Origin of the sequence: Pontibacter sp. SGAir0037, from assembly GCF_005491705.1 — a bacterium.
Lineage (GTDB): Bacteria > Bacteroidota > Bacteroidia > Cytophagales > Hymenobacteraceae > Pontibacter.
Genome location: NZ_CP028092.1, coordinates 3,631,745 through 3,689,415, shown reverse-complemented (window position 1 = coordinate 3,689,415; position 57,671 = coordinate 3,631,745). Strand labels below are relative to the sequence as shown.

The following is a 57,671-nucleotide window of genomic DNA, read 5'->3' as shown; positions in this document are numbered from 1 at the left end:
ATTTTTGTTTACCAGGATGTGCGCGGCAAATTTATGTCGGAAGGAGACTTTGTGGCAGTGCGGCCTTACATTCCAAATAAGAAAAAGTCGCAGGTAGACGAAAGCTCCGATACTTACGATACCATTGAGTGGTTGCTGAAGAATGTAAAGCCTAATAACGGTAGGGTTGGTAGCTGGGGCATCTCAGCACCAGGATTCTATACAACTGCCACCTTGATAGACGCCCATCCGGCGTTGAAAGCGGCTTCGCCTCAGGCGCCTGTAACAGACTGGTTTATGGGAGACGACCGCCACCACAATGGCGCCTTCTTCCTGATGGGGACCTTTGCCTTTCTTTCCTCTTTTGGCCAGCTACGCCCGGAGCCAACCACAGAATGGCCTCGCGGCTTTACGCAATACGGAACACCGGATGCCTATAAATTTTATCTGGGCATCGGGCCAATCAAAAACATCAACGAAAAAATACTGCACGGTGAAAACCCGCTTTGGAACCAGATGATGGAGCACGGTACATACGATGCTTACTGGAAGGCCAGAACACCTGTGCCTCATCTGAAAAATGTAAAACCTGCTGTGCTTACGGTAGGAGGATGGTTCGACCAGGAAGATTTGTACGGGCCTCTTAAAACCTATGCAGGTATAGAAAAACAAAGTGCCAAAACCAGTAATAAACTGGTGATGGGCCCCTGGATACATGGCAGCTGGTCTCGGGGAGAAGGAGCATATTTAGGAGACATACGTTTCGGAGCCAACACATCTGAGTTCTACAGAGAGCAGATTGAATTCCCTTTCTTTATGCATTACTTAAAAGGAGCTGCCGATCCGCAACTACCAGAAGCCTATATTTTTGAAACTGGCACAAACCAATGGAAGAAGTATGATGCCTGGCCTCCTAAAGAGAGCCAGGAGAAGAACTTGTATTTGCATGCAGGAGGGAAATTATCTTTTGAGCCTCCTAAAGCACAGCAGCAGGCGTTCGATGAGTACGTAAGCGATCCGGCAAAGCCTGTGCCTTTCACTTCAGAAATAAGAACGTTGAGAGGCAGTGATTTTATGTATGAAGATCAGCGCTTTGCCGCTACCAGACCCGATGTGCTGGTGTATGAAACAGATGTGCTTGCCGAAGATGTAACGATTTCAGGAAATGTGCTGGCTGATCTGTTTGTATCGACAACAGGTACAGATGCCGATTTTGTTGTAAAGCTAATTGACGTTTACCCGGATGATGCTCCCAATAATAGCCCGAGGCCAAATACGAAGATGGGTGGCTTTCAGCTGATGGTGCGTGGAGAAGTAATGCGGGCTAAGTTTCGGAACAGCTTTTCAGAGCCGGAAGCCATGGTGCCGAATCAGGTAACAGAAGTAAAGTTCGACATGCAGGATGCGGCACACACCTTCCGGAAGGGGCATAAAATTATGGTGCAGGTTCAGAGTTCTTGGTTTCCCTTAGTAGATCGTAACCCGCAAAAGTTTGTAAACATTTATGAAGCCCAGGAGTCTGATTTTCAGAAAGCTGCTCATAGAGTGTTCTTTTCAGAATCTCATCCGTCTCACGTAAAACTGCGGGTAGTAGAATAGAGATAAAGCTACATCATTTATAACATCTGGTATAAAGAGGTGTTGCTGCTAAAGCATTGTTTATAACCATTATAATTTAAGAATATAAAATAATGGGAATATTTTAAATATTATGTCTTTAGCGAAATTTGTATTGTTTTGAATGAATTTTCCTCTGTATTTTACGCAATAAAAATTAAGGAGGGCCTGAGTATATTATCTGGAGTACTTTTTCTGAGCTAACAGGAAATGCTTAGTGAACTTTGGGCTTAGCTTTATTGTAATCTGCTAAGTCTAATTTATGCTCAGGAGGAGTTTAATTATTCATTTAATACAAATTAAAATTATATATTTCTTTATCTATTAGTGATGGAGTTTGGCGATAGTAGGAGCATTTTAGATAAAGTAATGAGGCATTCCCCAGATATGATCTGTGCTATAGATCGGCAGGGGAGTTTTGTTTATGTCAGCGATGCCTGCAGGAACATACTAGGTTATAATATGCAGGAACTACAGGGGGCATCCTGTTACTCATTTATACACCCGGATGATTATAATGCTACGGTACAGGTTGGCAAGAGCCTTGTTTACACTAACTCCACTACCTACTTCAGGAACCGCTACAGGCATAAAAATGGAGAATGGGTACCTGTAGCATGGTCGGTAAACTGGTCTGCAGAAGAGCAAACATTTTTTTGTATAGCCCGCATTCCATCGGAGAGCGAGGTGCTTTCCCGGCAGGTACAAGAAAAGGAGGAGGTGCATAATGCCCTGGTGGAGCATGGTGTTGATATGCTTGCGCTCTTTAATACAGAAGGAGATTTTGTATACAGTGGGGGCTCCACATTGCGTAAGCTTGGTTATGAGCCAGAGCAACTCATTGGAAGAAATGCCTTTGAATTTATTCATCCGCACGATACGCCTAAGCTAAAAGAGGCTATGCGCACGGCGCTGAGCACAGAAGAGCAGGTAAAGGTGTCGGATTTCCGGTTTAAAAGTGCTACAGGTGAGTGGAAGTGGCTGGAGACAACGCTTCGGAATCAGTTGTATAATGCATCTATAAATGCTGTGGTTAGTAGCTCGCGCGACATCACAGACCGGAAGAACCGTCTTCAGAGGATCCGGCAGAGTGAACAGCGTTTCCGATCTCTTTTCGAATACAACCCGGATATCATTCTTATCGAAGACAGAGACAGTACCATACTTGATATTAATCCGGCAGGTCTCCTTTTCTTCGGCGCAGACAGAGAAAGCATTGTTAACAACAAACTCTCAGCCATACTTCCGAAGGAGATAGCACCCGTATGTATGCATTATCTGCAGGAGGCGTTTACAAATAAATCAGTTGCTTTTCATCTTACTTTACCTGTAAAGGAAGGGGACCACAAAGACATATTTGTAACGAAAGTACCCATTATTGTAGATGATGAAATTATAGGGGTATTTGCTATAGTAAGAGATGTAACTGACGTTACGCAGTCGCAGCAGGAGCTAAAAAAGCTATCATTGGTAGCAAGTGGCACTGATAACGGCGTTGTGATTACAGGTGCCAATGGCCAGATTGAATGGGTGAATGAAAGTTTTACAAGAACTACAGGCTATACTTTACCGGAAGTAGTTGGTAAAAAACCCGGATCATTTATGCAAGGCCCTGAAACTGATCCGGCAGCTGTGCAGCGTATAAGTGAAAAGCTGGAAGAGGGCGTGCATTTTAACACGGTGCTCATCAACTATAAGAAGTCTGGGGAGAAACTGTGGCTTTCTATAGATATCACCCCAATCTATAACGATGAAGGGCAGATCACGCAGTTTATCGCTATTCAGAAAGATATTACTTTCCGCAAAGAAGTAGAAGCAAGCCAGCAGCAGATGGCTCAGGACCTTTACAGGCATAACAGAGACTTGCAGCAGTTCACTTACATTGTGTCTCACAACCTAAGAGCACCGGTTGCAAATGTTTTAGGTCTGGCTACTCTTTTACCTAAACTAGACAGAAATTCAACAGTATATGATAAAGCACTGGCCAGCCTAACGGCTAGCGTATGGCAGATGGATACGGTTCTGAAAGACGTAAATACCATTTTAACTACTCGGGATAGTAAAGGTAATTATGTACAGGAACAGGTGAACATTCTTTATGTGGTGCAGCAGGCTACTTCGGCTCTTCAGGATCTGCTTCATATAAGTGGAGCAGACGTGAAGCTTACTATACCAGAGGATTATACCGTGGAAGGTAATAATGCTTATCTGAACAGTATTTTTTATAATCTATTATCAAATGCGCTGAAGTACAGGTCTCCTGACAGGAACCTGGAAGTTACCATTAAGTGCTTCGGAAGCCCGCAACGAGGTACCATTATCTCTTTTACTGATAATGGGCTTGGCTTTAATATGGAGAAGCATGGCAGTAACCTGTTTAAACTCTACAAGCGGTTCCATACCGGAATTGCAGATGGCAGAGGCTTAGGCCTGTTTATGGTTAAGACACAAATTGAAGCAATGGGAGGGCGGATTGAAGTAAGTAGCCAGGTGAATGTAGGCACCCGGTTTATGATTTACTTAACCTGATCTTTTTCTATGAAAACATTTATTATCGACGATGATCCTATAAGTTCACTGCTGACAGAACAGTCGCTGCTGGTGGAGGGCTTTCCGGAGGACATTGTCACTTTTGAGGCTGCAGAGGAGGCGCTAGGGCTAATCCTCAAAAATGCGCCAGATGGTGTGCCGGACATTATCTTTCTCGATCTTAATATGCCTGAAATGGATGGCTGGGCTTTTCTGGATGTTCTTGAGTCGCATTCTAAACAGGTGAGCATGAAGTGTAGTGTATATATCCTCACCTCTTCTTTAGACGCTTCCGATTCTGCCAAGGCTGAATCTTACGCCCTGGTAAAAGGTTTTTTGCATAAGCCTGTCAGTACAGAGGCAATAGCAGCTATTCTAACAAAGCATAGGCCGGCAGGAGACACAGAGTGGAGTTAAATTTTTTTCATAAACCCCGACTTATGAAAGATATGTACGAAAGTTCCGGGCTGTATGAACAGGAAAGGCTGAAGCGGTTATACAGTTATGAGTTGTTAGATAGCACCCAGGACAATACTTTTCAGGATGTGGTAACCATGGCAGCTCATATGTTTAAGGTGCCCATAGCATTTGTAGCACTGGTAGATAAAGCGCGTGTATGGTTTAAAGCCAGGTGTGGCCTGGATGGGAGAGCTGAAATCAGCCGGGATCTGAGTTTATGTTCTATTGCAATTTTGCAAAACGAAGTAACGGTTATCAAAGGTGCCTGGCTTCAGGAACTTATGCAGGAGAAACCGGAGATGGCCAGTATTTATAACGTAGGTTTTTATGCAGCAGCCCCTCTTACGACACCCGATGGTTATAATATTGGCACTTTATGCATAGTGGATCGGGAGCCGAAACCATTTAGCCAAGACGATGCTGCTATTTTAAGCAGTTTTGCAGCTATTGTGATGGAGGAAATCGAGCGGCAGAAGGTTATAGTAAAGGCAGAGTAAAATACTGGTATTTACGTTGCCTGCCATTTTTTACTTTGCTGTTTAGTTATTTCTTAACGTTTTTGCGTTATAACAAAATAGCAGCTATAGGAAGGCTGCTATTTTGTTATACTTGAGGCGCTGTATGTGCGCGCTAACATTTAATTCCCACTCTACTAAAACGTAAACTATGAGTAGTTCATCTGCCAAAGCATTTTTATTCGACTTAAATGGTACAGTAATAGACGACATGCATTATCATGCCAAAGCTTGGCATCATATCCTGACGAAAGATTTAGGTGCCGACCTGACATGGGATGAGGTGAAGGTGCAGATGTATGGTAAAAACAGTGAAGTGCTGGCGCGAATTTTTGGTGAGAGCCATTTTTCTGATGAAGAAACAGAGCGCCTGTCTGTTGAGAAGGAGAAAAAATATCAAGCGGAATATCGGCCACATCTCTCGTTGATAGACGGCTTGGAAGGTTTCTTAAAAGAAGCGCATGAACAGGGTATTAAGATGGCTATTGCCTCTGCCGCCATTACTTTTAATATTGACTTTGTGGTAGACGGCTTAGGGATCAGGCATTATTTCGATGCCTTTGTTAGTGCCGATCATGTTCATAAAAGTAAACCGGATCCGGAAACTTTTTTAAAGGCAGCCGAAGCTCTGGGAATGGCACCAGAAGATTGCATCGTGTTCGAAGATGCTCCTAAAGGTGTTGAGTCTGCCCAGAATGCCGGCATGCAGAGTGTGGTTATCACTACAACGCATCCGAAAGAAGACTTCAGCCAATACAACAATGTTATAGCCTTTATACAGGATTATACAAATCCATTTATTGTGGAATACTTTAAAGCTGTAAAGCCATCATAAGTTCCGGCACACCTGGCATGTAGCACGGCCTTTCTGCTGAAAGAGCAAATAAGCGCCAAGGTGCTGTAGATATTATAGGAATGGTAACCTGTCTTTTCTAAAGGTCGTGCTACATGCACGTGTGCCGGTTTAACTAAGATTTGTTTATCTGGTAATAAACCTCGCTCCAGCGCAACTCATTTTGCAGTTGACGAAGCCTGGTTTCTTTATCGATGAGCACACATTCTATACCGGCCATGTCGGCAAAATCCTGTAACTGCTCAGAAGTCAGGTTTTGGCTGTAGCAGGTATGGTGTGCACCGCCAGCCAGAATCCAGGCAGCACAACCTGTTTTCATGTCTGGGTATGGCTTCCATAGAACACGTGCAACCGGTAAGTTTGGCAGCTCATGTTCTGGCTCTACAGCTTCCACTTCGTTTACCAATAACCTAAAGCGATTGCCCATGTCAACAATAGAAGCATTCAGGGCAGGACCACCGGCTACATTAAAGACCAGCCGAACAGGATCCGCTTTGCCTCCTATACCAAGCGGATGGATTTCGCAGGACGGTTTGCCGTTTGCAATCGACTCATCGATCTCAAGCATGTGCGAGCCGAGTACAAGAGAGTTGTTCGGGTCGAAGTGGTAGGTGTAGTCTTCCATAAAGGCATTACCGCCTTTTAATCCGCTTCCCATTACTTTCATGGCTCTAACCAGGGCGGCAGTTTTCCAATCGCCTTCACCGGCAAAACCATAGCCCTGCCCCATTAAGCGCTGTGCAGCTATGCCAGGCAGCTGCACCATGCCATGCAGGTCTTCAAACGTGTCGGAAAAGCCTTTAAAATTTCCTTCTTCCAGGAAAGTGCGCAGCCCGATCTCAATTTTTGCAGCATCTCTCAATGAGTTGTACTGGTTCCCGCCTTTGCGTAAAGCCTCTACTACAGCATAGCGTTCTTCGTACTCAGCTGTGAGCTGGTCAATCGCCTGGTCGCTGACCTCATTTATAACTTTTACCAAGTCGCCAATACCATAGGTATTCACAGAGAAACCGAATTTCATTTCAGCTTCTACCTTATCACCTTCTGTAACGGCTACATAGCGCATATTATCGCCGAAGCGGGCAAATTTAGCACCTTGCCAGTCGTACCAGCCACAGGCAGCCCGGCTCCAGCCATTAATCTGATCCAGCACGGCTTCGTCCTGCCAGTGGCCTACCACAACTTTTCTGTTGATGCGCATTCTCGATACCATAAACCCAAACTCACGGTCGCCGTGGGCACTCTGGTTCAGGTTCATGAAATCCATGTCAATGGAATTCCACGGAATATCGCGGTTAAACTGGGTGTGCAGGTGCAGCAGAGGTTTGTTCAGAATTTTTAAACCACCGATCCACATTTTTGCAGGAGAGAAAGTATGCATCCAGGCAATCACACCTACGCAGTTCTCGGCTACGTTTGCATCCTGGCAAATACGATAAATCTCTTCAGTTGTCTTTACTACGGGCTTAAATACTACATTTACAGGTACCTGTGGGGCTTCATGCAAACCTTGTGCAATCTGCTGTGAATGTTCGGCTACCTGGTTAAGTGTTTCTTCGCCATATAAATGCTGGCTACCAGTTACAAACCAAACTTCGAACTGTTTCAGATCTATCATAAAAAATGAAATGTATGTTTAACACTAATTAATTCAATTAAAAAAAGTGCAGCATTTTATAGCTGCACTTTCTGTTATAAAGCATTATTGCCTAATGCCATAAGAAATAATAAATCAGGCCAATGATCAGGATAATGCCTGCTGCGCCTATGTTAAATGGCGTACCTGTGTTGAACAGAACCGGATCTGTTGTAATAGCTTTGGCATCAGCAATTTCGATTTTAGCATTAGTATACAGTATAATGCCAACCATCAGGAAGAAGGCTGCCAGGAAGTATAGGGCTTCGATGCCAATGTAGCTGTATGCCGGTGTATATACGATAGCTCCAATAAGCGAAACGGCGGCAAGCACAAAGAGCACATAAGCGTATGTTACCAGCATTCGCTGTCTTCCGCTTTCTGGCAGAGGAGCTTTTACTTTAGCCCCTTTTTCTACAAAGCTTATAACAGACGCAATTACGCAAAGGATAATAAATACATACCCCATGCGTAGCAGGAACGGCATATCCGGGCTGATCACCTTGAAAAGAATACCAGCCGGAATGGTGGCAATGGCTGTCCAGAGTGCGGCATTGGCTGTGATCTGTCTCCAGAATAAGCCCATACCGAATACAGCAACTACGCCCGGATAGATATAACCGGTATACTCCTGAATATATTGGAATACCTGATCCAGTGCACTTAGCTGTGGCGCTACAATGGCTGCAATACCTAATGCAACAACTGCTACAATACGACCTACACGTACTAATGAACGACCGGATGCATCCGGGTTAAAGTAGGGGCGATAGATATCCATGGTAAAGATAGTAGAAGTACTGTTTACCATAGAAGCCAGCGACGAAACGATAGCTGCTGCCAAGGCCGCAAAAGCAACACCTCTGACACCCACCGGTACGAAGTTCTTTAACAGCCATGGGTAAGCCTGGTCAGATTTATCGATAGTGCCTATTTCTGTTATGGATTTGCCAAGAATAGAAGAAAGCTCTTCAGGAGTGTGCGCATTTAATAATACATAAGCTGTAATGCCTGGAATTACTACAATAAGTGGCATTAGAAGCTTTAAATAACCTGCGAAAAGAAGACCTCTTTTGGCTTCGTTGATACTTTTGGCAGCTAGACCTTTTTGAATAATGTATTGGTTAAAGCCCCAGTAGCCTAAATTGGTAGCCCACATAGCACCGGCAATTACGGCAATACCTGGCAGGTCGATAAAGGCATCTTTAGAACCTCCGGAGCCATCCGGTATGAACAAATGACCTTGCGGAATAATCATGGAGAAGTGGTCGCGGCCTTTCTCATAGATGTTTGCCAAGCCTGCAATAATGCCAGAGCCTTCGCCTACTGCATCTAATGCCAGGAAAGTCGTAACCAAACCACCACCTACCAGGAAAATAACCTGAATAACGTCTGTCCAGGCAACTGCCTCCAGACCTCCGTAAATAGAGTATATGGCCGAGAATAACAGCAAGCCAATGATGCCATACTGCAGCGGTATGCCCATAATGCTTTCCATCGCCAGTGCACCCAGATAGCTTACAGAGGTCAGGTTTACAAAAACGTACACCAGCAGCCAGAATACGGCAAAAGCGGTACTCACACCTCTGTTAAAGCGTTGGTTCAGGAACTGAGGCATGGTATAAATGCCATTGTCGATAAATACTGGCAGGAAATACTTTGCTACTATAATAAGTGCAAAGGCAGCCATCCACTCGTAAGCAGATATGGCAAGACCGATAGCAAAACCAGAGCCCGAGGTTCCGATAAAGTGCTCGGCTGAGATGTTGGCTGCAATAAGAGAGGCACCAACAGCCCACCAGGTAAGCGATTTATCAGCAAGGAAATATTCTTGAGCAGTTTTTTCAGTGCCTTTCTTATTCCTCGATACCCATAATCCCATAAAAAGGATGATAACGGCATAGAGGATAAAGACTACGTAATCCAGTGTAGAAAATCCTGAGGTCATGTGCGTGTTTTAGAGTTTATAAGTTTAGGGTTAGAAAAAGTAATTACTTGCTTATAGAAGGCATCCATAACCTTTATTGTCCATAGTAGGAGTGGGGGCCATGCTTTCTTTCATAGTGCTTCTTTATCAGCGAATCCTTTAAACGGGGAACATCGCTTCTAATTTGCTCTGTAATATAAGCCATTCTTGCAACTTCTTCTAAAACTGCACTATTATAAACTGCTTTTTCTGCTGTTTTTCCCCAAGTAAAGGGTGCGTGGTTCCCCACTAACACCATTTCCACTTCTTTATAACTCATATTCTTCTCTTTCAGGTAGTCCATTATCTGGAAACCCGTCTGATATTCGTAGTCGCCCTGTATCATGGCATCCGCCATAGGGGGGGCACAAGGAATGTCTACTGTATTATGATCTGCATGTGTAGTGCCATAGATAGGAATGTCGCGCTGGGACTGGGCCCAGGCGGTAGCATAAGTGGAGTGGGTATGTACAATGCCGCCTATGTTTTCCCAGTGCTTGTAAAGTACAGCGTGCGTTTGCGTATCAGATGAAGGGCGTAAGTTGCCCTCTACTGTTTTGCCTTCAAAATCTACGATCACCATTTTATCCGGAGAAAGATCGTCGTAAGGCACGCCACTTGGCTTGATAGCAAAAACTCCTGCCTCACGGTCTGCCGCACTTACATTTCCGAAAGTAAAAAGTACCAGCCCCAGCTTTGGCAGCTGCATGTTAGCTTGATAGGCTGTTTCTTTAATGTGTTGGTATTGACTCATGTTATCTGACTACTGCTTCTTGAACGTCTGTTACTTGTGATGCCGGAGCGTCTATCTGTGCCTCTATAAGGTCGCCTAGCGCTTCGTATTTCCGAAACCGTTTCTCATACAGAGCGGCACGTTCCGGGTCTGGTGAATATTCAGCATCAAAGCCTTGCCCCATAGCATCCATGGCATCTTCTACTTTCGCATAGATTCCGGCAGCCGTAGCGGCAAACATGGCGGCTCCAATGGCACAGGTCTGATCTGATTTATGAATCCGGAGAGGCATGTTAATTACATCAGACATCATCTGCATGATGAAAGGCGATTTTTTAGCCACACCTCCCATGCCTATCAGGCCTTTAACCGGAATGCCTTGTTCTATAAACCTGTTCACAATTTTTTTAGCTCCGAAACAGGTAGCTTCGGCAAGTGCTCTGAATAACTTAGGCGCATCTGTTCCCAAACCAAGTCCGGCTACGGCTCCTTTTAGTAATTGGTTGGCATCAGGTGTTCTGCGGCCGTTGAGCCAGTCGAGGGCATACTCGCTATTTTCTGTTAGCGGAACTCTTGCGGCCTGTGCAGTAAGTTCCGGAATAATGCGTGCTTCTGTCTCAGCAACAAGTGCTTGCGCTGTTTCGGAAGACACCGTTTCGGATTGCAGCAGTATGTTCTCCAGAGGCCATAATAAAATTTTTCGGAACCAGGCGTATACATCTCCAAAAGCAGATTGGCCTGCCTCCAGTCCCATCATACCAGGTATAATAGAGCCGGGTACCTGGCCGCATATTCCGTTTACCAGTTTATCGCTTACCTCTTCAAGTGGGGCCACCAGCATATCACAGGTAGAAGTGCCCATTACCTTACTCAGGTGGTAAGGCTCTATTTGCCCGCCTACAGCGCCCATATGCGCGTCGAAAGCACCAACCCCTATAACAACATCGGTAGATAAACCTAATTTTTCTGCCCACTCCGCACTCAAAGTTCCTGCTGCCTGATCCGAAGTATAAGTAGTTGTGAATAATCTTTCTGTGAATCCGGCCAGCAGCGGGTCTAGTGATGAGAAAAATTCTTCCGGTGGCAACCCGCCGAACTCTTCTGCCCAAAGCGACTTATGCCCGGCAGAGCATACGCCTCTTTTCATTTGGGCTACATCTGCTCCTCCTGTAAGTAAGAAAGGAATCCAGTCGCAGTGTTCTACCCATGAGTAGCATGCTTCTCTTACGTTGACATCTGCTCTTAGTATGTGGAGCAGTTTTGCCCAAAACCATTCTGAAGAATAGATGCCGCCTACATACTGAAGATAGTTGGTGTCAAACCTGGTTGCATGCTGGTTAAGTTCAGCAGCCTCGGCAACTGAAGTATGATCTTTCCAGAGAACAAACATTGCGTTCGGATTTTCTTCGAAACCAGGCAATAGCGCTAACGGCGTGCCGCTTTTATCTACCGCCACAGGGGTAGAGCCAGTAGTATCGACAGAAATACCCTTTACCGCTTTTACAATTGTGTTGCTCCCTGCTTTTTGGAGGCAATCTTTTATCGTATATGTTAGCCCTTCTACATAATCCAGGGGGTGTTGCCTGAACTGGTTCGCGGAAGAATTGCAGAAAAGCCCTTTTTGCCAGCGCGGATAATAAAATACCGAAGAAGCTACCTCTTCCCCGTTAGAGGCATTTACTAAAACGGAGCGGACTGAGTCTGAACCATAGTCTACTCCTATTACATATTGTTCCTGATTCACAGTTATTATTTTAATTTTGTGTCAAAATAACACTTATTGTTTAAAATATGAAGTTCCAAGAATATCTTTTTTGTAGATACTGACTAACTAGTTAGAAGTTTATCAGGATTTGGAATGAACTTTAGAAAGGCTTGAAAATCATCTAAATACTTTGACTGGTCAAGTTTATAATAAAATGCTCCTTTCTTAGAGCTTTCTTTCTCCTTGTCCTGTTGCTTTATAAATAAGCCGGTAGATAATAGTTTTCTGGTGAAATTCCGTTTGTCCAGGCTGGTTTCATACAGGCCTTCATATAAGGCCTGAAGCTGTGGTAAGGTGAATTTATCGGGGAGTAGCTCAAATAATATAGGGTGCAGAGCAGCTTTATAGCGGAGCCTTTCTTTAGCCATGTTAACCATTCTGTTATGATCGAAGATAAGCTCCGGCATTTCTTTTAATGGAAACCACTCCGCATTAAAGTCTTTGCTTAATTGCTTCTCATACTTTTGAATATCAATTAAAGCAAAATAAGCAACTGCTAATGTTCTTTCCACAGGATCCCGTTCTAGGTCGCCAAACGTATGTAGTTGCTCCATATACACATTTTCCAGACCAGTTAATTGCTTTAGCACGCGGTTGGCTCCAACATCCAGGCTTTCATCAGGCTGCAGAAAGCCACCCATCAGACTCCATTTTCTTTTTTCAGGAGCAAAGCCTCTTTGAATGAGAAGTAGTTTGTATTGCTCTCCATCAAAACCAAAGATGATACAATCAACAGCAACAAGGATACGGGTTTGCCCTGAATATTTAAGCATAAATTAACAATTAATAGCTAGCAAAGACTACACGATCTTTAAAAGATGCTTACAAGATAAGCGAAGATTTAAAATTTTATCAATTGCATAGGCTATAAATACCCAAAAATTAAATCCCATACATGAATGAATGATATGACGAGCTCATAAACCTGCCTGGTTGTTAGCTTTCAACTACAAGATGCTGAAATAAGATCACATCATCCTTTATCTGCACTTTAATGGTATAAGGCCGTTTAAACTGTGCAACTGTAGTTGCTTCTCAATATTTTCAGAAGAATTTTCAGCAAAACTGAAAAAGGTATTAAAGCATTTGCTTCTCAATAAAAAATGTGTCACTTTTATAAGTGTATAAATAACACAAATTATTTCTTGCAAAGCTTCTAAGCAAGAAGAATGACTTTATTGTAAATGGTTAATAGAGGCTAATTTAAAACAGAGGAAGCGATTTGTGTGAGAATATTAACAATACATAACTTTTAAAGAAATGAACCTGAAGTGTTTGCGTATTCTGCTTTTACTCCTCTTACCGTTCGCCAGTATCGGGCAGGAGATTCAGTTTAAAAGTTTTCCACTTTCTGCAGTAAGCCTGCTGGAGAGCCCCTTTAAAAAAGCACAGCAAACGGATATGGCATACATGCTGGCACTTGACCCCGACCGGTTGCTGGCACCATACTTACGGGAGGCTGGTATAGAACCAAAAGCTCCTGTTTACGGTAATTGGGAAAATACAGGCCTGGATGGCCATATCGGGGGCCATTACCTTACTGCACTGGCACTCATGTATGCTTCTACAGGAAATGAGGAGCTACACAAGCGGCTAACCTATATGATTGACCAATTGGAAATATGCCAGAAGAAAAATGGCAATGGGTATGTAGGAGGTGTGCCAGGCGGAAATGCGATGTGGGAGGAAATCAGCAGAGGCAAGATAGATGCGCAAAGCTTTTCATTAAATAAAAAGTGGGTACCCTGGTATAATATACATAAAACTTATGCTGGCCTTCGGGATGCTTATTTATATGCAGGTAACGAAAAGGCAAAAGACATGTTAGTGCAATTCTCAGACTGGTGCCTGAACCTGACAGCAGGTTTAACCGACGCGCAGGTGCAGGACATGCTACGAAGCGAGCACGGCGGCATGAACGAGGTGTTTGCTGATGTGGCTGAGATAACCGGAGACGGCAGGTACCTTGAACTGGCACGGAAATTTTCTCATCGTGCCATCTTAACTCCTTTGCTTTCGAATGAAGACAAACTAACGGGTTTGCATGCCAATACACAAATACCAAAGGTAATCGGGTATAAGCGTATAGCGGAAGTGGCAGGAGATCCCGCCTGGGCTGATGCCTCTGCTTTCTTTTGGGAGACAGTGGTGAAAAACAGAACAGTTTCTATAGGGGGAAATAGTGTTCGGGAGCATTTTCATCCAACAAATGACTTTAGTTCTATGGTAGAGTCCAGGGAAGGCCCCGAAACATGTAACACCTATAACATGCTGAAACTAACGAAGCAGTTATTCTATACAGATCCATCCCCTGCTTATATTTCTTACTACGAAAGGGCCTTGTATAATCATATTCTTTCGTCGCAGCACCCGGAGAAAGGAGGCTTTGTATATTTCACCCCAATGAGGCCACGGCACTACCGTGTGTATTCGCAACCCAGCGAAGGCTTTTGGTGCTGTGTTGGCTCCGGGCTGGAAAACCATGGAAAGTACGGCGAGTTGATTTATACACACAATGGGAAAGACATATTTGTTAACTTGTTTATTCCGTCTCATCTGAAGTGGCAGGAGAAAGGCGTTACCCTGAAACAGATAACTAAGTTTCCATTTGAGGAGAAGACAGAACTCAGGCTGGAGCTGCAAAAGTCCGCAAAGTTTTCGCTGAATATCAGGAAGCCTGAATGGGTGAAGGAGGGGGCGTTTAAAGTGCTTGTAAATAATAAAGAGGTGAAGACTAAAGCTGTTTCTTCTACCTATGTGGCTGTAGAACGCAAATGGAAAACAGGTGATGTGGTTTCGGTTGCACTGCCTATGCAAACAAAGGTAGAGCAACTGCCGGATCAATCGGACTGGGTGTCGTTTGTGCATGGCCCGGTTGTACTCGCAGCAATAACAGATAAAACAGATTTAGAAGGTTTGTGGGCTGATAACAGTCGTATGGCGCATATTGCACATGGGCCGGCTTATTCTATAGAAGAAGCGCCCTTGCTGGTATCATCGGGTAAAAGCCTGGCAGATGGATTAAAGCCTGTCGATGGGAAGCCACTTACATTTAAAGCCTCTGATATGATTGCCACTGATGCCTATAAGCAGGTGGAGTTGGTGCCTTTTTTCCAGGTGCATGATGCCCGTTATGTGGTGTACTGGCCTGTTTCTACGCCGGAAAAGCTGGAGGCCAGAAATAAGGCTTTGCGGGAGAGAGAACAGGAAAAACTCTTGCTCGACTCCCGTACTGTTGACCAGGTTGCGCCCGGAGAACAGCAGCCTGAATCAGATCATAATTACCAGGGAGAAGGTGCCGAGTCAGGCGTGCACCAGGATCGGCATTGGCGGCATGCCAGCGGGTGGTTTAGCTATGACCTGAAAGACCCGAAGAAAGAGGCCCGCACCTTACGGGTAACTTATTACGGACAGGATATGAATCGTAACTTTGATATACTGATTAATAACAAGCGCATTGAAACAGTGAGGTTAGACGGATCTAAAGGCAATACTTTTTTTGAAGTGGATTATGCTTTGCCGGAAGAGTTATTGAGAAGTGCAGCAGGGAAATTGCAGGTGAAATTCTCTGCTCACGCTGGCTCCATTGCAGGAGGTGTCTATCATGTCAGGTTACTAAAATAGGAAAGCTTTGCCTTTTTTAAACATTAATTATACATCTGTAAAGATCTGTTCTTGATAAAATTAACTTAAAAACGAATGAAGAAAAATTTATTAGGTTTCTTGCTGCTTCTCTGCAGCTTCTCTGGTTTCGGTCAAACTACTGCTAAGCTAAATGCGCCAACTAACCAGGAGCTGAAAATAAACAAGCATATTTATGGCCATTTTGCCGAGCATTTAGGCCGCTGTATTTATGGTGGATTTTATGTAGGCGAGGACAACAAAAAGATTCCCCATACAGCAGGTATCAGAAATGATGTGGTTGATGCCCTTAAAAAGCTAAAGATACCCAACCTGCGCTGGCCGGGAGGTTGTTTTGCCGATACGTATCACTGGAAAGATGGCATAGGACCTAAAAGTCAGCGCCCGACGATTGTGAACAGCTGGTGGGGCGGAGTAACAGAAAACAACAGCTTCGGGACGCACGATTTTCTGAATATGTGTGAGTTGCTGGGTACAGAGCCATACCTGGCAGGAAATGTAGGAAGCGGGCAGGTGCAAGAACTGGCCGATTGGGTGCAGTATGTTAACTTCGCCGGGGAAGGCCCCATGTCAAAGCTGCGTCGTGCGAACGGCCGCCAAGAACCCTGGAAGGTAAAGTACTGGGGTATTGGGAACGAAGCCTGGGGTTGCGGCGGTAACATGACGGCAGAATATTATGCCAACGTATACCGCAAATACGCCACCTTTGTGTCTGACTGGAATAATACCGGAGGCATTTACCGCATTGCTTCCGGCGCCAATTCAGGCGACTACAACTGGACCGAGGTGTTAATGAAGAATATCCCGAAGAGCCTGATCGAAGGCGTTGCGCTTCATCATTACTCTGTGATCGACTGGAATAAAAAAGGCCCAGCTACTGACTTCTCGGATGAGCAGTATTTTACCACCATGAAGAGAGCTCTGTTTATGGAGGAACTGGTAACAAAGCATATTGCCATCATGGATAAGTATGACCCTGAGAAGAAGGTAGCCTTGGTAGTAGACGAGTGGGGCGGTTGGTATGATGTAGAGCCAGGTACAAACCCTGGTTTCCTTTACCAGCAGAACACCATGCGTGATGCCATGATTGCAGGTGTAACGCTTAACATCTTTAACAACCACTGCGAACGTGTACGTATGGCCAATCTGGCGCAAGCTATAAATGTGCTGCAGGCAGTTATCCTAACCGATGAGGAGAAAATGATCCTGACACCTACTTACCATGTTATGGAAATGTATAACGTGCACCAGGATGCAACATTTCTGCCTCTTGAAGTTAAAAGTGCCGACTTTGCTTTTAACAATGAAAAGTTACCGGCTGTTTCCGGCTCTGCCTCAAGAGACCAGCAAGGTGTAACACACATTACATTAGTTAATATCGACTCTAAAAAAGCCAATGATATCAGTATAGATGTGCAGGCGCTGAAGTTGAAATCTGTGTCAGGGCGAATTTTAACCTCAAAGAGTATACAGGATCACAATACCTTCGAAAAACCTAATACAATTACACCTGCTAATTTTAAAGGAGCCAGTATAAAAGGCAATAATTTAAATGTGAAGTTGCCGCCGTTTTCTGTGGTGGTGCTGGAACTGAAGTAAGGCTTTTTAAAAGTTTTGCAAAGCGGCATCAATTATAGGTTGGTGCCGCTTTGCTATTTAAGGGCAGGCGCTACCTTCTGTTGCAGATTAGCGTATAAGCGCCTATGGCACAACAAAACGCACGTTATACCCGCACTCCACAATCTGAAAAGCTGAAATGGGTGGATTCTATGGTTCACCTGATGGATAACCAGTTTCGTTTGCCTGGCACCCGCTATCGTTTTGGCTTAGACCCCGTACTGGGTTTATTCCCTTTTGTAGGCGATTTTGTTTCTTTTGCAATCTCAGCCGGCCTGGTAATGACAATGGCAAGGCACGGAGCAAGTGGTAAAGTAGTGGCGCTCATGTTGCTCAACATAGCGGTAGACGTATTGTTTGGAAGTATACCTGTTCTGGGTAATATTTTCGACTTTGCATTTAAAGCAAATCAGCGTAATGTGCGCTTGTTGCGCGAGCACTACGAGCAAGGCAAGCACCAGGGAAGTGGAAAAGGCATTATTGTAGGTGTGCTGTTAATGCTGATTGTGCTTGTTGTTTTTATAGTTTGGGCTTTATGGCAATTAGCCACTTATATTATTGCGCTTTTCTAAATAAAAATATAAAAAAATTAGTTTGCAGAGCGAACACCAGATGGCAAACATTGCTCTTGGCAGCCGGTAAGAACTAAGCTCTTCCCAAAGCTTTAGCGATTTCGATCGCTTTAAGAGCACTGGCTTCTTTATCTTTTATTTCCAGCATAACATCCAGTTCTACTCCTTCTGTTTCCAATAGAAAATCATGGAAAAGCTGCTCTTCAATACTTGGGGTGTGCTTCCCTTTGCGCTCGCCATAAGCCTGTGAGCTATAGTCCATCATCAGGATGCCATCTTTTACAGGATCCCATGTTTCAGAAGCGAATTGTATGGCTTCATTTAAAGGCTCGCCATTATTAACACACTCGTGGTGCAGGTTGTCAAAAATAACAGGCATACCTGTAAGCTCGTGTAGTTGGAGGCAGTCCAGTAAGCTATAGGTTCTGTCGTCATTCTCTACGCAAAGCCTGGCTTTTACGGCTTCAGGAAGCATGGTATGATATACTTCGGCAAAACGCCCTATGGCCGTAGATTTATCACCATAAGCACCGCCGCCATGAATCTGTAGTTTAGCTGTTGTATCCAGTTCCATCAGATCAAGGATGCTGCCCTGATATACTAGCTCGGCAATACTGTTCTTTACAGTCTGCTCATTAGGAGAGTTAAGCACCACAAACTGATCTGGGTGCATAGAAATGCGCATGTTGTTGCGTTTTATGTATTCGCCCAGTTCCAGAAAAGTAGGCTTAAAATGCTCCTGCCAGTTATAGGTATTAATAGGGTGTGAGGCAAAAGGCACTAAATCGGAAGTTAGGCGAAAGAAAAACAGCCCATGCTGAACATTGTATTCCAGTATGCGCCGAAGGCAAGCCAAGTTCTGCGCTACTGTTTCCAGAAGTCTCTCTTCTGTATAAGAGGCGAGCCTGAAAGTACGGGATGGACTACAGTCTAACGTCCAGTTAATGCATGGGTAGCCTATTTTCATAGTTTAGTTAAGTATAGGTAATGGTTAACCTACGAAAGAACGGAGTGTTTGGCTGTAGGGTTAGAAACTGTTTTGAGTGCTAAACCTTACCGGATTAAATTATAGGTTGAAATATGCACTTGATGTACTATATTTGGATAAGGATAGAAGTATCCGTGAATTATGCGCAACAAATCTGAAAACAAACTTTAAAAATTATGTCTTATGAATCAATTACTACGCCAATCTCTCGATAATTCATATCATCCTGATATGACCTTGTATTATACCCCATTCTAAAATATTAAACTTTTATATATTAGTTGACAGTCTGAGATTAGTCCGCTTATGGTAGGTTGCTGTTGCTGCTTAAGGGCGCAGGCAACTATTAAAGGGTATAAAATGTTGCCGACTATAACACAAGGTGTAAAATAATTTGTGTTCCTTCTGATGAATAAGTATACTGTGCCATGTATTGGCTTGGATGAATTTGTTGCTTCAGTTGAACAACATTATGGAAGAGGAATAAAGATTTAAGTTTAAGTTCATGAGCGAAGAAAACAGACTAAAAGAACTTAATGCATATCAGATACTAGATACATTACCTGAGCAGGAGCTTGACGAATTAGCTGAAATTGCATCAGCTATTTGTGATACCCCTATTTCATTAATGTCATTTATCGATGACAGACGCCAGTGGTTCAAGGCAAAAAAAGGAATCAATATTGCTGAAACGCCAAGACAGGATGCTTTTTGCCAACATGCACTGCACAACCCAAAAGAAGTACTGGTTGTGGTTGATCCTTTAAATGATGATAGGTTTAAAAATAACCCTTTGGTGCTGGGTTCTCCTTACATCCGCTTTTATGCAGGTGCTCCCCTGGAAACGCCGACTGGGAATGTACTTGGAACCTTATGCGTAATTGATGATAAACCCCGGGAAATATCAGAGAATCAGAAGAAGGCTTTAAAGCTCCTGGCTAAAAAAGCAATTGATTACCTGGAGTTCAGAAAGATATTGCTGGAGCAGGGAGATAGAATCGAATTAAGTGCGGCAAGGCTGAAAAAGCTAACGGACCTGGCTCCCGGAGCAATTTACCAGTTTGAAATGACAGCCAATGGTAAAATGTCTTTTACTTTCTTAAGTAAAGGTATAGCTGAAATACACCCTGATCTCGATCCTGAGGAGCTAAAGCAGAAACCTGAGCTTGGGTTTGGGGCCATTCACCCGGAAGATCTGCCGGTAGTGCAGCAGAGTATACAGGAATCGTTTATACACCTGACCAGCTGGGACATGGAATACCGGGTCGTGTCAAAGAATGGTACTATTTCCTGGCATTGGGCAAATGCAAACCCGGAGAAGCAGGAGGATGGAACGGTGGTGTGGTATGGCACTTTTCAGGATATTACAGATAGAAAAGAGTATATAAAGGCACTGGAACAGATACTTCATGATATATCGCATGTCATGCGCCGGCCTGTAGCCACCATGCTTGGTTTAACATCTGCCATTGAAAAAGAAGTGCTTAATGAAAAAACACTGCTGGAATACCTGAAGCACATCAAAACAGTGTCAAAGGAAATGGACGATTATATCAGAGCTCTGAATGATGTGTATCACTCCATTAAGTTGAATATTGCGGATCGGTATAAGGTTAAGATACATTAGCTTGCCACAGCTGCTTTAAAAGAAGATGCCCTGTAGGTTTTGGAACTTACAGGGCATCTTCTCTTAAAGCCGGGTATCAGGCAAAGAAGTTTACTCTTCGTCTTCGTTGCTTCGGCCAGCTAATAATACAACTGCCGCTGTGGTTAAGGCAGCACCTATGGCTATTTTCTGAAGCAGGCCCATTTTGTTGTGCTTCCATTGGGCATTCCAGCCTTTTTCTGCAAAAAAGTTTGGTACATGCCCCTGTTTCAGGTCATCAATAATGCCTTCTACTTCGTCTACGCGGTCTGCTAATATTAGAGGTATCCAGTGTGCAAAGCTTCCTTCCCCGTACTTGAACGCCTGGCGCCGGATCATACCACTCAAACCACTAGGTGGAGCAGATGTGCCGAAAACAGCACTGACATTAGGTCGTTCATTGGAATGCAACACCTCAATATTAACAGGCTGCTGTGGCGGCCGCTCCCAACTGTAGCCTTTTTGCTCTTCATCGGTACGGTGTTTCATGGGGTATGTAGGATCGTTTTTTGGATCTATATCTATGCCCCAACCTTTTATATGTGCGTAATCTTGTGCTCTGTCTTTCATAGTATTTTACTTTACATTTTGGCGGACGGTGGAATAAGAACCGGTTTGATACAATTATCCAGCTTATCAGAGAAAATGCGATAAGCATCTGATACCTCTTCCAAAGGAATGCGGTGTGTAATAAGTGCTTTAGGGTTTATCACCCCGTTTTGCACATGCTCGATTAGCCTGGGGAGTAGGCGTTTTACAGATGCCTGGTTTGCACGTATTGTAATACCCTTGTTTACTACGTTGCCAATCGGCACCAGATTGCCTGTTGGGCCATAAACACCTACAATAGACACAATACCTCCCTTTTTAACAGAGTTTATGGCCCAGTGCAGTGCCGTGGCAGAACCTGCCTGTAACAGCATTTTACGACCGGTAATGGTTTGCATGGCACTTCCGGCAGCTTCAGCGCCTACAGCGTCTATGCAAACATCGGCACCCATCCAATCGGTTGTTTTCTTTACAAACACCACCGGATCCTCAATCGATCTAAAGTTGTAGGCTTCGCATTGGGCGTAGTTCTTAACAAACTCCAGCCGGTACTCTACCTGGTCGAAAACAATAACGCGGCCGGCGCCAAAAAGCCAGGAGCATTTGGCAGCCATAATGCCTATAGGGCCTGCGCCAAATATCACTACGGTGTCTCCGGGTTGTATGCCGGCCATCTCAGCAGCCTGATAGCCTGTAGGCACCACATCGGTCAGTAAAACAGCATCATCGGGGTCCATGCCTTCCGGTATTACAGTAGGGCCTATATCGGCATAAGGCACACGTACATATTCGGCCTGTCCGCCATTGTAGCCTCCTGCAGTATGCGAATAGCCGAAAATACCACCTACAGCTGTTGCTTGCGAATTCGATTCATGGCAGTTGCCATAAAGCCCCTGCTTACAAAAGGCGCATTTTCCGCAGGCAATATTAAAGGGCACTAATACATTATCACCAACCTTCAGTTTCTGTACATCCGAGCCAACTTCTTCTACTACTCCGATAAATTCGTGTCCGAATGTAGTTCCTACACGCGTGTCTGGTACGTTGCCGTTGTATAAGTGCAAATCAGAGCCGCAAATACAGGAGCGGGTTACTCTGACAATGGCATCCTGAGGGTGCAGAATTTCAGGCATCGGTTTATGATCAATTCGGACCCTTTGTGGTCCACGGTAATTCATAGCAAGCATATATATCGCCCTTTCTTTTAAACGTGAGACATCAGGTATACCTTTATGTATACTTTAAAATATTCTAAATAGATTAGGTCCTCTTGATTACTCTTTCTAACCGTTAAAGTTTCAGTTTGTGCTTCTGGAAGAAAAGTGTAGATTGTTTGGTAGGTGCTATTTTAACTGTTAATTTATTAATTTTTAATCGATTGTGTGCTAGGTTGATGAAAATGAAGCTTGGTGAGTATGGTGCTCTTATGCTCGGTTAATGCCACTGTTTTTGCTTGCTATAATCTATATATAGTTATATTTTATAAATACTAAAAGTGTAGCCTTGAAATGCGATAGGGTATAGAAGCTCTGGGTGAAGAACACGATATGCCAGTATAAGCAATATGTAAAATGGCTACTGTATAAGTGGCAGCGTATAGTACCTGTTGCTGTTTTTTTGCCTAATATTACCTGTTCCTTAGTTAAAAGGATAAAAAAGCTAGCAACGGGGAGGCCGTAGTACCTACAAGATATATGAGTTTTTTAGAAGTTAATAACATAGCTGTTCAGGAAGAAGGGAATTTAGTGCTCAAAGGCATACATTTTACACAGCATGAATTTCAGAAAATAGTAATAGCCGGAGAAACAGGCTCTGGTAAAAGCACGCTGTTGCAAACAATAGCAGGTTTGGTACAGCCAAGTGCCGGAGACGTATACTTCGAAGGAGAAAGAGTAGAAGGGCCACATGAGAAGCTTATTCCGGGCCATCCGGGTATCGCCTATCTTTCGCAGCAGTTTGAGCTACCGCAGTTTCTGCGGGTAGAGCAAGTGTTAAAATATGCCAACACGCTTACAAAAGAAAGGTCCGATACTTTATACGAGGTGTGCAGGATAGAGCATTTGCTAAAGCGGAAGACAAACCAACTTTCAGGTGGAGAGAGACAGCGTATCGCTATGGCCAGGTTGCTTATTTCTGCTCCCAGGCTACTGCTGCTCGACGAACCTTTTTCGAACCTCGATGCAGCCCATAAAAGCATTTTAAAATCTGTTATTCAGGAAATTGGAGACCAGCTGGAGATCACTTGCCTGTTAATATCGCACGACCCGCTGGATACTATCTCCTGGGCAGAAAAGATACTAGTGCTTCGGGCAGGGGAAATGGTGCAGCAGGGCTCTCCAGAGCAAATCTATAGGCAGCCTGTTAACGAATACACGGCGGCTTTGTTCGGCAACTATAACCTTATTGACTCTGAACAAGCTGGTGCATTAACCGCAGTGCCTGGTATAAAGCGCAACAATGGCAAGAGGTTGCTGATCCGGCCGGAGAGTTTAAAGGTTGTAAAAGAGGGGGAGCAGGTATTAGTTGGTAAAGTACAAAAGGTAACTTTCTTTGGGAGCTACTATGAGTTAGAGGTGCTGCTGTCAGGCGTGTCGGTAACGTTAAAAACCGTACAGCAGCACATTGTAAAAGGTGATACGATTTATATCTCTCTTGCAGCAGATGATGCGTGGTATATTTAACTTATTGGGAAGTGGTTGAGTCTTTAAAAAAGCTATTGTAAAGTTCTTTCGCTTTTTTGCGTGCCTCTTCCTGTTCCAGTAGCCTGGCATTTTCTTCTTTCTTTTGTTTTTCTTCCTCCAGCTTTTTCTTGATCTTATGTAGCTCCCTTATTTGCCTTCCTTCTTTAGAAAATGCCGAAAGCGGGTTAAGGACAACATTAGGCGGAGGAGGCGGAGCGGGAGTTATAGGTTTGATGTCAGGGTTATGCCCGGGCCTGGCAGTGTAGTTTGGTTTCTCCTGCTTCATGTTACGGACAGCACGCTGTATCATTTCTTCCGAAGGTCTTGTGGTAACTTTTACCTCGCCCAACATAACGCTATCTTCCTGCATGATAATATTGGCCCTTACTTCCGATACCAGCAGTATCTGGGGCAGGTAAAGCATCGGCTTATAGCCCACAGCTCGGATAAGAAGTGTGTCGTTTAAGCCGATATCGATAATAAAGTTCCCGCCAGCATCAGAAGCTACGGCTGTTTTACTGCCTAACTGCAGAATTCCGGCTCCTTCTATGGGCGTTTCTTTATCAGGTTGGAGCACAGTTCCGCGAATACGAACGGTTCTTTGGGCGAAAGAGGTATAGGAACTGAAAAGCAGCATCAGTAACAGGATGAAAAGAGATAGGGTGCGGAGCATGATAGCTGCTTAGGATAGTATAGCTTTGTAAAGTTTTTAATCTTCTTAAATTACATAAGATGCATTTAAAATACTACTCTTGGAAGGTGAGTACTACTCGTAGCCTTTGTTATCTTTAAAAAAACGGTTATAATCTTCCCTTTCTTTTTTCTTTTCGTTAATCCTCTTTTCCAGTTCCTGTTGCTCGAGTAGTTCCTGTAACTGCCTATTTTGCTTGCCCTCTTTCGAAAGCATGTCAAAGATCATTGATACCGGTATAGAAAAAGGAGTAAGGGCAGCGGGCGCCGGAGCGGTTACAGTTGGCGGAGGTTGGTTAAATGCGGGATCATAGCCCGGCTTGGTCGTATAGTTTGGTTCCGCACGCTTCATGTTCCGTAAAGCACGTTGTATCATTTCTTCCGAAGGCCGGGTTGTAACCAAAACTTCACCCAGCATAACGCTGTCTTCCTGCATAACAATATTTACCCTTACTTCCGACACCAGTAGCTTCTGAGGCAGATAAAGCACAGGTTTGTAACCTACGGCACGTATCAGGAGTGTATCTTCAGTCTGAATATCAATCAGGAAATTGCCGTTCTGGTCGGAAGCTACCCCTGTACTATTGCCAACTTTTATAATTCCGGCACCAGGAATAGGAGTTGTTTTGTCGGGTTGTAATATAGTACCTCTTACCCGTATTTGCCTTTGTGCTTGCGCAGGCAGGCAGGTAACCAGTAATAGGCAAAAAGTAAATAAAAGTAATAGGTGTCGAAGCATTAACTTAAAATCAGGACTAATTGGTAACTAAGCCATCTGTGTTGATAACATACGTTAGCATGAGGAAATTAAATACAACAGCCTAGTTTTCTTATAAAGCTAAATCTTCACTTGTTTAATTCCAAATTAAGAAGAATCAGGCTTTAAGTACTTTGAAAATATTGCTACATAAACTGGCTTAGGAGGCAGTATATACTACTTATATACGCTCTATAATAGTTGCTTAGTATACAAAGGCTGCTATATTTTAACACAAAGAAGCCTGTAACTTTTTAGCTACAGGCTTCTTTGTGTTGTGTCTGAATAATTATTACTGATTAGCAGATGGTTGCTTCATTTGGCTACTCTGACCAGAAGATGCATCGCTGCTCATAGTGCTATACTTGTCATGGTTTTGCTTATACATTTTGAACTGGTCTGCAGAAAGCACCTCTTGTAACTGTGTATCAGTTTCATCTTTTATCTGCTTCCGCTGTTCATTCATTTCTGATTCTCTCATGTCTAAATTATTGCCCGCCTCATCATTTACAGCGCTATTGCCAGTGTAGGCATTGCCAGCATTGTTGCTGCGGTCAGCGTTCATGTTCGTATTGTTGTTATTGCTCATGTCGTTACGTGTGTCGTTATCAGATTCGCCACCCATACGTGCAGTCTCGCTGTAGTTTAATTCATCTTCAGCCTCACCTAATTTTCTCTCTCGCTCATAAATAATCTGCTGAACCTCGTCTTGCTTGTCTCTGTCGAGTTGTAAGTCTCTGGCCATTTGGCCTGCTATATTTTCAGCTCTATCCATCCAGACCATTTCAGGCCCCTGGTCTTCGGTTGCCGAAGAATGAGCAGGATCTTGTCCGTATCCATTAATCTGATCGGAATTTACCTCACCCCGGCTTTCTGCCACTTCTGTAGAAGTACCATTTTCGCCACAGGAAGTAAATAATAAAGTACTTATTGCAAATATCGAAAGAATTGACTTTTTCATAGTTGTTATATTTAAGATAAACTTAAAAAGGCTTTTTTGGATGCTGTAAATATAAAATTACTCAGCTTTATGCCTGTTTTGTTTTACGCATTGATCTATGAAATGTTTATATTTTAAGCATTAGAGAAGGCAGGTTTGTATAGGTTTTTTATACTTAATATGTTGAAGAATAGGTAAATGTATGGCTGGGTTTAGTGGATGTTAATTTATTTTAATAGCCTGTTATATTTTATTGGGTATAAATATATGAGCTATAGAATATGATTTAATTGAGGTAAATAAAAAGGCGGGCCTCCAGCACGACTCGCCTTTTTACTAAAAGTGATACAAGCTTTAAACTCTTTTCAATTCGAAAACTGTTATCTCAGGCAAAAAACCGACTCTCCCCGGATAGCCAAGAAAGCCGAGGCCTGTATTCACGTAAAGGTATTGCTTGCCTTTCTGGTATAACCCCGCCCATTGCTTATACACATACTGCACTGGGCTCCATTTCAGGCCAGGCACATTTATGCCAAACTGCATGCCGTGGGTATGCCCGGATAAGGTAAGGTCGATGTCCTGGAAACGCTGGTTAATTTCACCATCCCAGTGCGATGGGTCGTGCGACAGTAGTACTTTAAAGGGGCTGTTTTCGGCGCCGTTATAGGCTTTTGCCAGGTCGCCATACTTCGGAAAACCTGCTCTGTTTCCCCAGTTTTCAACACCGAGTACAGAAATATGTTCGCCATCTTTTTCAATACGGCGGTTCTCATTTAGTAAAATATCCCAACCCATTTGCCGGTGCGCGTTTATAAGCGTTTGCAGGTTCTGGCGCTTAGCCTCCCTCGACTCCCATTGCACATAGTCGCCGTAGTCGTGGTTGCCTAAAACCGAGAAAACGCCTGTTTTAGCTCTGATGCCCTTTAATGTATGCTGATGCTCCTGTAGTTCTACAGCCATATTATTTACCAGGTCTCCTGTAAAGAAAACCAGGTCGGCCTGCTGCTTATTAATAAGCTCCACGGCTTCTTTAAGCGGCGAAGTAGAATTAAAGCTGCCCGTATGCAGGTCTGAGATCTGCAGCATTTTATAGCCGTCGAACGCCTGTGGCAGGTTAGGAAAGCGCAGGGTAATACGCTTTACGCGGTAATCGTACGCACCTTTTACCATGCCGTAAATTGAAGCTGTAAACGGAATGGCCGCCATTACTAGTCCTAGCTGACTGAGAAATTTACTGCGTGACGGATCAAAAGCGGCCTCTTGGCTAGTGCTGTTTACCACAACTTTGCCTATTCTAACCAAGTCGTCTATAAACAGGAACAACACTACTACCAGTTTGCAGGCAAACAGGATAAAGAGTGTGCTCGACAGATAAGTCTGGAAAGCAGTAGGAGGAGTGCCACGTGTGGCAGTAAATAGCAGAAAAGTAGCTGCCGTTATGGCAAAAATTGCCCAGTAGGCAATATAGAAAAAGCGTTGCGTAAGCGGAGCTATGTTTTGAGTGACAGTTCTTACTGCCTGAAAAACATACAGATCCACCAGGAACAGAATCAATAAGATGATTCCAGCTGAAAATATCCGTTGCATATTTATTGTTTAAACTGCGAATAGGGCATGCCTGTGCAGTTTTTGGCTTTAAGTTAAATGAATAAAAACAATTTGAATGATTGTACTGGTGTAACTGAACTATTTGAGCGCAAATGAAATTCAGTTAGCTACATCCTGATTTTGCAAATATTATACCGTAGTACAAACACATGGAACAACCTGGAACTTTGTCTTATTCACAATCGCTTAACATTAAAACCTGGGCAGAAGAAGATCGTCCGCGCGAGAAATTACTGCTGAAAGGCAAGGCTGCCCTAAGCGATGCCGAATTGATAGCCATTCTGATTGGGTCAGGTACTCCCAAACTTACCGCCGTAGATGTTTCCAAACTGATACTGGCTGCCGTAGGCAACGATTTGAACGAACTGGCAAAGCTAACGGTAAACGACCTGAAGAAGCACAAGGGAATAGGCGAGGCTAAGGCAATTGCGATTGTTAGCGCACTGGAATTAGGGCGCAGAAGAAAAGAAACAGCCACGGCGGCTAAAACCCGCATTACCTGCTCTACCGATATCTACAATTATATCAAACCCCAACTGCTGGATCTGCCGCACGAAGAGTTCTGGGTAATTTTGCTGAACCGTGCAAACATTGTCATGAAAAAGGAAAGTATTAGCATTGGTGGTGTAGCAGGTACTGTAGCCGATCCTAAAATTATCTTCAAAAAGGCGCTGGAGCAGCTGGCCAGTTCTATTATCTTGGTGCACAACCATCCTAGCGGCAATATTAAACCCAGTGGCGCCGATATTGCTCTCACTAAGAAAATGAAAGAAGCTGGCCAATTCCTGGACCTCCCTATTCTCGACCACATCATTTTCACCGACGACGACTACTATAGTTTTGCCGACGAAGGAATTCTTTGAAGTTAGAAAGTTGAGGAGTTAGGGAGTTAAATTTGTTAGGTAATGGAGGCAGAGCCCCCTGTGTAAAGTCAAATCCCGGATTAACTACGCTTTTGTTTTGTGAAAAATTATAAGTCAAATTCGCATAGTCTGCACCGAAATACAAAGTAGCTCGGAACGCCCACCTAAACAACTCTGTATCCCCACTAGGTTGTTCTACTACACCGCCCTGATTTGGGTTAGGCTCTACAAATGTGATAGAAAACTTAGCTGCTATTTTTTGCTTAGGGTTAATGTTAGGGAGTTAAATTTGTTAGGTAATGGAGGCAGAGAGGTTGAGAAATTATGATTTTGCGGAGCAGTTTAAGGCGCGAACGAAAGCTTTTGCTCTACGTGTAATCAAACTCGTACAGGCACTTTCGAACAACCTTAAGGCCCAGATATTAGGTAAGCAGTTGCTAAGGGCTGGTACTTCAGTTGCGGCCAATTATAGAGCGGCCTGCCGAGCAAGGTCAAATAATGAATTCATCTCAAAAATAGGAGTTGTGTTGGAGGAAGCAGAAATTATTTCAGCCAGTCGATTAGCTTTACTGAAAGAAGAGGCCAAAGCCATCACAGGAATTCTTACTAAAGCGCGGCAATCATCGGTAGCCAAAAGAAAGTTATAACTTTCTAACGTTTTAACTTTCTAACCTTCTAACTCCGAAATGATTTCCTTCACGCGCCCTACTTCGCCTGTCTCAAGCCGTACTTTAATGCCATGTGGGTGGTTAGGTGAATTAGTTAGGATGTCCTGTACATAGCCTTCTGTTAAATCGCCTGAGCGCTGGTCTTCTTTCATGACAATGTTTACGTGCAGGCCAGGTTTGATATTTGCTCTTTTTCTTCCGTCCATAGTAGTTCTACTTTTTAAAGCATGCTTTTGTTTTTATAAACTTTCAGTAATAGGTGTAAGAGCTGATACAGTTACATACGTAATACCAGTTCCTGAACTTCGTTTAGCTGTTAAACAAGAAGCACCAGGTTGCATGGGTAATCAGCTTTTCAATATAAAGTTCAAATTTAAATCCGCGTACAGTATATATAATAGAGGGCGTAACATATTTATTGTCTTTTTAGGATTAATAGATTTAAACTTAGCCCTCTTTCCTTGCTCAAAAATTCCGAACTTTGCTTAAATCTAAATTGTGTATTGTACATGAAGCGCCCTTTTAAGCTGATCATATTTGCTGGTATTGCCTTGGTATTGGTGTATTTTATAAGTGAGTCGCTGTTAAGTGACGATAACTATCTCTTGCCGCTGCAGAAAGAGCGGGAAGAAAAAGATTTATCGTTCCGGAGCAGGGCGAATAGCCCTTTTGAGGAGGAAGACCGAAAAGCTTTTAAGAATCTGGTGTATTACGAGCCTAACCTCGATTACCGCATAAAAGCCGAAGTGCAGGAGTTCGCGCAGAAAGATACGCTGCACATGCCTATGACCAATGGTAGTTCCGAAGCTTACCTGCGCTATGCCGTTGCATCTTTCCAGATAGAGGGGCAGGCGCAGAAGTTAACACTATATAAGAAAGTGAAAGCAGAGGAAGAAGCGTTCTTTGTACCTTTCACCGATAAAACCAACGGCTTTGAGACCTATGGTGGTGGCCGCTATTTGGATGTGCCTTTTAAAGAAAACCCTAAGACTATCACCCTCGATTTTAACCGTGCTTATAGTCCTTTCTGCGCCTACAACGGTGAGTATGTATGTCCTGTTCCACCCCGAGACAACCATTTAACTGTCGCAATTCCTGCTGGGGAGAAGGTGTATGAGAAGCAGTAGGTTTCCGTTTTGACAAGGTACTATTATATATAAGGCTCTGTGACAAAATATTGTGTAATAGAGGATAAAAGAAATAGGATAGGTTAAATTAGCTGCTTTAATGTTTCTTCAATTTAGAAGTCAAGCGCCAGAAGCTGAATACCTTTTTTCTACATTTTAATTGAGAGCAGAGACCATTTCTGCTTCATTATTTATAAATTTTATTTTACAAAAAGCAGTTTCTGAGTAAGCTTTCTGGCTAACTACTATATCAAAAAGTCAAATAGTTCTTTGTCACGAAATCTAACAGTCCTTTGTCAAATTTTATCCCATTACAGATTAAATCCTTAATTTTGAGATTCGGGCACTAACAGAACGAATTGCCCTGCTATATCATCAACAGAAAAAGATATGCTGATTTCGTACGACTGGCTTAAGCAACTTATAAACATAGATAAACCTGCTGAAGAAGTAGGGGCACTGCTAACAGGCGCTGGCCTGGAAGTGGAAGGTATTCATGCCATAGAGGCCGTAGATGGTGGCCTGGAAGGGATTGTGATCGGAGAGGTGCTAACCTGTGAGCGCCATCCGGATGCAGACCGCTTAAGCGTAACAACCGTAGATATTGGTACAGATACACCAAGCAATATAGTATGTGGGGCTCCTAACGTGGCTGCCGGCCAGAAGGTAGTGGTAGCAACGGTAAACAGTACCTTATACCCTACAGGTGGCGAGCCTTTTAAAATAAAAAAGTCGAAGATTAGAGGTGCTGTATCGGAAGGTATGATTTGTGCCGAAGATGAGATAGGCATCGGAACCTCGCATGCAGGTATTATAGTACTGGATACAGACTTGCCGAACGGCACGCCTGCTGCTGAATACTTCGGTCTGAACCCAGATGCTGTTTTCGAAATTGGCCTTACGCCTAACCGTGCAGATGCTGCTTCACACTACGGTGTTGCCCGCGATTTGCAGGCGCTGCTGGATGCGAAGGCTATTTTGCCATCTGTAGAAAACTTTAAGGTTGATAACACTTCCAGAACGATAGAGGTAGTGGTAGAAAATACAGCTGCTTGCCCGCGTTATGCCGGTGTTACCGTGTCGGGTGTAAAGGTAGGGCCATCGCCGGAATGGCTGCAGAAAAGCCTGCGCGCCATCGGCTTGTCGCCCATCAACAATCTGGTAGATATTACCAATTATGTGCTACACGAGTTAGGGCAGCCTCTGCATGCCTTCGATACCGAACAGATTAAAGGAAATAAGATTGTTGTTAAAACAGTAGAAGATAATACTCCTTTTGTAACACTGGATGGGGTGGAGCGCAAACTGAAGGCGACTGACCTGATGATCTGTAATGCCGAAGAGCCCATGGCGATAGGCGGTGTGTTTGGTGGTAAGGCTTCTGGAGTATCAGAGAGTACTACCTCTATTTTTATTGAAAGCGCTTATTTCTCACCGGATACGGTGCGTAAAACAGGGCAGGTGCATGGGCTTAAAACCGATGCCTCTTTCCGCTTCGAACGTGGCACCGATCCGAATATGGTTATTTATGCCCTGAAGCGTGCTGCCCTGCTCGTGCAGGAGATTGCTGGTGGGGAGATTAGCTCAGAAATTGTAGATGTATATCCAGTGCCTTTCCGGAACCAGGAGATAACGGTAAGCATTGATCGCATTCACCGCTTAATGGGGAAAGAAATTGGCGCTGAACGTATCAGGAAAATACTGACAGACCTGGAAGTAGAGGTAACAGGTGAAACAGAAACGCATCTTACTTTGTCTGTGCCGCCTTTTAAAGTGGACGTAACCCGTGAGGCAGATGTGGTAGAGGAAGTATTACGCATCTATGGCTTTAACAACATAGAGGTAAGCGAGCACATGGCTTCTACATTCCTGGCTAACTTCCCGAAACCAGACCCGGAGCACATCACCCAAACCATCTTGGATTATATTTCGGCAAACGGGTTCCATGAAATTATTACCAACTCTATTACCAACTCAAAGTATTTTGAGGCTACTGGCGACACAGAGGGGCTGGTGCAGGTAGTAAACTATAATTCAGAAGACCTGGATGTGCTGCGCAAATCAATGGTATTCTCCGGCTTGGAGGTACTGCGTCGTAACATCAACCGCCGGCAGAAAGATTTAAAGGTATATGAGCTGGGCAAAATATACGAGCAGCAGGAGGGTAAATATAAGGAGAGTGTAAAGCTGAGCCTGTTTGTAACAGGTAACATGACTGCCGAAAGCTGGCAACAGCCAAGCGCTAAAGCAGTCTTCCATAGCCTGGCTGGTGTAGTGCAAAATGTGCTGCACAAACTAAATGCCGCCGACTACGAATCGCAACCGCTGGAGCCAAACAGCTATGTTAGCCAGGGAATCAGCTATGTGAAAAACGGAACCGTTGTAGCACAGTTGGGGTTATTGGATGCAAAAATGGCCAGATCCCTGGACGTGAAAGAGCAGGTGTGGTATGCAGAGCTGAACTGGGACTATCTACTGAAGAAGTACAAGAGCAGCCTGGTGGCTGAAGAGCTTCCGAAGTTTCCGGAAGTGCGCCGCGATCTGTCGCTTGTGCTGGATAAGAACGTATCGTTTGACCAGGTAAAGCAAATTGCTTTCCGCACCGAGCGTAAGCTGTTGCAGGATATCAACGTGTTCGATGTATACGAAGGTGATAAGATTGAAGCCGGTAAGAAAGCTTATGCAATTAGTTTTACCTTGCTCGACAAACAACAGACCTTAACCGATAAGGTGATTGACGCCACGATGAACCGCCTGATGCAGCAGTTCGAAAAACAACTGGGAGCCTTTATCCGCAAATAATATGGCGAAGGAAAAGCAAGTGCAGCAATTACAGGTGATCGAGGCGAGAGTCAGAAAACTTTTAGCCCGGTATGCCGATGCGCAACAGCGCCTGGAGCAGGCGCAGGAGGAGATAAAGTTCCTCGAATCTCTTGTAGAAGAAAAAGAACAACAAATAAAAAATTTTCAAAATCAAGAGAATATTGTTAAAATTGTAGACACGATAGCAGGAAACACTGCAAATTCGACAGAATTAAAGCTGAAGTTAAACGAATACATCAGAGAAATCGATAAGTGTATTGCTTACTTACAGGATTAGAAGGTGAAACTGAAGGAGATAAATAAGCCAGAGCCGGCCGATCTTCCTCTTACAGCAACTAACGGATAGGTAAACATTAAACTATAAAAAACGCAACGGATGGGTGAATTAGCAATTAAGATTCGCATCGCGGAACGCGAGTATCCGATGCGTGTGAAGGAAGAAGAAGAAGAAAGGCTTCGTATAGTTGGTAAGGTCTTAAATGAGCGCTTACGCTTTTTTAAAGACCAGTTTGGTATACAGGATAAGCAGGATCTTTTAGCGATGGTAGCCTTTGAAACCATGGTAGAGAAACTTAAACTGGAAGAGGAGAGAGAACAGCATATCTCTCAGGTAGACCAGCAACTTAACGTGCTCGACGACCTTTTATCATCAACGAAGTAACTGCTCGAGCAGCAAACAGCTTTCCTGTTTACTACTGGGCTTATACAACTCGATTTCGGCCTACAGCCATAATAATGTCCTCTGCAGGTGCTGCTATAGTTTTTATCAACCATAAAAGCTTATAGTTATGCCCAATATTCTTTACATTTTATTAACCGCTATAGTGGCGCTCGGTGTGGGCGTTTACATAGGACGGGTGATGCTGCTTAAGCTTTATAAGCAGCAGGAGGAAGCTGCACGTCTGAAAGCGAAATCTATTGTACGCGAAGCTGAACTCAGTGCTGAAAGTCTTAAAAAAGACCGTATTCTCGAAGCAAAAGAAAAATATCTTCGCCTTAAATCAGAGTTTGAGGAAGAGGTAAACAAGAAGAAAAACATCATTATCCAGAATGAAAATAAGGTAAAGCAGCGTGAGCAGCATGTTGCCAAGCAAATGGAGCAAACCAAGCGCCGCGAAACAGAACTGGATAAAGAAAAAGAAACGCTTACCCAGCAATTGGAAGGCCTTAAAAAGCGCAAAGAAGAAGTAGAGCACCAGCACAATGAAGTGGTGGCACAGTTAGAGCGCATTGCCGGTTTAACAGCTGCTGAAGCCCGTGAGCAATTAGTGGAAGCCCTGAAAAGCGAAGCTCAGTCGCATGCCTCTTCTTATGTAAAAGACATTGTAGCTCAGGCCAAACTTACCGCAACCAAAGAAGCTAAAAAGATCGTGGTGGAAACCATTCAGCGTACTGCTGCTGAGCATGCCATCGAAAACTGTGTTTCCGTTTTCAACATAGAGAGCGACGACATCAAAGGTAAGATTATTGGTCGTGAAGGCCGTAACATCCGTGCTTTAGAGGCGGCTACCGGTGTTGAAATTATTGTAGACGATACGCCAGAGGCTATCATTATCTCTGGTTTTGATCCGGTTCGCCGCGAGGTAGCACGTTTATCGTTGCACCGCCTGGTAGCCGATGGGCGTATTCACCCGGCCCGTATTGAGGAAGTGGTGGCCAAAACCCGTAAAAACATCGACGAAGAAATTGTGGAAATCGGAGAGCGCACTGCCATAGATTTAGGTATACACGGGCTACACCCGGAACTGATCAAGATGGTAGGTCGTATGCGTTTCCGCTCTTCTTACGGTCAGAACCTGCTGCAGCACTCGCGCGAGGTGGCGAACCTTTGTGCTACCATGGCGGCAGAGCTTGGGCTGAATGTAAAACATGCTAAACGTGCCGGCCTGTTACACGATATTGGAAAAGTAACTACAGAAGAACCTGAGTTGCCACACGCCATTATTGGTATGGAACTGGCGAAAAAATACAAAGAGCATCCGGATGTTTGCAATGCCATCGGTGCTCACCACGACGAAGTGGAAATGACCGCTATGATTTCTCCTCTCATTCAGGCCTGTGATGCTATTTCTGGTTCAAGACCAGGTGCACGCCGCGAAATAATGGAGTCGTATATCAAGCGCCTGAAAGATTTAGAAGAAGCAGCTGTTTCGTTTGATGGTGTAAACCAGTGCTACGCCATACAAGCAGGTCGCGAATTACGTGTAATGGTAGATGCCGACAATGTAACCGATGAGAAAGCAGCCCAACTATCATTTGATATCTCACAGAAAATCGAAAAAGAGATGCAGTATCCTGGCCAGATCAAGATCTGTGTTATCCGTGAGATGAGAGCCATCAGCTATGCCAAATAAGGAAGTTGATATTAATTAAGGTTAAACGGCCTGCTATGAAAATAGCAGGCCGTTTTGTTTTCTGCTATAACCTTTTTAACATTAGGTCTTGAAATTTAAAGAAATGATGAAGTAGCTGGTGCTGGATTAGCAACTCATCGGCAAATACCATGGCACTACCTTATAAAAGAATTGTAATTAAGATCGGCTCAAATGTATTGGCGCAGGCAGATGGCATGCCTGATTACAGCCGCATACAGCACTTAGTGGACCAGATAGCAGCACTGAAAAAACAAGGGCGGGAGGTGATTGTGGTGTCGTCGGGAGCAGTGGCTTCGGGCAGAAGCCTGGTAAAGGTATCGGAGAAGTTTGATGCCGTAGCCACACGGCAGCTGCTGGCAGCAGTGGGACAGGTAAAGCTGATCAATACCTATTCAGAATTGTTTGGGCAGCATGAGCTGGTATGTGCGCAGGTGCTGGTTACAAAAGAAGATTTCCGGGACAGGATGCACTACCTCAACATGAAAAACTGTTTCCATATCCTGCTGCAGAACAACATTATACCCGTTGTAAATGAAAACGATGTGATTTCAGTTACAGAACTCATGTTTACCGACAACGACGAACTGGCAGGCCTAATTGCTTCTATGCTGAATGCCGATGCCCTACTTATACTTTCGAATATTAACGGCATTTACAACGGCGATCCAAAAGATGCGGCTTCAGAAGTGATTCAGGAGATAGACCATACCACCACAGGTTTCTCATCTTTTATAACCACGCAACGTTCGCAGTTCGGCAGAGGCGGCATGGTTACGAAATGTCACATGGCGCATAAGGTGGCTCAATTAGGTATAGCCGTACATATCGCGAATGGTAAAACAGATAACATTCTGCCACAGCTTTTACAGGAGGAGGTAATCAACACCAGGTTTATTCCGAAGAAGAACGCTTCTGGCAAGAAAAAGTGGATTGCCCACTCCGAAAGCTATGCTAACGGTGTAGTGCAGATAAACGAAGGTGCCAGAGCTGCCCTGACTTCAGCTAAAGCTACAAGCCTGTTACCTGTAGGTATTTTAAAGGTGACAGGTACTTTCCAGAAAGGCGATTTAATTAAAATAATAGATGATGCCGGAAAACAAGTAGGTATTGGCATGGCAGAATACAGCTCTGATAAAGCATCGGAGCGCATCGGGCAGAAGAACCAGAAGGAGTTAGTGCACTACGACTACCTGTTCCTGAACCCTGAATTGCACTAGTACCTGGTGCTGTGCCAAAATAAAAACCAGAAATAACACTCTAAAGCAGCGTGAATCGAATAGCAATAGATTATATATGATAAGCTACTGTAGTTAAGAAAGCAGAACAACCATGGCATTACAAGCAATTTTTGAGCAAACGCAGAAAGCCAGCAGACAGTTAACTGCTTTAAGTGAAGAAGCTGTTTCTGCTATTTTGTTGGATGTGGCAGAGGCTGCAGAAGAGCAAATTCCTACTCTGCTGGAAGAGAACAGGAAAGACCTGGAGCGCATGCGCCCCGATGATCCGAAGTACGACCGACTGAAGCTCACAGAACAACGCATTAAGGCTATTGCAGGAGATATACGAAATGTAGCTGCGCTGGCTTCTCCCCTAAGGGAGGTACTGGTGCAAAGGGAGATGCCGAATGGATTACAGCTATCAAAAGTGCGGGTGCCGATGGGGGTAGTTGGTGTTATTTACGAGGCAAGGCCAAACGTGACATTCGATGTCTTCTCTCTTTGTTTTAAAACAGGTAACGCCTGCATTTTGAAAGGCGGCAGCGATGCTTCTTTTTCGAACCAGGCCATTGTTTCGGTCATACACCAGGTATTAGCCAGGCATGGTATAAATACCGCTGTAGCCACCTTGCTGCCACCTGACAGAACTGCGACAGAGGCTTTACTACAGGCTGTTGGTTATGTAGATGTTTTGATACCTAGGGGAAGCCAGCAATTGATCAACTATGTAAGGCAGCAGGCAAAAGTGCCTGTTATTGAAACAGGAGCAGGCATTGTACATACGTACGTAGATGAAACCGCTGACCTGGATAAAGCCAAAGCGATAGTGCATAATGCGAAAACACGCCGCGTAAGTGTGTGTAATGCCTTGGATTGCCTGCTATTACACCAGGAAAGAATACAAGACCTGCCTGTGTTGGCCGCCCCTCTGGCCGAAGCCGGTGTAGAAATCTATGCCGATGAATTTGCCTATGCAGTACTGGAAGGAAAGTATCCGCAGGAGCTCTTAAAGCAGGCAACCGAAGCGCATTTTGGTACTGAATTTCTTTCTATGAGAATGGCCGTAAAAATTGTAAGTGACCTGGAGGCAGCCATAAATCACATTGCCACTTACAGCTCGAAACACAGCGAAGCCATCGTGTCAGAAAGCGAAGAGCACATCAGTATATTCCTGAATAAGGTGGATGCAGCTGCTGTGTATGCCAACGCTTCCACAGCCTTTACCGATGGAGCTCAGTTTGGATTGGGAGCAGAGATAGGGATTAGCACCCAAAAGCTGCATGCCCGAGGCCCTATGGGGCTGGAAGAGCTAACCAGCTACAAATGGTTGGTAAAAGGCAACGGACAAGTAAGGCCTGCTTAAACAAAAAAACGCCTGCAGAAACTGCAGGCGCTTTCCTATATATAATTAAGTTGTCTTGACAATTTTGGGTGAGACGTTTGAGCTTTATAAACGGATATTTCTCTTTCTACTGTCTCATAAATAATTCTAATTAAAGACACAGGACATAGGATGTAAGACATATGACTTTCAAAAGTATAGAATAATATCATGCTTCTGTTCCGACCTTTAGATGCAGTTTCTGCATTAGGGGGAAGTCTTATCTGCTGTGTCTTAATACTTGTGTCTCAAAAATCTTAGCTCAAAAATGCGTTCAGCATCCAGAGTGTTTTTTCGTTCTCGTTGATATCTTCGCTGATAAGGCCAACCGTACCTTCGTCGCCGGTCTCAGAAGCCAGTGTTAATATCTCACGCTCCAGCCCCAGCAATGTGCGAAGACCTTCGGCTGTGGCAGCTACTGCCTCTTTGCCATCGCTAACATTTGCTGTTTCTCTGACACTAGATACACGTGTATAGTCAGAGAAAGTATGTAGCGGCTGCTGCCCAATTGTCAGAATACGTTCGGCAATGGCATCAATCTTAGTTAATGCATTATTATAAAGCTCTTCGAACTTGGCGTGCAACTGAAAGAAATAAATACCTTTTATATTCCAATGAAAGCCACGCAGGTTCTGATAATATATATGATAATTGGCCAGAAGCTCATTTAACTTTGCAGCCACTTGCCGGCTATCCTCTTTCTCTAATCCAATCTTAGTTAGTTTTTCCATAGTTGTTTTTTTGTTTCGATGTCGTTATCTGTATATACAAATGTCATGCTAAAAGGGGTATCATTCAAATTGATTTTGCTTATGACTTTATAGTTATAATCTATAACTTTGAAGAATGAGGCGGATTCAATCATTTTGTTGCTTTCAGTTTATTAAAAAATATATATTCTTAATTATTGCTATATGACACTTGTGCAGCTTGAGTACTTATTGGCAGTGGACACGCACCGACATTTTGCCACAGCGGCAGATCATTGCTTCGTAACGCAGCCAACATTAAGCATGCAGCTTCAGAAATTAGAAGAAGAACTTGGCGTGCAACTATTCGACAGAAGCAGAGTGCCTGTGCGCCCTACCGAAATTGGGAAAGAGGTTATTGCCCAGGCTCGTATTGTGGTGGCAGAGTCTAAAAAGCTACAGGAGATTGTGCAGAATCAGAAGCAGGATCTGGCAGGGGAACTTCGTATAGGCGTTATTCCTACCTTAGCCCCTTACCTGATACCTCTTTTTATAACAGGTTTCATTCAGAAGTACCCGCAGGTGCGGGTTGTGGTGCAGGAGATGCTTACCAACCAGATTGTAGAAAAGCTGAACCATGAACTGCTGGATGTAGGGCTGCTGGTAACACCTTTGGAGGATAAAAGTATTAAAGAGCTCCCGATGTTCTACGAAAGTTTTGTGGCTTATGTACACCCGGAGCATCCGCTGGCAAACAGGAATACAATCTCTCCCCAGGATTTGAGCCTGGATGAGATGTGGGTGCTGAACGAAGGCCATTGTTTCAGGAGCCAGGTGCTCAATATCTGCAACCGGGGCGTTAATTCTATCGCTGCCTCTGGCGGGCATTTCGACTATAAGAGCGGTTCGTTGGAAACACTTAAAAGGATTGTGGAAACACAACATGGGTACACGCTGCTGCCTGAGCTATCGGTACTGGATATGCCGGAAGACAAGCGCCAGTTGGTGCGGATATTTGAAGAGCCGCAGCCACTACGGGAGGTTAGCCTGGTGGTGCACCGCAGCTTCCTTAAAAAGAAGCTGATCGAGGCACTGCATAAAGAAATTGTGGCTGCCCTGCCCAAGCAAGTGAGGGAACGGGAGAAAGAAGCGGTTGTGGAGATAAAATAGAAAGCAACTGAAAATAACAGGATGAAAATCTTGAGTTGCGTCTCCTGTAAACAAGTTTCTGCCCATAAAACAGCGGCGGGCTACCTGATCCAGGTAGCCCGCCGCTGTTTATTATAAATGTGAGCCCTGCTTACGCAGAAATACCAGCTTCCTGTAAAGCCTTTACCATCGCGTCGCCGATTTCAGCCGGAGACTCTACTACGTTAATGCCACACTCACGCATGATTTTCATTTTAGCAGCAGCTGTATCGTCAGCACCACCCACAATAGCACCAGCATGGCCCATACGACGACCAGCAGGAGCAGTTTGTCCGGCTATAAAACCTACTACTGGTTTCTTGTTGCCAGTTTCCTGGATGTATTTAGAAGCCATTGCTTCGTAGTTACCACCAATCTCACCGATCATTACTATTGCATCTGTTTCAGGGTCTTCCATCAACAGTTCTACTGCATTCTTAGTAGGAGTTCCGATAATCGGGTCACCACCGATACCTATTGCAGTAGAAATGCCTAAGCCAGCTTTTACAATTTGGTCGGCAGCTTCATAAGTAAGCGTACCAGATTTAGAAACGATGCCAATGCGGCCTGGTTTGAAAACGAAGCCTGGCATGATACCAACTTTCGCTTCACCTGGCGTAATGACACCCGGGCAGTTAGGACCAATCAGCGTTACAGCTTTATTTTTAAGGTAGTTCTTCGCCTGTACCATGTCTTTTACAGGAATACCTTCTGTAATAGCCACTATCACTTTTATGCCGGCATCAGCAGCTTCCATAATGGCATCGGCAGCGAAAGCTGGTGGAACGAAGATGATAGTTACATCAGCGCCAGTCTCTTTAACAGCATCAGCAACTGTGTTAAAAACAGGACGGTCTAAGTGAGTAGAACCTCCTTTACCCGGAGTTACGCCACCTACTACGTTTGTGCCGTACTCAATCATTTGCTGTGCGTGGAAAGAACCTTCAGTACCAGTGAAGCCCTGCACGATCACTTTAGAATCTTTATTTACTAAAACACTCATGTGTATCTTATTTAGTTGATGTATAGACGGTCTAACTATAAGGTTGTGCAAAAATAGGCTTTTTTGTGGGGCATGCAAAAAAATACTTGCATCTTATGTAGCCTCTCATTAGGAACTACACTCAATTATAAATGGTTGTTTAAATTGATAATTACACCGCTCTTGCGTAAAAGCTGATAAGCGAGTAGCCAGTCATTAATAACAATTTAAATTTTATACCTTTGCACGCGACCACAACAAGCATTCAGATGAAGTATCTTAACAGTATAACCGAAGCAATCGGTAACACGCCTTTAGTTAAATTAAACAAAGTGACAGAAGGCGTTAAAGCTACGGTATTGGCTAAAGTAGAATACTTTAACCCTGGAAACTCGGTTAAAGATCGTATGGCTATCAGAATGATTGAAGATGCTGAGAAAGCGGGCATACTTAAACCGGGAGGCACCATTATAGAAGGGACATCCGGTAATACTGGTATGGGGCTTGCCCTGGCAGCAATTGCCAAAGGCTACAGGTGTATTTTTACGATGTCGGATAAGCAGAGCCAGGAGAAGATAAATATACTGAAATCGGTAGGGGCCGAGGTCATGGTTTGCCCTACCAATGTAGCGCCGACACACCCTGATTCTTACTATTCTGTGGCAAAACGCCTGAACGAAGAAATCCCTAATTCATTTTACCCGAACCAATACGACAACTTGTCAAACACGGCAGCCCACTACGAAAGTACCGGTCCTGAGATATGGGAGCAGACAGCAGGTCAGATAACTCATTTTGTGACAGGTGTAGGAACAGGCGGAACGGTATCGGGTATTTCCAAATACCTGAAGGAGCAGAACCCAGGCCTGATTACTGTTGGTATTGATACCTATGGCTCTGTCTTTAAGAAGTATAAAGAAACAGGCATTTTCGATGAGAAAGAAATTTATCCGTATGCCACAGAAGGTATAGGTGAAGATATCCTGCCGAAGAACGTAGACTTCGACCTGATAGACCAGTTCATTAAAGTAACTGATAAAGATGGCGCTTTAATGACCAGGAGGCTGGCGAAAGAAGAAGGTTTGTTCGTGGGCTGGTCTGCCGGGACAGCTGTGTACGGAGCGTTGGAATACGCCAAAGAACATCTTACGGAGAAGGATGTGCTGGTAGTGCTGTTACCTGACCATGGCACCCGTTATCTGGCCAAAATCTATAACGACGACTGGATGCGATCGCAGGGATATATAGACTAAGCTTAAAACGAGCCTGGTATTTAAAGAAGCCTAAACTCAGTTTGGGCTTCTTTTTTGTTTATTAATAATTACTTTTTTTATTTTCTTAAGATTTGCACTTATAGTTAAAAAAAGGTTTTTCTTGTATATTGAAGATGATTATTGCACTTTTCGTGTAGCTGCCAGACTACCAGTTTTAAATTAAGTATACCATTATTGCCTAAGATTATCTAGTTTTGCAATTAGCCGCTAAGAAATAGGTGTACATGTGAAGGTATACACGACACAAAGTAGCAGTGCGTTTAGCAACGGAATACATCATATGCAGGGATCTTGCAATCTGTTTTTCAAGTTACTGCAATGTGAAGTTTAAATTAAACTAAGGTTAAACTTCATCAGTCTTTTTCCGTGTAAACATCAGGAAGAATTTGAGCTAAATTATCAGAATGAAAAAACTAACGGGTGTATTACTCATTGATGATGATGATACTACTAATTTTCTAAACCAGCGCCTGCTCGACAGGATGCAGGTGACAGATAATATACGCACTTTCGTGAATGGTAAGCAGGCTTTCGATTACTTATACAATGTAAGTAATAATAATTACGAGCGTACCAGTAAAGAATATTTTCAGCCGGAACTAATATTTCTGGATATCAATATGCCTGTAATGGACGGGTTTGAAATGCTTGATTTGTATGAAAGGTTAGGCAAGGAATTCCGCAGCAGGATTATTATGACAGTGCTTACCACTTCTACGCACCCGCAGGATACAGAGAGTGCCAAAAAGTATGTAGCCGAGTATATAACAAAGCCGCTTACGGTTGAGAAAGTAAGTGCGCTGCTGGATAAATACTTTAAAGATAAACCAGAAGAAGCATAATCGAACAGAGGGAGGCTATCAGAAGAGAGCAGGTAGTGAGGCAGAAGCTTTACGCCTGCTCTCTTTCATTTATACAGCATGCCTGGTGCGCTTGAACGGCAATCAGAAAGAGAAACCGAAGTTAGCTTTTATAATCAGGTTCAGGATAACACCTATACCTGCCAGAAACAAACCTATCCCGATCAGTTTTTCGATATTCTGAATGGGAGGTCTGTTCTTCTTAAAAAGGTTACCTGCCAGTGCCCCTAAAGCAAAGCCAGCAATCAAAGGCAGGCTACGATTCCAGTGCACATTGCCGAGCAGGTAGTGGCTCAACAGTCCCGTACAACTGGTAATAACCAATATAAAAAGAGAAGTTGAAGTGGCAATCTGGTAAGGGATTCGGAAGAGCTTGATCATGATAGGAGTTTGAATGAACCCGCCTCCAATGCCAAACAGCCCGGCCATAACGCCCGATCCAAATCCGAAAATAGTTACCAACCCGGCATTAAGACGGTAAGCCATCTGCTTGGCTTTGTTTTTCCTGATAAAGGAAGTGGGAGCACGCCGCATCCGGTACATAATGCCTGTATGGCGCACCCTTACTTTCTGGCTTCTGGAAGAAAACATATAGATGCCTACTGCAAGCACAAAGAGCGCAAAAGCTAATTGTAGTTCCGATACCGGCAGGGAGGCAACCAGGAAAGCACCTACTATGGTCCCAGCCACAGCCGGAAGCTGGATAAGCGTACCCACTAGATAATCGATGCTTTTGTCGCGGAAATTAAACAAAGATGCCACTATAGCTCCCGGTACCATAGCCGACATAGTAGTGCCAATGGCCGTTTCAATGTTAAACCGGAAAAAGATAATCAGAATAGGTACCATAAATACGCCCCCTCCAAACCCGATGATCGTACCGAAAGCGCTTACTATTATACCTACCAGAAATATCAGGATTCCTTCCAAAAGATTATTAATGAGTTAATGTGCTAATGAGTTAATGTGCTAATGTGGAGATAGGAAGATGTAAAAATTGAAATATTGATGATTAGAAAATTGGGACCATCTTTTTTATATATTCTTTATCATTCCTAATGGCTTCAAAAAGGTATAGTGTTTTCTTAAAGTCTAAAGAAGTAGCTACCACTTGAACGTTATCTTCTCGTTCATAAATTTCTAGATTTCCACATTAGCAAATTAACACATTAACTAATTAGCACATTAATATACTGGTACGAACTCAAACGTATCACCGTTAAACAAGCCTTTATCGCTTAGCTTGAGAGATGGAATCACCAGAAGAGCCATGAATGAGAGTGTCATGAATGGCGAAACCAGTTTGCTGCCCATTTCCTTACTCATTTTATCAATGGCAGAATAAGCTTCTGCAACTTTATAGCCATCTGCAGCCGACATAATGCCTGCTACGGGTAAGGGCAGCAGTTGTTCCTGTTCTCCGTCAATAGCCGATACACCTCCTTTGGCTTCAATAATCAGGTTTACTGCCCTGGCGATACTTTCATCATCTACACCAACAGCAATAATATTATGGGAGTCGTGCCCTACGGAGGAGGCAATAGCTCCACGCTGTAGCCCTGTATTCTTTATAAAAGCAACGGCAGGGGCTGTGTTCTGGTAGCGGTTAACTACCGTTATCTTTAATACGTCCTGCAACGTGTCCGACACAATATTGCCGCTCTCTACCTTTGGCGCTGCCCAGGCTTCTTTGGTAATCAGTTGCCCGTCAAATGCTTCTATTACCCTTATCCTGTTTGCTTCTTCTGCTAAAACCTGAAACTGTGCAGGCTGTTTAGGCGCTGTGTGAAAGTTGTTAATTTCTTCGCTATGGCCGAATGCAATTCTGGTAGCGCCATTTGCAGCTACTAACTCGCCGTTAATGTAAGTAGCCTGTACATTAAAGTTATCCAGATTATCAGCCAGGATAAAATCAGCAGCATCATTTTCACGCAGTAAGCCCACTTCCAGTTTGTAGTGCTGCACAGGGTTAACGCATGCCGCCTGCAACACCTGGAACAGGTTATGGCCTTTGCTTAAGGCACGCTTTACCAGCAAATTAATATGCCCCTCCACCAGGTTATCGGGGTGTTTATCGTCGGAACAGAACATCATTTCATTCGGGTACAAAGGAAGTAAGCCGATGAGTGCTTCAAAGTTTTTAGCGGCACTTCCCTCGCGTATCAAAATTTTCATGCCTGCTGCCAGCTTGTCCAGTGCCTCGTCTGCTGTAAAGCATTCGTGGTCGGTGGTGATGCCAGCGGAGGCATACTGGGCAGCCTGCTCGCCGCGTAAACCTGGTGCATGCCCGTCTACAGCTTTGTTATACCGCCTGGCCAGTTCTATTTTCTCCATTACAGAAGGATCGCGGTTGAGTGCTCCGGGCCAGTTCATCATCTCGGCCAGGTACTTTATTTCGTCGCGCTTAAAAAGCTGCTCTATATCGGCTGCGGTAATTTCAGCACCTGCAGTCTCGAAAGGTGTGGCCGGCACACAGGAAGGGGCGCCGAAGTAAAACTTAAAAGGCACTTCTTTGCCGTTCTCTACCATATACTCAACGCCTTTCAGGCCAAGCACATTCCCGATTTCGTGCGGGTCGGAAACGGTAGCCACCGTACCGTGTACCACAGCCAGCCTGGCAAATTCTCTTGGCACCAGCATAGAGCTTTCTACATGCACGTGGGCATCTACAAAGCCCGGTAAAATATAATGAGTAGCATCGGTAGCCTCACGAACTATTTTTTTTATCCTTCCGTTTGAAACTTGAACCGTACCTTCAAAGATTTCCTGGTTGTGGATATCGATGATGCGGCCACTAACGGCAAAGTCTGTCTGCATACTTTATGGTGGTTTGTTATGATAAATCGCCCGGATGTGGAGCTCTTACCCGTAAATTAATTTATATTTGCATCAAATTTAGTCGTTTTGAGAAAGATAATTTCATATTTGGTATTGGCAAGTTTTTTATCGGCTGGCTCTTTAGCCGGTTGTACCGCTAAAACACCTCAGCAAAAAAAGACGGCAGCTTACATGAAGAAGAGCAAACGCGGCAAAACTCCTTGCCCTTGCGATTCTAATTAATTTCCTATTTACTTATTATGAAGAAGATCGTGATCGCTATCGACGGCTACTCCTCATGCGGTAAAAGTACTACTGCAAAGCTGGTGGCTGCAGAACTTGGATATGCATATATAGACACAGGAGCCATGTACAGAGCGGTTACCCTGTATTTTCTTCAGCAACATGTTTCATTAACCAATCCGAAAGAGGTTCGGGATGCACTCGATAATATCGACATCACCTTTCATTATAACCCTAAATCAAAAAGAAACGAAGTGTTCTTAAACGGGTTAAATGTAGAGGACGAAATCCGGAAGATGTATATCTCGAACCAGGTAAGCGAGGTGAGCGTTGTAAAGGAGGTGCGCCGCGCTATGGTGGCACAGCAACAGAAAATGGGCAAGAAGCGCGGTGTTGTTATGGATGGGCGCGATATAGGCACCGCTGTTTTTCCGGATGCGGAAGTAAAGATCTTTATGAGTGCCGATGTAGAAACGCGTGCCATGCGCCGTCAGCAGGAGCTGTTGGATAAAAAACAACTGGTGAATTTAAATGAGATCAGGGAGAACCTGCAAAAACGCGACCTGATCGACTCTACCAGAGAGGAAAGCCCGCTGCGCCAGGCCGAAGATGCACATCTGCTCGATACATCTCACATGACCATTGATGAGCAGGTGGAGTTTGTTTTAAATACAGTGGCATCCACTATTATAAATACAGAGCAATCTGTTGAAGAAAGAGGTTAACGAAAAATATGAACGTAACCATAGACAAAAACTCAGGCTATTGTTTTGGCGTTGAGTTTGCTATTCAGATGGCAGAGGATGAAATGGAAACCTGTGAGGAGCTTTACTGCCTGGGCGATATAGTACACAACAGCATGGAGGTAAAGCGGCTTTATGAGAAAGGCCTTCGGATCATAGATCGTGAGCAACTTAAAAACCTGCGCGATTGCAAAGTGCTAATCAGAGCACACGGAGAACCGCCTGAAACCTATAAAACTGCTCTAGAGAATAATATTGAACTGATAGATGCCTCTTGTCCGGTAGTGCTGAAGCTGCAGAACCGTGTAAAGCATGCCTACGATTCTAATAAAAAAGACAACGGACAAATCGTGATTTACGGCCAGGTTGGGCATGCCGAGGTTATTGGTTTGGTTGGGCAGACAGGCGATGAGGCCATTATCGTTACAACAGAGGAAGATCTGGATAAGATAGACTTCTCCCGGCCAGTTACCTTGTTTAGCCAGACCACCAAGAGCACCAAAGGATTTTACCATATCAAATCGCTGATAGAAGAGCGTTTGAAAGAGGCGAATCAGGGAGGGGTGGTGCCGGAATTTGACGCTAATGACAGTATTTGCCGCCAGGTATCGAACAGGGAGCCTCAACTGGCCAAGTTTTCGGTAGAGCACGATGTAATTATATTTGTAAGCGGCAAGAAAAGCTCTAATGGCAAAGCTTTGTTCAGTGTTTGCAAGCAACACAACCCGAACAGCTTTTTTGTAGAAAATGAAGAAGAGCTGGAGGAAGAGTGGTTTGCGCAGGCCGCTTCAGTGGGTATATGCGGTGCTACTTCTACGCCTATGTGGCTTATGCAGCAAGTAGCTGCCAGAATTAATGCTTTAGATGCTGCTGTGGCATGATATATGTGCTAACATAATATAAATGATTTTACTAATTTAGGCCCTGCAATTGCAGGGCCTTTTTCTTAACCTCCAACATGAAGCGCTTATTCAGCTATTTTATCAATGGTCTGCTTATTATAGCTCCTATTACCATTACAATTTGGATTGTGGTAGCCATTATAGATTGGCTGGATACCATGTTCGACCTGGGCGTGCCCGGCTTGGGTATTCTGCTCATGGTTATAATGCTTACCATTGTCGGGTTCTTAAGCTCTTCTTTCCTGGTAAAGCCTTTTCTGGTGCTTACCGAGAGGGTGTTTCATAAAGTACCGCTCATTGGCATTGTCTACTCCAGCATAAAAGACCTGTTTGATGCCTTTGTAGGAGATAATCAAAAGTTTAACCGCCCTGTGATGGTAAAGATGAGCGAAGAGACCGATAACTACAAACTCGGCTTCCTGACACAGGATCAGCTAACCAGCATTCATTTAGAAGATAAGGTTGCAGTTTACTTCCCGCACTCGTATAATTTCTCTGGAGAACTCTTCCTGGTGCCAGCCAAAAATGTAGTTTACCTTGATCTGCCAAGCAGCGAGGTGATGAAGTTTGTTGTTTCTGGCGGCGTATCTAAACTTTAGTAGCCAAAGCTTCCTTTTTGACTATAAGGAGAGTAATGCAACTTAATAGTATGTATGCCGAATAATTCAAAGCCGAGCTGATTATTAAACATAGTTAAACCGCTTCAATGCCCTACGTACATCATCAGAAAAGTAAACTATACTACCAGGTGATAGGCCGGGGAAGCAAAATTCTGCTGGCCTTCCATGGGTATGGGCAGAGCAGCACGTACTATCGGCCCATGGAGCAGGCATTAGGGGAAGAATATACGATATACGCCTTCGATCTTTTCTTCCATGGCAACAGCCGGCTACACAAAGTGCATACTCCCCTAACCAAAGAGGTGCTGGAGGAAATTATAAGGCAGTTTTTAACCAGTGAGCATATAGCTAAGTTTTCAGTTATGGGCTTTAGCATGGGCGGTAAATTTGCCCTTACGCTGATAGAAAAATTTCCGGAACGGATGCAGGAGACTTTTCTGATAGCGCCGGACGGCATACAAACCAGCTTCTGGTACAATATTGCCACCTACCCAGGCTGGATGCAGCAACTGTTCAAGCGCACTGTAGTACAGCCAGAACCATTTTTTAAGCTACTTAGAGTGCTCCGGAAGTACAAGCTTGTGCAGAAAGGGTTGGTGCGTTTCGCCAGAAACCAGATGGACAGCACACCTAAAAGACTGCGCGTGTACCGCAGCTGGGTAGGGCTAAGAGAGCTCAGCTTTGATATACGACATATTGTATACCTTTTAAACACGTATAATATTCCGGTTGCCATGTTTCTGGGAGAATACGACCAGGTAATAGCCGCTAAAAGAGTAGGCGTGTTTATGAAGTCTCTTAAAAATGGTAAGCTGTATACACTTAAAACAGGTCACTCGCATCTGCTGCAGGAGGTGGCTCATATGCTGCACCAGCAAAAGCAGGCTATGCCTTAAACGACAAGCGGCCGCCTTGCAAGGCAGCCGCTTGTCATCTATATTTTACTGTGGCCTTAGTCTATCAAGTCCTGTTCCCGCATTGTGGTAACAGTTAATTCCGCAAATTTTCTGGAAAAACGCTCCAGGTTGCCGGGGTTGTACGATCTGGATTGGGCCGACCATAAAAGCCTGTCGTTTTCGGCATCGTACAGGTTAGATTCCAGAAAGTACACTTTGTCTTCTCTATAGTAGCCCGGATCATAGAAGGTTGGAGCCCAGTTAGCGTAATAGCCCCTGAAGCTGCCATACCAGCCAAATCGCATAGGGGCATACCCCTGGTTGCCCGGAACATAGCGCGTTTCAGTTTCTTCATCTACTAGTGCGGCGGTTAAAATAGCATCGTAGCCATCTCCCTGTATTTTCTGAAGCAGGCCATCAGCATTTGAGCCGCTATCACGCATCAGAGCAGGCGGGAAAATGTCGATACTCTTTGTGGCGGATATACCTCGTTCCGCCAGCTGTGCCTGTAAGTCATTCTCAACAGTTTGCCTTGCCCGCACATTATCTGTAAGGGCAGCCACAATTACTTTCCCGTAGTGTTTCTGAGTAGCTTCCGGGCTTTTCCAGGAGCCTGTTAATTGTGTCGATGGGGAGCAACTCATTATGCCAATCAGCATAACAATGAAGCTTAGCGTAAGTTTATTTATAGGTATGCTTGTCATCCGTTTAAGTTTAAGTTGATACTATAGAAATTAACGGAGTATTCCGGATTTAGATACTAAATCCACAGGAAGCGGCGCCTGACAGATCTGAACAGCACAAGCTGCTGATAAAGAACAACCTTTTAACAGTAAGAGAGTATTCAGAAGTTGCTGATTGCCTGTAACCTTCACAATCTCATTATGTTCAGAAAGGATAAAAGTTAAACCACCACAAATAACTTCTCTTATGGCTTACGACAAAATTATTTCGCTGTTAGGATCTGATGCGGACAGCCTGTTGCAGCATGAAAGTAAAACCTTTTCCAAAGATGTACTGCATATACCAGGGCCTGATTTTGTAGACCGGATCTTTGTTAATTCCAACCGTAATCCGCAGGTATTGCGAAACCTGCAGCAGTTATACAGCCATGGCAGGTTAGGTGGCACAGGCTACATTTCTATTCTGCCTGTAGACCAAGGCATAGAGCATACAGCCGGTGCATCGTTTGCCTCTAATCCTATCTACTTCGATCCCGAAAACATTCTGAAACTGGCCATAGAAGGTGGTTGTAATGCCGTTGCCACTACTTTTGGTGGTTTGGCAATGCTGTCCAGAAAATATGCGCATAAAATTTCATTTATTGTAAAGATCAACCACAATGAGCTTCTGACATATCCGACCAAGTATGATCAGATTATGTTTGGCTCGGTAGATGATGCCTGGAATTTAGGTGCGACGGCCGTGGGAGCCACTATTTATTTTGGATCTGAAGAATCTACCCGGCAGATAATGGAAGTATCGGCAGCTTTTGAAAGAGCGCATGAGCTGGGGCTTGCTACCATTCTGTGGTGCTACACCCGCAATAGTGCCTTTAAAAAGGATGGGAAAGATTATCATACAGCTGCAGATATAACAGGGCAGGCCAATCATATTGGCGTTACCATACAGGCAGACATCATCAAGCAAAAGCTACCTGAGAGCAATGGTGGATTTACCGCAATCAACTTTTCCAAATCAGACGAGAGAATGTATACAGCGCTTAGCACAGATCATCCTATAGATTTATGCCGTTACCAGGTGGCGAACTGCTATATGGGGCGTGCCGGCCTTATCAATTCCGGTGGAGCATCACAGGGTGAAACAGACCTGGAGGAGGCAGTGCGCACCGCTGTTATAAATAAACGTGCCGGTGGTATGGGGCTGATATTAGGCCGACGGGCATTTCAGCGGGATTTTAAAGCAGGAATAGAACTTCTGAACATGGTGCAGGATGTTTATCTGTCAAAAGAAATAACATTGGCATAAGCTATAGTTAAACTCGTTAAAATTAAATAATTTTACAGCCCGCTTTGCAGGTAGCCTCTGTAGAAGCCGGAAATTTATTTCCTTTGCAGGAGATGCTGAAACAGAAAAACAGCAGGTTTTAAACTGTTGCTACAAATAATTGTTGATTGCCAGTGATTTACAGATCAGGGCTTTGCTTTAAAGAAAGGCTATTAGTAAAGGCCGGATACTGCAATTGATTTAATTTGCTTCGGCGCCAGGTTTTATTGAACAGCATATATCTAAAAAGTGCAAAAGCACTATATCTTATAACTTATGATGCCTTGGTTTAAAAGAGTAGAAAAAGGGATACACACACCGACAGAAGAGAAGAAAGAAACACCCGATGGTTTGTGGTACAAGTGCCCTAATTGTAAAGCTGTTACCAGCATGGCAGAGCACCGCAAGAACTTAGCAACTTGCGTACAATGCAACCACCACGACCGTATTGGTTCTGCAGAGTATTTCAGCATTCTGTTCGACGATAACCAGTTTGTAGAGCTGGATGAGAACATGACATCTTCTGACCCACTGGAGTTTGTGGATTCCAAGCCCTATCCGCAACGTGTTGTTGCAACACAAAAAGCAACAGGTTTAAAAGACGCTGTGCGCACAGCTTACGGAAAGATTAACGGGCAGGATCTTGTTATCGCCTGTATGGATTTTGCCTACATAGGCGGATCGATGGGATCTGTGGTAGGTGAGAAAATTGCCCGTGCCATAGACCATGCCCGCCAGAACAGAAAGCCTTTCATGATGATTTCCAAATCAGGGGGAGCACGCATGATGGAAGCTGGTTTCTCGCTGATGCAAATGGCTAAAACCTCTGCCAAGCTTGCCTTGCTTGCAGAAGAGAAACTGCCTTATATCTCCCTGCTGACCGATCCGACGACAGGAGGTGTAACGGCTTCTTATGCTATGCTGGGTGATTTTAACATTGCAGAGCCTGGTGCCCTTATCGGTTTTGCAGGCCCCAGAGTTATCAAAGAAACTATAGGTAAAGACCTTCCTAAAGGATTTCAGAGTGCAGAATTTGTACTGGAGCACGGTTTCCTCGACTTTATAGTTGATCGTAAAGAGCTGAAGCAAAAACTGAGTGATCTTTTGCTGATGATTATGCCTGAAGCAAAAGAAGCCCCTCGTTCTGTTGAAGCAAATGAAGAGAAGACGGCAAAAGCTTCTTAAATAAAGCTTAATTAAAGCAAAAGGGGCCTGTTGTTTTCAGCAGGCCCTTTTTGCTTTAGCGTATTCTGCAGCCACTCTATCAATCTAAAGTATAGCTTTTACTTACCAGCTTCACCAACTACAAAAAAATACTCTTCAGAATCAACAGAATAAGATGTTTTGCTGCCTGAAAGGCGAGCTTTGAGCATACTGAGCACAACTGTTTACTAAATTTGGCATCAGTATTGTAATAGGACACAATAGAAAGGCAAACAAAACAGTTTGCTACTATAATAAAACTGGAAAACTAAAATCAACTTTATGAAACTCGTTAGACTTTCTTTCACCCTTTTATTGGCAGTAGTTATGTTAGCAACTTCTTGCCAGTCTTTACGCCCGGCTGCCGGAAACGGTACTGACACATCAACTGCCGGCAATGGCGGTTCCGGCATGAACAAAACTACTAAAGGTGGTGTGATTGGTGCAGGTGGCGGTGCTGTATTAGGCGGTATTATTGGTAACAGAATGGGTAACACAGCTGCTGGCGCTATTATTGGTGCCGCTGTAGGTGGTGCAACGGGTGCTGTTATCGGGCGCAGAATGGATAAACAGGCCGAGGAGCTTGAAAAGAGCATGGAGAATGCTACAGTAGAGCGTGTTGGTGAGGGCATCCGCGTTAATTTCGATTCAGGTATTCTGTTCGCTGTTAACTCTGCCGATCTGAGCGCAAATGCAAAAAAAGACATTGAGAAGTTAGCACGTACCTTAAAAGAGTATCAGGGTACGAACGTAATCATAGAAGGACATACCGATAATACTGGTAGCTACGATCTGAACCAACGCCTTTCAGAGCGCCGTGCAGAGTCTGTGGCAGCTTTTGCCCGTAGCTTAGGTGTGGAGTCAAGCCGCTTGCAGTCTAAAGGTTATAGCTACGACCAGCCAATTGCAGATAACACAACTGCCGAAGGTCGTCAGAAAAACCGTCGGGTAGAAATTATCATTGTAGCTAATGAGCAACTGAAACAAGCCGCTGAACGTGGTGAGCTGAAATAATTTAAATCAGCGTATATTATTGTATGAAAAGAGAGCCTGCCAGTTATCTGGCGGGCTTTTTTATTGTACAGCTCATTATACTTATTAAAGAATGGATAAGAATAAAAAATGGTTTAAAAACCCGCTCAGAGGCGTGTCCGTTAAAGTATGATGTATTACTAATATAATGTTTATCCTATACTTTTAAGGCAATATTGCCAAACGCCGAGCGAATAAAAAATTAATTGATATGTGTGAAAACTAATTTTAAGCTAAGTAGTATTACTCACATAATCTGAAGCTCATCGATAATTAAATTAACTATGAAGAATATGAAAAACCTGAAAATGTATTTTGTGATGCTTGCCACTATAGGCATGCTTTTCTCATCTTGTAACGCAATTCGTAATTCGAACAAAACAACCAGAGGTGGCGCTATTGGTGCCGGTGCCGGTGGTGTGATAGGTGGTGTGATTGGTAACAGAGTAGGTAACACAGCCGCTGGTGCCATAATCGGTGCCGCAGTGGGTGGTAGTGCTGGTGCTATTATCGGGCGCCACATGGACAAGCAGGCAGAGGAGCTTGAGCGTGATCTGGAGAGTGCTGAAGTAGAGCGCGTAGGCGAGGGTATTAAAGTTACCTTCGACTCTGGTATCCTTTTCCAGACAAACTCTTCTCAGCTTCAGCCAAATGCACAGGCTGAAATCAGAAAGCTGGCTGAAACATTAAAGAAATACCCTGACACTAATATCCTGATTGAAGGACATACTGATAACACAGGTGGCCGTGACCTGAACCAGCGTTTGTCAGAGCAACGAGCTGAATCTGTGGCTAGTTATGCTGCTGCTCAAGGTGTTGCCCGTAGCCGTATGCAAACTAAAGGATATGCGTTCGACCAGCCTGTGGCTGATAACAGCACAGCAGAAGGTCGCCAGCAAAACCGCCGTGTAGAGGTTGCCATCTTTGCAAATGAGAAAATGAAAGAAGCTGCAGAGCGTGGCGAACTGAAATAAGATCTGAGTTATACACTCTTTAATAAATCAAATCCAGCTGTACAAATAGTGCAGCTGGATTTTTTATTGAGCTGTGAGAATAACTTTGATATTATCTGTTGTGTTTCCTGTGCCTGCGTAGTGCTAAAGCAACTGCCATGGTAATTGTGGCGCCCATCAAAGCAAGAGCCATGTCTTTCTGCGCATCCCAAACATCCCCTTGTGCGCCTAAATAAGTCATTCCCTGTTCGGCATTCTGGAATACCAAATCAGCCACTACCCATTCAACTATTTCATACAGTGCGCTAAGCGATAGTATAATTTCTATTGGCATCAGGTAGCTCAGAAACTTCCTGACTTTAAATTCAAATGCCAGCAGCTCGTGCAAGGGGTAAGCCAGCAGCAAACCAAAGCCAAAGTGCACCAGGCGGTCGTAGTGGTTTCGTGAAAAATCATAGCTTTCCTGCAGCCAGTTGCCAAAAGGATTCTCGGCATACTGATACTGGCTGCCATAAACATGGAGAAGCAGGAAAAGGAACAATAAAGTATAGCTGGTATCGGAGAAGCGAAAGATATTATAAAAGGCCACCAGAAAAATAACCATAGAAAGTGTTAGTGTATTTTCCAGTAACCAGTTGGTCATGTCTGGCGTGGTAAGGCCGGTATACACCCAGAAGCTAGCAAAAACAGCTGCATATACAAGGTGTAAGGGTTTATGAAGAAAAGGCGTTTTACTGTTTGATTCTGTTTGCACTGTAAGTGTCATAAAGCATCGTAAGCAAAGTTTATCATAAGCATAAACCTTAAACTATTACACATGTTTAAGGTTATAAGATGCATTTGAATCTGAACTTTTGCTGCCGCGCTAAGCCAGCAACTCTTTCTGGTAAAACACCAGCCTGATAGGATTATCAAGTGGATTTAAGGAGGGGTCGCAGTGGTAGCCAAACATTTCGCAGTTAATCAGGTAAGGGAACAGCTTCTTGTAATACGTATGGCCTGTATTTTCCGGATTAAAGGTAATATCATGAAAAACGCAGGTATACATAGGCGGGAGCTTATCCAGCTTTTCAAATAAAGCCTCCGGTTTACCTAAGTCGCCGGAGTAGGCGATGCGGGAATCCTCTTCTTCGAAAATATAGGCGTAAGACTGAAAACCTTCTGAGTGTAAGCCAAAGGTATCGATGCAATTAATACCTTCTACCTGCTCTAACGGAAGAAACTCTACATATTTATCTGTATCCTTCACCTGTATATCCAAGAATTGCCGGATTTGCATCTTGAACTGTTCAGAAGGATATATGATAACGGGCTTTTCACTTTTTTCGATGATGTTTTTATAGAGCAGCAGGTTTGCCAGGCTTCCGCAGTGGTCGTTATGCAAATGTGTGAGCAAAATATAGTCTACTCTGTGGATAAGGCTTTTTTCTATGAGTGTGGCAAAAACAGAAAAGCCACAATCAATCAAAATATTTTTCCCTCTGAACTCTAAAAGTGCAGCAGAGTTTCGGTATTCTGCATCAAAGGCACCCCCTGTACCCAAAAACTTAATTTGCATAGTTCTACTTTTAATCCGGTAAAATGTATGTATAGCTTGCCAAAGCGATTATAAACCATTGCAGAAGCTGCCTGTCCTGTTTTTATAATTTTACATGGCTCCTACTACAATAGCGTTAGTTCGGGGGAATGGTTTTGTTTTAGCCGAAAATTTGCTGCTGCTGCTCCTCTTATATACTAACCGAATACACAATGTATGCTTGCTGCTGTATAGGCGTATTTTATCAGGTTCATTAACGCAATAAATCTGTACTCGTAAAGAAACAGGTATAATATGGTTTACTATGAATACCCAGGGATTATCTGCCAGCGAGAAAACAGAAGAGACACATGCGTTGCTGAATAATGCATATAAAAGATTAAGCCTTCAAAAGAGCCGACGCACACCTTTGCATGAGCTTATTTCAACCATGCTTTCGCACCGTACAAACCATGCTGACGAAGAAAAGGCATACTATACCATGTTGGAGCGTTTCGGCGATTGGGAAGGTGTTATGGCGGCTTCTGTAGAGGAGCTGGCAGATGCTATCTCTACAACACGTTATCCTGGTCAGAAAGCCCCGCAGATACAGCAAACACTTAAAATAATAAAAGAAGAACGGGGCGAGATTAATATTGATTTCCTGGAGGAGCTTCCGGTGGAAGAGGCGATGGTTTGGCTTACACGCCTGCCTGGTGTAGGCTTGAAAACGGCAACACTTGTGCTGCTCTTTAACTTCAGAAAGCCGGTTTTGCCTGTAGATACGCATGTTTTCCGGGTGAGCCAGCGGGTAGGGCTCATAGGAGCAAAGGTTACCGCAGATAAAGCACATAAAATTCTGTTGGACATGCTGCCCCATGATGCCGTAGAGTTGTTTAACTTTCACAAGCATTTATTCTGGCATGGGCAACGGATCTGCACCTGGTACACTCCGAAATGTGAGCAATGTGTGCTGAACAGCATTTGTAATTACTATGAGGCAGTCAGGCAGAAAGGGATAGACAAAGCAGCCTGAAAATCAGGTATACTGTAGCCTTACCTCACCTTCCTGTACGTGCAGTATAGCTTCTCTGCCGCAAACCAAGGCCATATTATGAGGCTCGTGGCCTACCGGAAAGTTAAAGCACACCGGGAAATGATATTTGCCGGCATGTTCGGCAATAATTTCATAAGCATCTTTGCCAAAAGGAATAGCATTATCGCGCATGTCGCTCATGTGGCCGACTATCAGACCGGCTAATCCGGCTAGTTTACCTGCTCTGTCCAGGTGTACCAGCATCCTGTCGATGTGGTAAAGGTACTCATCCAGGTCTTCTATGAATAATATCTTTCCCTGGGTACTTATGTCGGAGCGTGTGGCTGCAAGTGTATGAAGCATGGATAAGTTGCCTCCTACTATTTTGCCCTTTGCCTTACCTGTGCGGTTAAAAGCATGAGGTGGCGCGGTATAAGCAATTGCCTCACCGAAGAGCAGCTGGCGCAAACTCTCTTTTGCCGCCTCAGACCCCTCTCTGGAAAAAAGGACTGGCA

Annotated in this window: 51 protein-coding genes and 1 pseudogene (2 of these 52 running past the window's edge); 31 read left to right on the top strand and 21 right to left on the bottom strand. The window is 44.0% G+C overall.

Annotated features, from left to right (window positions below; genetic code table 11):
• From C1N53_RS15120 to C1N53_RS15100, 5 genes are all read left to right on the top strand, one after another.
• Nucleotides 1-1,578, top strand: partial view of a CocE/NonD family hydrolase gene (locus tag C1N53_RS15120; RefSeq protein ID WP_137760108.1) — the 3' portion only. It extends 336 nt beyond the left edge of the window; 1,578 of the gene's 1,914 nt are visible here — the last part of the coding sequence; the start codon falls outside the window, past its left edge; its stop codon occupies nucleotides 1,576-1,578.
• A gap of 348 nt (nucleotides 1,579-1,926) precedes the next feature.
• The gene (locus tag C1N53_RS15115) at nucleotides 1,927-4,125 is read left to right on the top strand and encodes a PAS domain S-box protein (RefSeq protein WP_137760107.1); all 2,199 of its coding nucleotides are present in this window, start codon (nucleotides 1,927-1,929) and stop codon (nucleotides 4,123-4,125) included.
• 9 nt (nucleotides 4,126-4,134) lie between these two features.
• Nucleotides 4,135-4,542, top strand: a complete 408-nt coding sequence (locus C1N53_RS15110; protein ID WP_137760106.1) for a response regulator — start codon at nucleotides 4,135-4,137, stop codon at nucleotides 4,540-4,542.
• A 23-nt stretch (nucleotides 4,543-4,565) separates the two neighbouring features.
• The gene (locus C1N53_RS15105) at nucleotides 4,566-5,081 is read left to right on the top strand and encodes a GAF domain-containing protein (protein ID WP_137760105.1); all 516 of its coding nucleotides are present in this window, start codon (nucleotides 4,566-4,568) and stop codon (nucleotides 5,079-5,081) included.
• A 169-nt stretch (nucleotides 5,082-5,250) separates the two neighbouring features.
• The gene (locus tag C1N53_RS15100) at nucleotides 5,251-5,934 is read left to right on the top strand and encodes an HAD family phosphatase (RefSeq protein ID WP_137760104.1); all 684 of its coding nucleotides are present in this window, start codon (nucleotides 5,251-5,253) and stop codon (nucleotides 5,932-5,934) included.
• Nucleotides 5,935-6,067: 133 nt separating this feature from the next.
• On the opposite strand, the gene araA is transcribed toward C1N53_RS15100, so the two are convergent.
• From araA to C1N53_RS15075, 5 genes are all read right to left on the bottom strand, one after another.
• Nucleotides 6,068-7,570, bottom strand: coding sequence for an L-arabinose isomerase (gene araA, locus C1N53_RS15095; protein ID WP_137760103.1), 1,503 nt, complete (start codon nucleotides 7,568-7,570; stop codon nucleotides 6,068-6,070).
• Nucleotides 7,571-7,661: 91 nt separating this feature from the next.
• Nucleotides 7,662-9,536, bottom strand: coding sequence for a sodium/sugar symporter (locus tag C1N53_RS15090; RefSeq protein WP_137760102.1), 1,875 nt, complete (start codon nucleotides 9,534-9,536; stop codon nucleotides 7,662-7,664).
• 73 nt (nucleotides 9,537-9,609) lie between these two features.
• Entirely contained in the window at nucleotides 9,610-10,308 is a 699-nt protein-coding gene (locus tag C1N53_RS15085) for an L-ribulose-5-phosphate 4-epimerase (protein WP_137760101.1), read from the bottom strand.
• Nucleotide 10,309: 1 nt separating this feature from the next.
• Nucleotides 10,310-12,031, bottom strand: coding sequence for a ribulokinase (locus tag C1N53_RS15080; protein ID WP_137760100.1), 1,722 nt, complete (start codon nucleotides 12,029-12,031; stop codon nucleotides 10,310-10,312).
• Between the two features lie 83 nt (nucleotides 12,032-12,114).
• The gene (locus tag C1N53_RS15075) at nucleotides 12,115-12,825 is read right to left on the bottom strand and encodes an NUDIX domain-containing protein (RefSeq protein ID WP_137760099.1); all 711 of its coding nucleotides are present in this window, start codon (nucleotides 12,823-12,825) and stop codon (nucleotides 12,115-12,117) included.
• A gap of 487 nt (nucleotides 12,826-13,312) precedes the next feature.
• On the opposite strand from C1N53_RS15075, the gene C1N53_RS15070 reads away from it, so the two are divergent.
• The 3 genes from C1N53_RS15070 to C1N53_RS15060 all read left to right on the top strand — a co-directional run bounded on the left by C1N53_RS15070 (nucleotide 13,313) and on the right by C1N53_RS15060 (nucleotide 17,883).
• The gene (locus C1N53_RS15070) at nucleotides 13,313-15,676 is read left to right on the top strand and encodes a glycoside hydrolase family 127 protein (RefSeq protein ID WP_137760098.1); all 2,364 of its coding nucleotides are present in this window, start codon (nucleotides 13,313-13,315) and stop codon (nucleotides 15,674-15,676) included.
• Nucleotides 15,677-15,751: 75 nt separating this feature from the next.
• On the top strand, nucleotides 15,752-17,293 hold the full coding sequence (locus tag C1N53_RS15065; RefSeq protein ID WP_137760097.1) for an alpha-N-arabinofuranosidase: 1,542 nt from the start codon (nucleotides 15,752-15,754) through the stop codon (nucleotides 17,291-17,293).
• Between the two features lie 104 nt (nucleotides 17,294-17,397).
• On the top strand, nucleotides 17,398-17,883 hold the full coding sequence (locus C1N53_RS15060; RefSeq protein ID WP_137760096.1) for a DUF4112 domain-containing protein: 486 nt from the start codon (nucleotides 17,398-17,400) through the stop codon (nucleotides 17,881-17,883).
• Between the two features lie 73 nt (nucleotides 17,884-17,956).
• Here the strand turns inward: C1N53_RS15060 and uvsE are convergent, their stop codons facing one another.
• Nucleotides 17,957-18,850, bottom strand: a complete 894-nt coding sequence (uvsE, locus tag C1N53_RS15055) for a UV DNA damage repair endonuclease UvsE (protein WP_137760095.1) — start codon at nucleotides 18,848-18,850, stop codon at nucleotides 17,957-17,959.
• A gap of 526 nt (nucleotides 18,851-19,376) precedes the next feature.
• On the opposite strand from uvsE, the gene C1N53_RS15050 reads away from it, so the two are divergent.
• Nucleotides 19,377-20,498, top strand: coding sequence for a PAS domain-containing protein (locus C1N53_RS15050; RefSeq protein ID WP_137760094.1), 1,122 nt, complete (start codon nucleotides 19,377-19,379; stop codon nucleotides 20,496-20,498).
• Between the two features lie 90 nt (nucleotides 20,499-20,588).
• Here C1N53_RS15050 and C1N53_RS15045 read toward each other — a convergent pair whose 3' ends face one another.
• Both C1N53_RS15045 and C1N53_RS15040 read right to left on the bottom strand, forming a co-directional pair.
• Nucleotides 20,589-21,086, bottom strand: a complete 498-nt coding sequence (locus tag C1N53_RS15045; protein ID WP_137760093.1) for a hypothetical protein — start codon at nucleotides 21,084-21,086, stop codon at nucleotides 20,589-20,591.
• An 11-nt stretch (nucleotides 21,087-21,097) separates the two neighbouring features.
• Complete coding sequence (locus tag C1N53_RS15040) at nucleotides 21,098-22,252, bottom strand: zinc-dependent alcohol dehydrogenase (protein WP_137760092.1); 1,155 nt, start codon at nucleotides 22,250-22,252, stop codon at nucleotides 21,098-21,100.
• A gap of 507 nt (nucleotides 22,253-22,759) precedes the next feature.
• On the opposite strand from C1N53_RS15040, the gene C1N53_RS15035 reads away from it, so the two are divergent.
• On the top strand, nucleotides 22,760-23,746 hold the full coding sequence (locus C1N53_RS15035) for an ABC transporter ATP-binding protein (RefSeq protein ID WP_137760091.1): 987 nt from the start codon (nucleotides 22,760-22,762) through the stop codon (nucleotides 23,744-23,746).
• Nucleotide 23,747: 1 nt separating this feature from the next.
• On the opposite strand, the gene C1N53_RS15030 is transcribed toward C1N53_RS15035, so the two are convergent.
• The 4 genes from C1N53_RS15030 to C1N53_RS15015 all read right to left on the bottom strand — a co-directional run bounded on the left by C1N53_RS15030 (nucleotide 23,748) and on the right by C1N53_RS15015 (nucleotide 27,720).
• Entirely contained in the window at nucleotides 23,748-24,419 is a 672-nt protein-coding gene (locus C1N53_RS15030; protein ID WP_137760090.1) for a carboxypeptidase-like regulatory domain-containing protein, read from the bottom strand.
• 93 nt (nucleotides 24,420-24,512) lie between these two features.
• The gene (locus tag C1N53_RS15025) at nucleotides 24,513-25,175 is read right to left on the bottom strand and encodes a carboxypeptidase-like regulatory domain-containing protein (protein ID WP_137760089.1); all 663 of its coding nucleotides are present in this window, start codon (nucleotides 25,173-25,175) and stop codon (nucleotides 24,513-24,515) included.
• 310 nt (nucleotides 25,176-25,485) lie between these two features.
• Nucleotides 25,486-26,154: a hypothetical protein gene (locus tag C1N53_RS15020; RefSeq protein ID WP_137760088.1), complete on the bottom strand. Its 669-nt coding sequence runs from the start codon at nucleotides 26,152-26,154 to the stop codon at nucleotides 25,486-25,488.
• 333 nt (nucleotides 26,155-26,487) lie between these two features.
• A complete protein-coding gene (locus C1N53_RS15015) occupies nucleotides 26,488-27,720 on the bottom strand; it encodes a metallophosphoesterase (protein WP_137760087.1) in 1,233 nt (410 codons plus the stop codon).
• A 170-nt stretch (nucleotides 27,721-27,890) separates the two neighbouring features.
• On the opposite strand from C1N53_RS15015, the gene radC reads away from it, so the two are divergent.
• Both radC and C1N53_RS15005 read left to right on the top strand, forming a co-directional pair.
• Nucleotides 27,891-28,604: a DNA repair protein RadC gene (gene radC / locus C1N53_RS15010; protein WP_137760086.1), complete on the top strand. Its 714-nt coding sequence runs from the start codon at nucleotides 27,891-27,893 to the stop codon at nucleotides 28,602-28,604.
• A gap of 299 nt (nucleotides 28,605-28,903) precedes the next feature.
• Nucleotides 28,904-29,251, top strand: coding sequence for a four helix bundle protein (locus C1N53_RS15005; protein ID WP_137760085.1), 348 nt, complete (start codon nucleotides 28,904-28,906; stop codon nucleotides 29,249-29,251).
• Nucleotides 29,252-29,271: 20 nt separating this feature from the next.
• On the opposite strand, the gene C1N53_RS15000 is transcribed toward C1N53_RS15005, so the two are convergent.
• Entirely contained in the window at nucleotides 29,272-29,478 is a 207-nt protein-coding gene (locus C1N53_RS15000; RefSeq protein ID WP_137760084.1) for a YwbE family protein, read from the bottom strand.
• 303 nt (nucleotides 29,479-29,781) lie between these two features.
• On the opposite strand from C1N53_RS15000, the gene C1N53_RS14995 reads away from it, so the two are divergent.
• The 7 genes from C1N53_RS14995 (at nucleotide 29,782) to C1N53_RS14965 (ending at nucleotide 38,177) form a co-directional block, all read left to right on the top strand.
• Nucleotides 29,782-30,399: a DUF1684 domain-containing protein gene (locus C1N53_RS14995; RefSeq protein ID WP_137760083.1), complete on the top strand. Its 618-nt coding sequence runs from the start codon at nucleotides 29,782-29,784 to the stop codon at nucleotides 30,397-30,399.
• A 390-nt stretch (nucleotides 30,400-30,789) separates the two neighbouring features.
• Nucleotides 30,790-33,201: a phenylalanine--tRNA ligase subunit beta gene (gene pheT / locus C1N53_RS14990; protein WP_137760082.1), complete on the top strand. Its 2,412-nt coding sequence runs from the start codon at nucleotides 30,790-30,792 to the stop codon at nucleotides 33,199-33,201.
• A 1-nt stretch (nucleotide 33,202) separates the two neighbouring features.
• On the top strand, nucleotides 33,203-33,499 hold the full coding sequence (locus tag C1N53_RS14985; RefSeq protein ID WP_137760081.1) for a hypothetical protein: 297 nt from the start codon (nucleotides 33,203-33,205) through the stop codon (nucleotides 33,497-33,499).
• 99 nt (nucleotides 33,500-33,598) lie between these two features.
• On the top strand, nucleotides 33,599-33,883 hold the full coding sequence (locus tag C1N53_RS14980) for a cell division protein ZapA (protein WP_137760080.1): 285 nt from the start codon (nucleotides 33,599-33,601) through the stop codon (nucleotides 33,881-33,883).
• Nucleotides 33,884-34,010: 127 nt separating this feature from the next.
• Nucleotides 34,011-35,576 carry a ribonuclease Y gene (rny, locus tag C1N53_RS14975; protein ID WP_137760079.1) on the top strand — a complete coding sequence of 522 codons (1,566 nt, stop codon included), beginning with the start codon at nucleotides 34,011-34,013 and terminating at the stop codon, nucleotides 35,574-35,576.
• A gap of 149 nt (nucleotides 35,577-35,725) precedes the next feature.
• Nucleotides 35,726-36,814, top strand: coding sequence for a glutamate 5-kinase (gene proB / locus C1N53_RS14970; RefSeq protein ID WP_137760078.1), 1,089 nt, complete (start codon nucleotides 35,726-35,728; stop codon nucleotides 36,812-36,814).
• Between the two features lie 112 nt (nucleotides 36,815-36,926).
• Nucleotides 36,927-38,177: a glutamate-5-semialdehyde dehydrogenase gene (locus tag C1N53_RS14965; RefSeq protein ID WP_137760077.1), complete on the top strand. Its 1,251-nt coding sequence runs from the start codon at nucleotides 36,927-36,929 to the stop codon at nucleotides 38,175-38,177.
• Nucleotides 38,178-38,452: 275 nt separating this feature from the next.
• On the opposite strand, the gene C1N53_RS14960 is transcribed toward C1N53_RS14965, so the two are convergent.
• Nucleotides 38,453-38,926 (bottom strand): Dps family protein, encoded by a 474-nt coding sequence (locus tag C1N53_RS14960; RefSeq protein ID WP_137760076.1) that lies wholly within the window; start codon nucleotides 38,924-38,926, stop codon nucleotides 38,453-38,455.
• A gap of 183 nt (nucleotides 38,927-39,109) precedes the next feature.
• Between C1N53_RS14960 and C1N53_RS14955 the strand changes: the two genes are divergently transcribed.
• Entirely contained in the window at nucleotides 39,110-40,054 is a 945-nt protein-coding gene (locus C1N53_RS14955) for a hydrogen peroxide-inducible genes activator (protein ID WP_137760075.1), read from the top strand.
• Nucleotides 40,055-40,184: 130 nt separating this feature from the next.
• On the opposite strand, the gene sucD is transcribed toward C1N53_RS14955, so the two are convergent.
• Nucleotides 40,185-41,075 carry a succinate--CoA ligase subunit alpha gene (gene sucD / locus C1N53_RS14950; protein WP_137760074.1) on the bottom strand — a complete coding sequence of 297 codons (891 nt, stop codon included), beginning with the start codon at nucleotides 41,073-41,075 and terminating at the stop codon, nucleotides 40,185-40,187.
• Between the two features lie 248 nt (nucleotides 41,076-41,323).
• Here sucD and C1N53_RS14945 point away from each other — a divergent pair.
• Nucleotides 41,324-42,304 (top strand): annotated as a pseudogene (locus C1N53_RS14945) (PLP-dependent cysteine synthase family protein); the annotation flags it as partial.
• A 428-nt stretch (nucleotides 42,305-42,732) separates the two neighbouring features.
• Complete coding sequence (locus C1N53_RS14940; RefSeq protein WP_137760072.1) at nucleotides 42,733-43,170, top strand: response regulator; 438 nt, start codon at nucleotides 42,733-42,735, stop codon at nucleotides 43,168-43,170.
• 102 nt (nucleotides 43,171-43,272) lie between these two features.
• Here C1N53_RS14940 and C1N53_RS14935 read toward each other — a convergent pair whose 3' ends face one another.
• Together C1N53_RS14935 and ade are read right to left on the bottom strand one after the other, a co-directional pair.
• Complete coding sequence (locus tag C1N53_RS14935; protein WP_137760071.1) at nucleotides 43,273-44,118, bottom strand: sulfite exporter TauE/SafE family protein; 846 nt, start codon at nucleotides 44,116-44,118, stop codon at nucleotides 43,273-43,275.
• 255 nt (nucleotides 44,119-44,373) lie between these two features.
• On the bottom strand, nucleotides 44,374-46,005 hold the full coding sequence (ade, locus tag C1N53_RS14930) for an adenine deaminase (RefSeq protein ID WP_137760070.1): 1,632 nt from the start codon (nucleotides 46,003-46,005) through the stop codon (nucleotides 44,374-44,376).
• 260 nt (nucleotides 46,006-46,265) lie between these two features.
• Between ade and cmk the strand changes: the two genes are divergently transcribed.
• The 4 genes from cmk to C1N53_RS14910 all read left to right on the top strand — a co-directional run bounded on the left by cmk (nucleotide 46,266) and on the right by C1N53_RS14910 (nucleotide 49,409).
• Nucleotides 46,266-46,973 carry a (d)CMP kinase gene (cmk, locus tag C1N53_RS14925; RefSeq protein ID WP_137760069.1) on the top strand — a complete coding sequence of 236 codons (708 nt, stop codon included), beginning with the start codon at nucleotides 46,266-46,268 and terminating at the stop codon, nucleotides 46,971-46,973.
• Nucleotides 46,974-46,981: 8 nt separating this feature from the next.
• Nucleotides 46,982-47,872 carry a 4-hydroxy-3-methylbut-2-enyl diphosphate reductase gene (locus C1N53_RS14920; protein WP_137760068.1) on the top strand — a complete coding sequence of 297 codons (891 nt, stop codon included), beginning with the start codon at nucleotides 46,982-46,984 and terminating at the stop codon, nucleotides 47,870-47,872.
• A 77-nt stretch (nucleotides 47,873-47,949) separates the two neighbouring features.
• Nucleotides 47,950-48,492: a DUF502 domain-containing protein gene (locus C1N53_RS14915; protein WP_137760067.1), complete on the top strand. Its 543-nt coding sequence runs from the start codon at nucleotides 47,950-47,952 to the stop codon at nucleotides 48,490-48,492.
• 107 nt (nucleotides 48,493-48,599) lie between these two features.
• Nucleotides 48,600-49,409 (top strand): alpha/beta fold hydrolase, encoded by an 810-nt coding sequence (locus C1N53_RS14910; protein ID WP_137760066.1) that lies wholly within the window; start codon nucleotides 48,600-48,602, stop codon nucleotides 49,407-49,409.
• A gap of 56 nt (nucleotides 49,410-49,465) precedes the next feature.
• On the opposite strand, the gene C1N53_RS14905 is transcribed toward C1N53_RS14910, so the two are convergent.
• Nucleotides 49,466-50,113, bottom strand: coding sequence for a DUF4136 domain-containing protein (locus C1N53_RS14905; RefSeq protein WP_137760065.1), 648 nt, complete (start codon nucleotides 50,111-50,113; stop codon nucleotides 49,466-49,468).
• Nucleotides 50,114-50,339: 226 nt separating this feature from the next.
• Between C1N53_RS14905 and C1N53_RS14900 the strand changes: the two genes are divergently transcribed.
• The 4 genes from C1N53_RS14900 to C1N53_RS14885 all read left to right on the top strand — a co-directional run bounded on the left by C1N53_RS14900 (nucleotide 50,340) and on the right by C1N53_RS14885 (nucleotide 54,625).
• Nucleotides 50,340-51,398, top strand: a complete 1,059-nt coding sequence (locus tag C1N53_RS14900) for a class I fructose-bisphosphate aldolase (RefSeq protein ID WP_137760064.1) — start codon at nucleotides 50,340-50,342, stop codon at nucleotides 51,396-51,398.
• A 297-nt stretch (nucleotides 51,399-51,695) separates the two neighbouring features.
• Nucleotides 51,696-52,601 carry an acetyl-CoA carboxylase, carboxyltransferase subunit beta gene (accD, locus tag C1N53_RS14895; protein ID WP_137761519.1) on the top strand — a complete coding sequence of 302 codons (906 nt, stop codon included), beginning with the start codon at nucleotides 51,696-51,698 and terminating at the stop codon, nucleotides 52,599-52,601.
• 345 nt (nucleotides 52,602-52,946) lie between these two features.
• Nucleotides 52,947-53,633: an OmpA family protein gene (locus tag C1N53_RS14890; protein WP_137760063.1), complete on the top strand. Its 687-nt coding sequence runs from the start codon at nucleotides 52,947-52,949 to the stop codon at nucleotides 53,631-53,633.
• Between the two features lie 302 nt (nucleotides 53,634-53,935).
• On the top strand, nucleotides 53,936-54,625 hold the full coding sequence (locus C1N53_RS14885; RefSeq protein ID WP_240773233.1) for an OmpA family protein: 690 nt from the start codon (nucleotides 53,936-53,938) through the stop codon (nucleotides 54,623-54,625).
• 91 nt (nucleotides 54,626-54,716) lie between these two features.
• Here the strand turns inward: C1N53_RS14885 and C1N53_RS14880 are convergent, their stop codons facing one another.
• Together C1N53_RS14880 and C1N53_RS14875 are read right to left on the bottom strand one after the other, a co-directional pair.
• Nucleotides 54,717-55,370: a DUF2238 domain-containing protein gene (locus C1N53_RS14880; RefSeq protein WP_137760062.1), complete on the bottom strand. Its 654-nt coding sequence runs from the start codon at nucleotides 55,368-55,370 to the stop codon at nucleotides 54,717-54,719.
• A gap of 99 nt (nucleotides 55,371-55,469) precedes the next feature.
• Nucleotides 55,470-56,162, bottom strand: coding sequence for an MBL fold metallo-hydrolase (locus C1N53_RS14875; RefSeq protein ID WP_137760061.1), 693 nt, complete (start codon nucleotides 56,160-56,162; stop codon nucleotides 55,470-55,472).
• A 283-nt stretch (nucleotides 56,163-56,445) separates the two neighbouring features.
• Here C1N53_RS14875 and nth point away from each other — a divergent pair, with 283 nt between their 5' ends.
• On the top strand, nucleotides 56,446-57,156 hold the full coding sequence (nth, locus tag C1N53_RS14870) for an endonuclease III (protein ID WP_137760060.1): 711 nt from the start codon (nucleotides 56,446-56,448) through the stop codon (nucleotides 57,154-57,156).
• A 3-nt stretch (nucleotides 57,157-57,159) separates the two neighbouring features.
• Here the strand turns inward: nth and C1N53_RS14865 are convergent, their stop codons facing one another.
• Nucleotides 57,160-57,671 carry the 3' portion of an LD-carboxypeptidase gene (locus tag C1N53_RS14865; RefSeq protein ID WP_137760059.1) on the bottom strand. The gene runs 382 nt beyond the window's last position, so the window shows 512 of its 894 coding nt (coding positions 383-894); the start codon falls outside the window, past its right edge; it ends in the stop codon at nucleotides 57,160-57,162.

Bases quoted from the DNA above. Each gene is read 5' to 3' on its own strand.
- C1N53_RS15115 (WP_137760107.1), top strand. From the start codon at position 1,927: ATGGAGTTTGGCGATAGTAGGAGCATTTTAGATAAAGTAATGAGGCAT.
- C1N53_RS15110 (WP_137760106.1), top strand. From the start codon at position 4,135: ATGAAAACATTTATTATCGACGATGATCCTATAAGTTCACTGCTGACA.
- C1N53_RS15105 (WP_137760105.1), top strand. From the start codon at position 4,566: ATGAAAGATATGTACGAAAGTTCCGGGCTGTATGAACAGGAAAGGCTG.
- C1N53_RS15100 (WP_137760104.1), top strand. From the start codon at position 5,251: ATGAGTAGTTCATCTGCCAAAGCATTTTTATTCGACTTAAATGGTACA.
- araA (WP_137760103.1), bottom strand. From the start codon at position 7,570: ATGATAGATCTGAAACAGTTCGAAGTTTGGTTTGTAACTGGTAGCCAG.
- C1N53_RS15090 (WP_137760102.1), bottom strand. From the start codon at position 9,536: ATGACCTCAGGATTTTCTACACTGGATTACGTAGTCTTTATCCTCTAT.
- C1N53_RS15085 (WP_137760101.1), bottom strand. From the start codon at position 10,308: ATGAGTCAATACCAACACATTAAAGAAACAGCCTATCAAGCTAACATG.
- C1N53_RS15075 (WP_137760099.1), bottom strand. From the start codon at position 12,825: ATGCTTAAATATTCAGGGCAAACCCGTATCCTTGTTGCTGTTGATTGT.
- C1N53_RS15070 (WP_137760098.1), top strand. From the start codon at position 13,313: ATGAACCTGAAGTGTTTGCGTATTCTGCTTTTACTCCTCTTACCGTTC.
- C1N53_RS15065 (WP_137760097.1), top strand. From the start codon at position 15,752: ATGAAGAAAAATTTATTAGGTTTCTTGCTGCTTCTCTGCAGCTTCTCT.
- C1N53_RS15060 (WP_137760096.1), top strand. From the start codon at position 17,398: ATGGCACAACAAAACGCACGTTATACCCGCACTCCACAATCTGAAAAG.
- uvsE (WP_137760095.1), bottom strand. From the start codon at position 18,850: ATGAAAATAGGCTACCCATGCATTAACTGGACGTTAGACTGTAGTCCA.
- C1N53_RS15050 (WP_137760094.1), top strand. From the start codon at position 19,377: ATGAGCGAAGAAAACAGACTAAAAGAACTTAATGCATATCAGATACTA.
- C1N53_RS15045 (WP_137760093.1), bottom strand. From the start codon at position 21,086: ATGAAAGACAGAGCACAAGATTACGCACATATAAAAGGTTGGGGCATA.
- C1N53_RS15040 (WP_137760092.1), bottom strand. From the start codon at position 22,252: ATGCTTGCTATGAATTACCGTGGACCACAAAGGGTCCGAATTGATCAT.
- C1N53_RS15035 (WP_137760091.1), top strand. From the start codon at position 22,760: ATGAGTTTTTTAGAAGTTAATAACATAGCTGTTCAGGAAGAAGGGAAT.
- C1N53_RS15030 (WP_137760090.1), bottom strand. From the start codon at position 24,419: ATGCTCCGCACCCTATCTCTTTTCATCCTGTTACTGATGCTGCTTTTC.
- C1N53_RS15025 (WP_137760089.1), bottom strand. From the start codon at position 25,175: ATGCTTCGACACCTATTACTTTTATTTACTTTTTGCCTATTACTGGTT.
- C1N53_RS15020 (WP_137760088.1), bottom strand. From the start codon at position 26,154: ATGAAAAAGTCAATTCTTTCGATATTTGCAATAAGTACTTTATTATTT.
- C1N53_RS15015 (WP_137760087.1), bottom strand. From the start codon at position 27,720: ATGCAACGGATATTTTCAGCTGGAATCATCTTATTGATTCTGTTCCTG.
- radC (WP_137760086.1), top strand. From the start codon at position 27,891: ATGGAACAACCTGGAACTTTGTCTTATTCACAATCGCTTAACATTAAA.
- C1N53_RS15005 (WP_137760085.1), top strand. From the start codon at position 28,904: ATGGAGGCAGAGAGGTTGAGAAATTATGATTTTGCGGAGCAGTTTAAG.
- C1N53_RS15000 (WP_137760084.1), bottom strand. From the start codon at position 29,478: ATGGACGGAAGAAAAAGAGCAAATATCAAACCTGGCCTGCACGTAAAC.
- C1N53_RS14995 (WP_137760083.1), top strand. From the start codon at position 29,782: ATGAAGCGCCCTTTTAAGCTGATCATATTTGCTGGTATTGCCTTGGTA.
- pheT (WP_137760082.1), top strand. From the start codon at position 30,790: ATGCTGATTTCGTACGACTGGCTTAAGCAACTTATAAACATAGATAAA.
- C1N53_RS14985 (WP_137760081.1), top strand. From the start codon at position 33,203: ATGGCGAAGGAAAAGCAAGTGCAGCAATTACAGGTGATCGAGGCGAGA.
- C1N53_RS14980 (WP_137760080.1), top strand. From the start codon at position 33,599: ATGGGTGAATTAGCAATTAAGATTCGCATCGCGGAACGCGAGTATCCG.
- rny (WP_137760079.1), top strand. From the start codon at position 34,011: ATGCCCAATATTCTTTACATTTTATTAACCGCTATAGTGGCGCTCGGT.
- proB (WP_137760078.1), top strand. From the start codon at position 35,726: ATGGCACTACCTTATAAAAGAATTGTAATTAAGATCGGCTCAAATGTA.
- C1N53_RS14965 (WP_137760077.1), top strand. From the start codon at position 36,927: ATGGCATTACAAGCAATTTTTGAGCAAACGCAGAAAGCCAGCAGACAG.
- C1N53_RS14960 (WP_137760076.1), bottom strand. From the start codon at position 38,926: ATGGAAAAACTAACTAAGATTGGATTAGAGAAAGAGGATAGCCGGCAA.
- C1N53_RS14955 (WP_137760075.1), top strand. From the start codon at position 39,110: ATGACACTTGTGCAGCTTGAGTACTTATTGGCAGTGGACACGCACCGA.
- sucD (WP_137760074.1), bottom strand. From the start codon at position 41,075: ATGAGTGTTTTAGTAAATAAAGATTCTAAAGTGATCGTGCAGGGCTTC.
- C1N53_RS14940 (WP_137760072.1), top strand. From the start codon at position 42,733: ATGAAAAAACTAACGGGTGTATTACTCATTGATGATGATGATACTACT.
- ade (WP_137760070.1), bottom strand. From the start codon at position 46,005: ATGCAGACAGACTTTGCCGTTAGTGGCCGCATCATCGATATCCACAAC.
- cmk (WP_137760069.1), top strand. From the start codon at position 46,266: ATGAAGAAGATCGTGATCGCTATCGACGGCTACTCCTCATGCGGTAAA.
- C1N53_RS14920 (WP_137760068.1), top strand. From the start codon at position 46,982: ATGAACGTAACCATAGACAAAAACTCAGGCTATTGTTTTGGCGTTGAG.
- C1N53_RS14915 (WP_137760067.1), top strand. From the start codon at position 47,950: ATGAAGCGCTTATTCAGCTATTTTATCAATGGTCTGCTTATTATAGCT.
- C1N53_RS14910 (WP_137760066.1), top strand. From the start codon at position 48,600: ATGCCCTACGTACATCATCAGAAAAGTAAACTATACTACCAGGTGATA.
- C1N53_RS14905 (WP_137760065.1), bottom strand. From the start codon at position 50,113: ATGACAAGCATACCTATAAATAAACTTACGCTAAGCTTCATTGTTATG.
- C1N53_RS14900 (WP_137760064.1), top strand. From the start codon at position 50,340: ATGGCTTACGACAAAATTATTTCGCTGTTAGGATCTGATGCGGACAGC.
- accD (WP_137761519.1), top strand. From the start codon at position 51,696: ATGCCTTGGTTTAAAAGAGTAGAAAAAGGGATACACACACCGACAGAA.
- C1N53_RS14890 (WP_137760063.1), top strand. From the start codon at position 52,947: ATGTTAGCAACTTCTTGCCAGTCTTTACGCCCGGCTGCCGGAAACGGT.
- C1N53_RS14885 (WP_240773233.1), top strand. From the start codon at position 53,936: ATGAAGAATATGAAAAACCTGAAAATGTATTTTGTGATGCTTGCCACT.
- C1N53_RS14880 (WP_137760062.1), bottom strand. From the start codon at position 55,370: ATGACACTTACAGTGCAAACAGAATCAAACAGTAAAACGCCTTTTCTT.
- C1N53_RS14875 (WP_137760061.1), bottom strand. From the start codon at position 56,162: ATGCAAATTAAGTTTTTGGGTACAGGGGGTGCCTTTGATGCAGAATAC.
- nth (WP_137760060.1), top strand. From the start codon at position 56,446: ATGAATACCCAGGGATTATCTGCCAGCGAGAAAACAGAAGAGACACAT.